We start from the raw sequence: 57,671 nt of genomic DNA, 5'->3' as shown, positions 1-57,671 counted from the left end.
GAGGTCCCGCTCGCCGAGCTCTCGGGCTACGACGCCCGACTCAAGGCGCTCACCGGCGGCGAGGGCACCTACAGCATCGAGCTGAGCCACTACGACCCCGTGCCCGGAAACATCCAGAAACAGATGATGGACGCCTATCAGCGCGCCGACGACTGACCTCGCCAAGCCAGGGAGACGCGCCACAGCGTCTCCCGCCACACCCGTCTTCTCCACGCCGGACATCCCGGCCCGCCTATCCGTTCCCCATCGTTTCCCTCGGCGCATTCGGCGCTCGGGGGTGGTCATCCGCGGATTCGTCACCATCCGATGGTACAAAGAGCTGCCAGCGACCAGCATCGAGCCTCCAGCCGATATGGTGCCGTGGCTTGCATTGTCCGAAGCCCCTCTCCGATAGCCGGGAACAGTCGCCCCCTGCCGATGCCCAAGGGCTCGAGACCAAACCGCTGGAGGCTGGAGGCTGGAGGCTGGAGGCTGGAGGCCATTACATTGCAATATTGTATTCTTAGTATTTATATAATCCGTCACTGATATATAATCGCGGCTTTGTCCGTATCGACCGCTTGGAACGCATTCCTGGAAACGCTATGACGAACAAGCCCGACATCGACCCTCAAGAGACGCAGGAATGGCTCGATTCGCTCGATGCCGTTCTGGAGAACGAAGGCATCGAGCGTGCCCATTTCCTGCTGGAGCGCCTGATCGACAAGGCGCGCCGCTCCGGGGCCTATCTCCCCTACAGCGCCAACACCGCCTACCTGAACACCATCCCGGTGCAGAGCGAGCAGCGCTTTCCCGGCGATCTGGCGATGGAGCGGCGCATCCGCTCGCTCGCGCGCTGGAACGCCATGGCCATGGTCGTCCAGGCCAACCGCCTCTCGACCGAGCTGGGGGGACACATCTCCAGCTTCGCCTCATCGGCCACGCTCCTCGACGTCGCCTACAACCATTTCCTCCATGCCCGCACCAAGGATCACGGCGGCGACCTGGTCTTCTTCCAGGGCCACTCGGCGCCCGGCATCTATGCCCGCGCCTTCCTCGAGGGACGTATCAGCGAGGAACAGCTCTACAACTTCCGCCAGGAGGTGGACGGCAACGGTCTCCCCTCCTATCCGCACCCCTGGCTGATGCCGAACTTCTGGCAGTTCCCCACGGTTTCCATGGGGCTCGGCCCCCTCATGGCCATCTACCAGGCGCGCTTCATGCACTATCTGCGCGACCGCGGACTGGCCAACACCGCCAACCGCAAGGTCTGGGCCTTCCTCGGCGACGGCGAGATGGACGAGCCCGAATCGCTCGGCGCCATCTCCCTGGCCGCCCGCGAACGCCTCGACAACCTGGTGTTCGTGGTCAACTGCAATCTGCAGCGTCTCGACGGCCCGGTGCGGGGCAACGGCAAGATCATCCAGGAGCTGGAGGCGGTCTTCCGCGGCGCCGGCTGGAACGTCGTCAAGGTGGTCTGGGGCCGCTACTGGGATCCGCTCCTCGCCCGCGACAAGCAGGGCCTGCTGCTCAAGCGCATGGAGGAATGCCTCGACGGCGACTACCAGGCCTACAAGGCCAAGGGCGGCGCCTATACCCGCGAGCACTTCTTCGGCAAGTATCCCGAGCTGAAGGAGATGGTCGCCAACATGACCGACGACGACATCTGGCGTCTCAACCGCGGCGGCCACGACCCCATCAAGGTCTTCAACGCCTATCTGGCCGCGATGCAGACCCAGGGACAGCCGACCGTCATCCTCGCCAAGACGGTCAAGGGCTACGGCATGGGCATCGCCGGCGAGGGCATGAACATCACCCATTCGCAGAAGAAGATGGGCGAGACCGCGCTCAAGGCCTTCCGCGACCGCTTCAACATCCCCATCTCGGACGACCAGATCGGCGCCGCGCCCTTCTACAAGCCGTCGGCGGACAGCGAGGAGATCAAATACCTGCACCAGAGACGCGAGCAGCTCGGCGGCCCCCTGCCCGCGCGGCGCGACGAGGCCCCGGCGCTCGAGGTCCCGGAGCTCGACGCCTTCCAGGCACTGCTCGAGGGCACGGGCGACAAGGAGATGTCGACCACCATGGCCTTCGTGCGCCTGCTGACGCTGATCGTGCGCGACAAGCGGATCGGCAAATACGTGGTTCCCATCGTCCCGGACGAGGCGCGCACCTTCGGCATGGAGGGCATGTTCCGCCAGCTCGGCATCTATGCCTCCCAGGGCCAGCTCTACGAGCCGGTCGACTCAGATCAGGTCATGTACTACCGCGAGGACAAGAAGGGTCAGATCCTCCAGGAGGGCATCAACGAGGCCGGCGCCATGTCGTCCTGGATCGCCGCGGCCACGGCCTACGCCAACCACGGCCAGAGCATGATCCCCTTCTACATCTACTACTCCATGTTCGGCTTCCAGCGCATCGGCGACCTGGCCTGGGCGGCGGGCGACATGCGCGCGCGCGGCTTCCTCATCGGCGGCACCGCCGGGCGCACCACGCTCGCCGGCGAGGGGCTGCAGCACCAGGACGGCCACAGCCCCATCATGGCCTCGACCATCCCCAACTGCGTCGCCTACGATCCGGCCTACGCCTACGAGATGGCGGTCATCGTCCAGGACGGCCTGCGCCGCATGTACCAGGAGAAGGAGAACATCTTCTACTACATCACCGCGATGAACGAGAACTACGTCCATCCGGCGATGCCCGAGGACAGCCGCGAGGGCATCCTGCGCGGCATGTACCGCCTGCGCAGCGGCGAGGACCTCGGCCACCGCGTCCAGCTCCTGGGCGCCGGCACCATCCTGCGCGAGGTCGAGGCCGCCGCGGAACTGCTGGAGAAGGACTTCGACGTCGGCGCGGACGTCTGGAGCGTCACCAGCTTCAACGAGCTGAGACGCGAGGGGATCGAATCCGAACGCTGGAACATGCTGCATCCCGACCGGGAACAGCGCACCACCTACGTCGAGTCCCAACTGGCCGGGACGCGTGGCCCCATCGTCGCCGCGACCGACTATATCCGGGCCTATGCCGATCAGATCCGTCCCTACGTCCCCCGGCGCTACCTCGTCATGGGAACGGACGGATTCGGCCGCAGCGACATGCGCAGCCAGCTCAGAAAATTCTTCGAGGTCAACCGTTACTACATCGCGGTCGCCGCACTCAAGGCACTGGCGGACGAGGGAGAGATCCCCGCGACGAGGGTCTCCGAGGCCATCGCCAAGTACCGCATCGATCCGGACAAACCGAACCCCGTCAGGGTTTGAGCGATCCGGAACAACAGGCCTAGGAGGACAACGCGTGTCAAACGTCGAAGATATTCTGCTGCCCGACATCGGGGACTTCTCCAATGTCGAGGTGATCGAGATCCTGGTCGCCCCCGGCGACCGGGTCGATGCCGAACAGTCGCTGCTCACCCTGGAGAGCGACAAGGCGACCATGGAGATCCCCGCGCCCCGGGCGGGGGTGGTCGAAAAGCTGCTGGTCGAGATCGGCGATCAGCTGAACGCGGGGGATCCGATCCTGAGCCTCGCGGCCAGCGACGACCGGGAGGCCGAGGTCGCGGAACCCGATCAGGCGACCGAGCCGGAACCGGAACCGAAACCCGAGCCGCCCAAGCGCGCCCATGGGGAGGCCGAGCCGCGCCCGGCGCCCGTGCGGCCGCGCCCCGAGGACATGGCCGCGATCGCCAGGGGCCGCAAGGCACACGCCAGCCCCGCGGTGCGCCGCTTCGCCCGCGAGCTGGGCGTGGACCTGGGGCGCGTCAAGGGCTCCGGCCCCAAGGGACGCATCACCAAGAACGACGTACAGGGCTTCGTCAAGCAGGTGCTCAGCCAGGGTCCCGAGACCGGAATGGACTCGGGATCGGCCTTCCATCTCCCGGGCGCGCCCGAGGTCGATTTCTCGCGCTTCGGCCCCGTCGAGACCGAGGAGCTGCCACGGATCAAGAAGATCAGCGGCAAGCATCTGCACCGCTGCTGGCTGACGGTGCCGCACGTCACCCAGTTCGAGGAGGCCGACATCACCGAGTTGGAGGCCTTCCGCAAGGGACGCAACGCGGATACGGCCAAGCAAGGGGTCAAACTGACCTTCATGCCCTTCCTGCTCAAAGCGGTCGCCACCGCGCTCGATCGCATGCCGATCCTCAAGGCGTCCCTGAGCGCCGACGGCGAGCAGCTGGTCATGAAGCGCTACACCCATATCGGAGTCGCCGTGGACACGCCCAAGGGTCTGCTGGTCCCCGTGGTGCGCGATGTCGACAAGAAGGGACTGACCGCCCTCGCCGCCGAACTGGGCGAACTCAGCGCCAAGGCCCGGGAAGGCAAGCTGCTGCCGGGCGACATGCAGGGCGGCTGTTTCTCCATCTCCAGTCTCGGCAGCATCGGAGGGACGGCCTTCACCCCCATCGTCAACGCGCCCGAGGTCGCCATCCTCGGCGTCTCGCGCTCCGAGATGAAGCCGGTCTGGGACGGCCAGCAGTTCGTGCCGCGGCTCGTGCTGCCCCTCTCGCTCTCCTATGACCACCGCGTGGTCGACGGCGCCGACGGGGCACGCTTCACCGCGCTGCTCCGCAATCTCCTGGGCGATATCCGGCAGCTGCTGCTCTGACCGGAGCCGAATGACGCCCAGCCCATCTCGGCCGGAATCCGCGAAGGCTCCCGATCGGAGGGAGAGGCTCGCGGATTCCGACCGACGGGCCACCCGACAAGACGAATCCCGGAAGCGATTTCACCTTAGGATGGACGATCGTTTAGGATTGACGCCATCGAATCGTCCTACCACCCAGGGCCCAAGACGCCCAAGAGAGAAGCATTTCCCATGAGCAACAGCATCGAGGTCAAGGTCCCGGACATTGGCGATTTCAAGGACGTGGAAGTCATCGAGGTATTGGTTTCGCCCGGCGACCAGGTGACCAGGGAGGCGTCGCTGATCACGCTCGAAAGCGACAAGGCGACCATGGAGATCCCGGCCCCGCATGCCGGCACCATCGGGACGATCGGCGTCAAGGTCGGCGAGCGCGTCTCTCAGGGCGATCCCATCCTGACGTTGGAGGTCGACCCCGAGGCCCTGGCCGCCGAGGCATCGAGCGAATCCGCCCCAGCCGCCTCCGAATCGGTCGACATGGTCACCGAGGTCGTGGTCCTGGGCGCCGGCCCGGGCGGCTACACGGCCGCCTTCCGCGCCGCCGATCTCGGCAAGAAGGTCGTCCTGATCGAGCGCTACGACACCCTCGGCGGCGTCTGTCTCAACGTCGGCTGCATCCCCTCCAAGGCACTGCTGCACACGGCCCAGATCATGGAGGAGGTCAAGACGCTCGGCAGCATGGGCGTGACCTACGGCGAGCCCGAGGTGGATCTCGACAAGATGCGCGCCGGCAAGGACAAGGTGGTCGCCAAGCTGACCGGCGGTCTCACCGCCCTGGCCAAGCAGCGCAAGGTGCAGGTGGTTCAGGGGACCGGCCGCTTCGAGTCGCCCAACCGCATCGGGGTCGAGACCAAGGAGGGCCGCGTCGGCATCCGCTTCGATCACTGCATCATCGCCTGCGGATCCTCGCCGCTGAAGATCCCGGGCTTCCCGCATGACGACCCGCGCGTCATGGACTCGACCGACGCGCTGGCGCTGGCCGATGTCCCGGCCCGCATGCTGATCGTCGGGGGCGGCATCATCGGACTGGAGATGGCGACCGTCTACAGCACCCTGGGCTCCCGAATCGACGTGGTCGAGCTCAAGAACCAGCTGATGCCGGGCGCCGACATGGATCTGGTCCGCGCCGTCGAGAAGATCATCAAGAAGCGCTACGACAAGATCAAGCTCGAGACCAAGGTCGCCAGCATGAGCGCGACGCCCGAGGGCATCAAGGTCGTCTTCGAGGGCAAACATCCGGGCGAGGAGACCTACGACAAGGTCCTGGTCGCGGTCGGCCGCCTGCCCAACGGCAAGCTGATCGACGCGGAGGCGGCCGGGGTCCAGGTCGACCAGCACGGCTTCATCAAGGTCGACGGCCATCAGCGCACCAACGTGCCCAACATCTACGCCATCGGCGACGTGGTCGGCGGCCCCATGCTGGCCCACAAGGCGACCCACGAGGCCAAGGTGGCCGCCGAGGTCATCGCCGGACTGCCCGCGCTCTTCGACCCCATGACCATCCCCTCGGTCGCCTACACCGACCCCGAGGTCGCCTGGATGGGGCTCACCGAGACCAAGGCCAAGGAGCAGGGCATCCCCTACGAGAAGGGCGTCTTCCCCTGGGCCGCCAGCGGACGCGCACTCGGCATCCATCGCGACGAGGGTCTGACCAAGCTGCTGTTCGACCCCGAGACCAAGCGCATCCTGGGCGCCGGAATCGTCGGGCCCAACGCCGGCGAGCTCATCGGCGAGGCGGTGCTGGCGCTCGAGATGGGCGCCGACATGGAGGACATCGGACTGACCATCCACCCGCACCCGACCCTGAACGAGACCATCGGACTGGCGGCCGAGATGGCGCACGGATCCATCACGGACATCATGCCGCCGAAGAAGCGCTGAACCCTTTGCGGGAATCGCTTTCAAGACGAAGGGTTTGCGGTGACATTCGGGAGGGGCAACCCTCCCCTCCTGAGGCATCCATGGCGAAACCGCCGGGATGTGCCCTCAAACAAACAGGAGGTGTCCATGACGAACACGGCGGAAAAGATCGGTATCGGCCGGGATGAGTATCTGGCCGGAGAGCTGGAATCGCCGGTCAAGCACGAATACCTGGCCGGGCAGGTGTTCGCCATGGCCGGCGCGAGCGAGGCCCATGTCACGATCTCTCTCAACCTTGCATCCCTTCTACGCCCCCATGTCAGAGGCGGTCCCTGTCGCGTCTACATGGCGGACATGAAGGTCCGCGTCGAGGCGGCCGATGCCTTCTTCTATCCCGACGTCTTCGCCACCTGCAGCGAGGCGGACGCGGCCCTGACCTATTTCAAGGAATCGCCGACGCTCATCGTCGAGGTCCTGTCCAGCTCGACCGCCGCCTTCGACCGCGGCAAGAAGTTCGCCCACTACCGCCGGCTCGACTCCCTGCGCGAATACGTCGTCATCGATCCGGACCTGATGTCGGTCGACGTCTTCCGCCGCAACGAGGCCGATCAATGGGTTCTGATCCCATTCGCCGAAGGGGACCAGGTGGAGCTGACCTCCATCGATTTCTCCACCCCCATCGAGACCATCTACGAAGACGTCGATCTCACCGAACTACCGAACAGCACCACGTGAGCCAGGCCATTCGCTGGATGGACAACCTGCGCATCCAAGGCACCCACCAAAAAAGGCATGATTTTCGCTTGAGTTACTGGGATACGGATTCGACACTCATCCCAGCGAGGTCCAGCGATGCCCGCTCCACGCCTGATCATGTACCACAAGCACCCCACCAGCGCCCGGACCCGGTTCCTGAAGCTGCCCTACGGAGGGGTCTGCGGATTCGAGGCACTGCCCGAGGGCGCGGAGCTGACATCCGGGGGCGAATCCGAGAACCTGGTCTCGCACCCCGCTCCGCTGCTGCGCGCGGCCGAGACCCAGCTCGGACTGCCCAGCGGCGCGCTCGAGGCCGAGAGCGGCTACCGCTGCAGGGTCGGCTGGAACGATGGAACGGCCGACATCTATCTGGCCCGCTTCACCAGCATCGATCCGCCCTTCGAAGAGGCCACGACGCACGGCAGCACCTTCATCGATCTGACACAGGCGCGCAATTTGCCGCCAGTCGAGCTGGCACTGCTGCGACTCGCCTACGAGCGCATCCTCGGCTGAGATACCCGGCACCGGAAGCCGGGGTCGAATGCGAGGATTGTCGGATTTATCTCCCTGAACCCGGGGACCGTCGACAACCCGACAATGAATCCACTCTTGAACGAGCGATGAGACGGGTTCGGCTTCCATGCGACGCGCATATCGTTATAGCATAGGATACACAGCGCATTCTTGGCCCAGCCCCCGAAAGCATCGGCATGACTGACTCCATCGAACAGGATCTCTCGACCAGCGGCACCCTGCGGCTCGACATGAAGGAGCACCGCTTCGTCGGGCACGGACGCATCGATCTGCTGCGCCGTATCGCCGAAACGGGCTCCATCTCGCAGGCGGCCCGGACGATGGGCATGTCCTACAAGCAGGCATGGGACTCGGTCGACGCCATGAACAACCTCTCCGCACAGGCATTGGTGCAACGGCGCACCGGCGGACGCCACGGTGGAGGAACCGAGCTGACGGACGAGGGACGTCGCCTGATCGCGGTCTACGAGGCGGCGGAACGCGAACACAGACGCTTTCTCGAGCGCCTCAACGAGAGCATCAGGGACTTCGACCGCTTCGAGTCACTATTGGGGGTCCTCAACATGAAGGTCAGCGCCAGAAACCATTTGCGCGGACTCGTCTCCGAGATCAAGACGGGCCCGGTCAACGCCGAGGTCACACTCGATATCAACGGCACCCCATTGGTCGCCATCGTCACCAACGAGAGCGTCCAGTCACTCGGACTGGCCCCCGGTGTCGAGGCATTCGCGCTCATCAAGTCCTCCTTCGTGATCCTGGCCACGGAGGACGGGGGACTCAAGACCTCGGCGCGCAACCGGCTGTGCGGCACCATCGAGCGCATCAACAGCGGTGCGGTCAACACCGAGGTGGTGGTGGCCCTGGACGGCGGCGCGCGACTGACCGCCATGATCACCAACGAGAGCGTCCAGGAGCTGGCACTGAGCGAGGGGAAGAGGGCCTGCGCTCTCATCAAGGCGCCCCACGTCATCCTGGCGGTGAGCGGCTGAGCCCCTACCCGACGGCCCGATCAAAAGACGCCGCGAGCGGGTCATCAGTGCACGCGAACGCGCTTTTTTGCACACCGTTATATCCATATAGACATTTCGCTTTTCAATCACAACCCTCGACTGGAGAATCGCCCATGAAGATCATGAACAAGACCCTGGCCGCCATCCTGCTGGCGGGCACCAGCACTCTGACCCTAGCGGACGAGGTCAAGGTCGCGGTCGCCGCCAACTTCACCGCCGCGATGAAGGAGATCGCCGCCGCGTTCGAAAAGTCGAGCGGACACACCACCCAGGTCAGCTTCGGTTCGTCCGGCAAGCTCTACACCCAGATCGTCAACGGCGCCCCCTTCGAGGTCTTTCTGTCCGCCGACCAGGCCCGTCCCCAGAAGCTGGTCGAGGAAGGCGCGGCCAGCGGCGAGTTCACCTATGCCGTGGGTAAATTGGTCCTTTGGAGCACCGATCCCGAGCTCATCGGCGATGGCCCCGAGGTGCTGAGCGGCGACAAGTTCGAGAAGCTGGCGATCGCCAACCCCAAGACGGCCCCCTATGGCGCCGCCGCGGTCGAGGTGATGAAGTCGCTCGGTCTCGCGGAGAGGCTCCAGCCCAAGCTGGTCCAGGGCGACAACATCGCCCAGACCTATCAGTTCGTCGCCACCAAGAACGCCGAGCTCGGATTCGTCGCCCTGGCCCAGACCGTGAAGGACGGCAGCGGCTCCAGCTGGACGGTGCCAGAGGATCTCTACAGCCCCATCCGTCAGGATGCCGTGCTGCTCGAGAAGGGCGAGGGCAACGCGGCCGCGGCGGCCCTGATCGAGTATCTCAAGGGGCCGGAGGCGCAGGCCGTGATCGAGAAATACGGATACGGGGTAGAATGATCTCCCGATCGCCCCTGATCGCCTGAGCTTCAGAGGGGTCCGATAGGGATCGGCCATTTCGTAACAGGCCGGTCCCGCCCCGCTCCCAAGACGACTCTCGAATCGCAGGAACTCCCATACAGTGACGCTCGACCTCGCCCCGCTGTGGCTGACCCTCAAGCTGGCCAGCCTGACCACGGCCCTGCTGCTGGTGGTCGGAACCCCGATCGCCTGGTGGCTCTCCCAGACCCGCTCGCGGATGAAGCAGGTGGTGGCGACGCTGGTCGCCCTGCCCCTGGTGCTGCCGCCGACCGTGCTCGGCTTCTATCTGCTGCTCCTGCTCGGACCGGCCGGCCCCATCGGCAAGCTCACCGACGCGCTCGGCCTGGGCACCCTGCCCTTCACCTTCGCCGGCCTGGTGGTGGGATCCGTCATCTATTCCATGCCCTTTCTGGTGCAGCCGGTCCACAACGCCTTCGAGGCGATCGGCTCGCGCCCCCTGGAGGTGGCGGCCACCCTGCGCGCCTCGCCGCTGAACCGCTTCTTCAGCGTTGCGGTGCCGCTGGCGCTGCCGGGACTCCTGTCGGGCGCCATCCTCGCCTTCGCCCATACGGTCGGCGAGTTCGGCGTCATCCTCATGATCGGCGGCAACATCCCGGGCGAGACCAAGGTGCTGTCGATCGCCATCTACGACCATGTCGAATCGCTCGAATGGACCCAGGCGCACTGGCTCGCGGGCGGCATGGTGCTCTTCTCCTTCCTGGTGGTCCTGAGCATGAATCTCCTGGGCCAGCGCATGCGACAGATCGGACAGGACCGAGTCAGCACATGATCGAATTGGACGTCGCCTTCCGGCTCGACCGGGGCAACTTCACCCTCGACGCGGCCTTCACCGCGCCCGGCATCGGCATCACCGCCCTGTTCGGACGCTCGGGCTGCGGCAAGACCAGCATCCTGCGCTGCGTCGCCGGACTGGAGCGGGCCTCCGGACACTGCCGGCTCGACGGCGAGACCTGGCAGGACGATGCCGAGGACATCTTTCTCGAGACCCATCGCCGCCCCATCGGCTACGTCTTCCAGGAGGCCAGCCTCTTCAGCCACCTGTCGGTTCGGCGCAACCTGCAATACGGCATGCGCCGCGTGCCCGCGACCGAGCGTCAGATCGACTTCGACGAGGTCGTCGACCTGCTCGGTATCCGCGCGCATCTCGACCGCAATCCGAGCGGTCTCTCCGGCGGCGAGCGCCAGCGCGTCTCCATCGCCCGGGCGCTGCTCACCAGCCCGCGACTGCTGCTGATGGACGAGCCGCTCTCGGCGCTCGACCACACCAGCAAGCAGGACATCCTGCCCTACCTGGAGCGCCTGCACGACAACCTGCGCATACCGGTACTCTACGTCAGCCACTCGCCGGACGAGGTCGCCCGGCTCGCCGACCGCATCGTCCTGATGCGCGAGGGACAGGTGCAGGCGGTGGGTCCGGCCATCGAGATTCTGTCGCGTCTCGACCTGCCCCTGGCGCAGGACACGGAGGCGAGCGCCCTCGTCGAGGGGCATGTGCGCGACCACGACGACGCCTACGAGCTGAGCCGGATCGAGATCCCCGGCGGGACGCTCACCATGGGCCGTCTCGACCGCGCCTCGGGAGACCGGGTCCGCCTGCGCATTCACGCCCGCGACGTCAGCATCGCCGTCGGCGAGCCCGAGAGGTCCAGCATCCTGAACGTGCTGCCGGCCCGCGTCCTCGAGATGCATGAGATCGACCGCTCGCATCTTCTGGTGAAGCTCTGCACCGCCGGCGAGCCCCACCCTCCCCTGCTCGCCCGTATCACCCGCTATTCGCGCGACCGCCTCAAACTGGAGCCCGGACAGGAGGTCTTCGCCCAGGTCAAGGCCGTAGCGCTGATGGACTGAGCCGCGCGCACCGAGGGGGCCGAATCAGAGGATCCGGCCGTCGAGCATCTCCACGACCCTGTCGGCGCGCGCGGCGACGCCCGGGTCGTGCGTCACGATCACCAGGGTCGTGTTCAATTGACGGCAGCGCGCGAGCAGGGCGTCCAGGATCAGCCCGGCGTTCCTCGAGTCCAGGCTGCCGGTCGGCTCGTCGGCCAGGACGATGGGGGGCTCCATCGCCAGGGCGCGGGCGACGGCGGCGCGCTGACGCTCGCCGCCCGAGACCCGGGACGGCATGGACCCGGCGCGGTGCTCCAGGCCCATCTCGGCGAGCAGTGCCATGGCGCGCTCGCGGCGCTTGCGGCGCCCGAGGGCGGTCGTCATGAGCGGGATCTCGACGTTCTCGCACAGCGTCAGGTCCGGGATCAGATGGTGGAGCTGGAACACGAACCCCAGGTAGCGCCGCCGGTAGAGACAGGCGGGACCCAGCTCGGCCAGCGGACGGCCGTCGATGCGGATCTCGCCGCGCGTCGGCGACGCCAGTGCGCCGATGAGATTCAGAAGGGTGCTCTTGCCGCATCCGGAGGGGCCGGTGATGGCACAGACCTCGCCCAGCCGCACCTCCAGGCCGACGCCGTCCAGGGCCTTGATCAGACCACCATCGAAGTGCTTGACGAGCCCATCGGCGCGAATCATTGGGGTTGGATCCATGCTATTCGTATCCGATCGCGGTCGCCGGCTGCAAACGGGTCGCGAAGACCGCCGGATAGCAGGCGCCCAGGGTGGCGAGCAGGACGGAGAGGCCCAGCGACTGGGCGAAGAGCGCCAGGTCCGGCGAGACCGGGATCCAGCCCGGCGCCATCGCCGGCAGCATCGTCAGCATCCACAGCAGCGGATAGGCGCAGAGGAAGCCCAGGAGCCCGCCGATCAGGCCGAGCAGCCCCGCCTCGGTCAGGATGAGACGCAGGATCATGAGGCGCGACCAGCCGACGGCCATGAGGATGCCGATCTCGCGGGTACGCTCGCTGATGGCCATCAGCATGGTGTTCAGGATGAGGACCCCGCTCAGGAGCAGAACGATGGCCGAGACCGCCATGACGAAGCCGTCGATCATGCTGATGGCGCGGATCTGACGGCCCAGCGAGGTGGCCGGAAAGGCGTGGAGACCGGGGAAGCGCTCGCCGATCCGCTGGACGAGCGGACCGACCATGCGCTTGTCCTCGACCTCGACCAGCAGCAGATTCACCTGGCCGGCGCGGGAAAGAAGCCGCTGGGCGTCCGCGACATCGATCATGGCGCCACCGTCCAGAACGCCCTGGCCCAGCCAGTAGATGCCGCTGACCCTATAGGAGCGCGTGCCGCCGATCTCCAGTCTGTCTCCGACATCCAGCTTCAGACGGCGCGCCGCGAGACGTCCCAGGACCAGTTCGCCCGCGCCCGGGCGATACATGTCGCCCGCGATCAGACCGCCGCCGAGCCATTCTCCTGCCGCCCGATAGGTCTCCGGGGCGGAGACCCCGAACAGCAGCAAATAGGGGAGTCCGGCGGCCTTGACCGACCCCACGACCAGGGACGAGGTCGCCGCGATCCCGGGCAGACGCCGAAGCTCGGTCTCGGCGGTCTCGGGGATGCGGGACAGCGTGGGGGTCGCGGCACCGCGCTGCTCGACCAGGATGTCGATCCGGCTCTGGACGACGCCCTGATCGAGCTGCCGCTTCAGATCGCGGCTGACCGCGGAGAGGGAGACGAAGAGCGCGACGCTACCGGCCACCCCGATCAGGGTCAGCAGGGTGCGCAGCCGGGTGCGACGCATGTGGCGCAGGGCGATGCGGATCATGGGACCCGCCCCGGAACCCGCGTCGGAAAATGGATGGCCAACATCGATCGAACCTCGACTGAGACTGCAGATCCTTATACCGGAGCGGCCCGGCGCGATCCATCGTGGATCGGGGCGCGCAGCCCCGTCCGATGTCGCCGTTCACTCGGAGGACGGGCTCAGCTCCTCCAGCCAGCAGCCCGTCGGCGGCCCCAGCACCAGATCCTCGCCCTCGAAGCGCACCAGATAGAGCTCGCGATCCGGGCTCTCTTCCAGATGCCCGATATTGACGACGACGCCACGCGTCCCCGCCTTGGCGATGAGGGCGTCCTCGGGCACGTCCGGAATGCCGCCGTCGTTGAAGATGTCGGCTGCGGCGAACACCATGTCGCCGGGGTTGATCTGGGTCATGTTCATCTTGGACTCCTTTTGTAGGTTTTATCACTCGGCGCGGTGTCGCGACTGTTTCAGAGACGACAAAGAAATCCCCGCCGATTTGAAAATTGTCAATGAATCAGTGGATTCGAGGCTTACGAAAATATGGCATAGGCTTTGCTGAATCATCGTCATCAGCATTTTGCAAGACTCAAGCCATGCGCCGCGGGCGCCAGCCAACGACTCAGGAGACAAGCCATGTGGGAGTACTCTGAAAAGGTTCAGGAACATTTCTTCAGCCCCCGCAACGCGGGGGCCGTCGCAGACGCCAACGCGACCGGAGACGTCGGCTCGCTGTCCTGCGGCGATGCCCTGAGACTGACCCTCAAGGTCGACCCCGAAACCGAGGTCATTCTAGAGGCAGGCTTCCAGACCTTCGGCTGCGGCTCCGCCATCGCCTCCAGCTCCGCGCTCACCGAGATCATCAAGGGCAAGACCCTGGACGAGGCCCTGAAGGTCACCAACCAGGATATCGCCGACTATCTCGACGGTCTGCCTCCCGAGAAGATGCACTGCTCGGTCATGGGCCGCGAGGCACTGCAGGCCGCGGTCGCCAACTATCGCGGCGAGGAATGGAAGGACGATCACGAGGAAGGCGCGCTGGTCTGCAAGTGCTTCGCCGTCGACTCGGTGCTGATCGAGGAGACGATCCGCAGCAACAAGCTCACCACGGTCGAGGAAGTGGTCAACTACACCAAGGCGGGCGGCGGCTGCTCCGCCTGTCACGAGGGGATCGAGGAGATCCTGGCCGGCGTGCTCGCCGAGTCCGGTCAGACCTTCGCCCCCTCGGCCAAGTCGGTCGCCGTCGCCATGCCGACCCCGCCGGCCAAGATGACCAACCTCCAGCGCATGCACCGCATCGAGACCGTCCTCGAATCCATCCGCCCCACCCTGCAGCGCGACCACGGCGACGTGGAGCTGGTCGACATCGACGGCAAGAACGTCTACGTCGACATGAAGGGCGCCTGCGCCGGCTGCCAGATGGCCTCCGTGACTCTGGAGGGCATCCAGGAGCGCATCATCGACGAGCTGGGCGAATTCGTGCGCGTCCTGCCGTCCCAGGCCATGCCCAGGGCCGAGCGCGCCTACGGGTGAACCCAGCTTTCAGCCTCCAGCGGCCAGCCTCCAGCGATCGCGCCAGCCTGCGCTGGCGATCCGGCCCTGACGAGCGCGCCTGAATCGATCGACGCGAAGCACTAGACCACGAACCAGCAGGGCCAGAACCATGAGCACCGATACCGGAATCCAAGGGATCTATTTCGACAACAATGCCACCACCATGGTGGACCCAGAGGTCGTCGAGGCCATGCTGCCCTTCTTCACCGAGCAGTTCGGCAATCCCTCTTCGATGCATCTGTTCGGCAACAAGGTCGGGCTCGCGATCAAGAAGGCGCGGGCGCAGGTCCAGGAACTGCTCGGCGCCGAGCACGACTCCGAGATCGTCTTCACCTCCTGCGGCACCGAATCGGACTCCACCGCCATCCTCTCCGCGCTCAAGGCCCAGCCGGACCGCAAGGAGATCATCACCACGGTGGTCGAGCATCCGGCCGTGCTGGCGCTCTGCGAGCACCTGGAGAAGGAGGGCTACAAGGTCCATTACCTGGAGGTCGACGGCAAGGGCCGGCTCGACCTGGACGTCTATCGCGGCCTGCTGACCGACCAGGTCGCCATCGTCTCGGTCATGTGGGCCAACAACGAGACCGGCACCCTGTTCCCGGTCCTGGAGATGGCCGAGATGGCCCGTGAGGCCGGCGTCCTCTTCCACACGGACGCGGTGCAGGCGGTCGGCAAGGTGCCGATCGACCTCAAGAGCTCGGCCATCGACATGCTCTCGCTCTCCGGGCACAAGCTGCATGCCCCCAAGGGCATCGGCGTGCTCTATCTGCGCCGCAACACCCGCTTCCGCCCGCTGCTGCGTGGCGGTCACCAGGAACGCGGGCGCCGCGCCGGTACCGAGAACACCGCCTCGATCGTCGCGCTCGGCAAGGCTTGCGAGCTGGCGATGGAGCACATGAGGCACGAACAGACGATCGTCCGCCAGCTGCGAGACCGGCTCGAGCAGGGCATCCTGGAGGCCGTCCCCTACTCCTTCGTCACCGGCGATCCCGACAACCGGCTGCCCAACACGGCCAACATCGCCTTCGAGTACATCGAGGGCGAGGCCATCCTGCTGCTGCTCAACAAGCTCGGCATCGCCGCCTCCAGCGGCTCGGCCTGCACCTCGGGCTCATTGGAGCCCTCGCACGTGATGCGCGCCATGGGCATTCCCTACACCGCCGCCCACGGCACCACCCGCTTCTCGCTCTCGCGCTACAACACCATGGCCGAGGTCGAGCGGGTCATCCAGGCCGTCCCGCCGATCGTCGCCCAGCTGCGCAAGCTCTCGCCCTACTGGAGCGGTCAGGGTCCGGTCGAGGAGCCGGAAAAGGCGTTCGCACCGGCCTACGCCTGATTCGATTTTCCTCGAGAACGATCACGAGGGGCGCCTGCGCCCCTCGCATTCGACCGGCCACAGACCTCGGACATCGAATGGATAGGCGGCCTCCCTGCCGCCTCCTCCACCCCCCGACCGATCGGTGAATCCTGCCGTCCGGAATTCGGCATTCCGAGACCGGTTCAGCGCGAAACCTTGCCGAAGAGATTCGTGACCCGCGCCCCTTCTTGATGGAGCCTCTCCCCGCCCGTCTCCTCGGAACGCCCATCCTCGTCGTCGACCTCGGGCGAGCGGTCGATATGGTAGAGCACGACCACCAGCGCGACGCTGGAGAGCAGCAGGGCATAGGACCCGAATAGCCAGAACACCAGCGGCACCGAGACGTAATAGGAACGCATCCCCAGGCTGTAATAGTGACCGCTGCGATTGAGCAGCCGGGCCACGTAGCTGGGACTGATGGTGGGATTGCGGTTGGGACCCGCGTTGATCAGATAGCCGACATGGTTGTACATGCGCAGGGCCTGCGAGAAGCAGAAGAAGGCCCAGAAGAAGTCGACCAGCAGCGCCAGCAGCTTGAGATGCCCGAGACGGATCTGGGCCTGGCCGTCGTGCAGCGAGCTCAGCAGACTGTCGCCGAGATCCGTCTGCTGCATGAGGTTCAGCACCCCCATGATGAGCAGGATGGCGGTGCTGGCGAGGAAGGTGGCCGCCATGGTCGAGTTGCGCAGGGTCTGAACGGCGAGCACCTCCTGTCCGGGACGGTCCATGAGACTCTGTACCCAGGAGGTCCGCGCCTGCTTGTTGATCGACTGGATAGTGTAGGCGCTGTCGTGACGCAGCCGCAGACGCAGATAGAGATGGTAGCCCAGGATGAGCGACAGGCTGATCAGCACGGCCGAGGCGTCCTCCCGGCCCATGATTCCGCCCGTCCACCGCAGGATCCCCCCGATGGAGTCCTGGTTGACCTGAGCGGCGAGCAGGTCGCTGCCGTGCGCCATGAGATGTGTCGACATGATGGATCCTTTCCGGAAGCGGGGTGTTGAAGACGAACCTGTGATGAAGGGGGATCAGCGATGGACGGCACCATCGGGTGCGCTCAGCGCGACGAGACGGAGCGGCGCGTCAACGGTCGCCGAGGCCGACTCCACCGAGGAATCGATCCGCGCCAGCGCCTGACCGGCGAGCCGGCTGCCGCCATCGGCCGCGCGCCTCAACCAGGCGACGGCCTTTCCGGGATCGCGCGGCATGTCCCAGGCACCGCTCAGGTAGCGCAATCCCAGCCGATACTGGGCGAGCTGGTCGCCCTGCTCGGCCCGCGTCCGCAATGCGTCCAGACTCTGCGGCTCGGTGCTCGTCCGCCCGAGCAGATGCGCGAGCGAGGAGACCGCCGCGAAGGTCAGCGAATGCAGACGCCCGGCCAGTACCTCCAGCACGCCTGAAGCACTGGGCTCCCGGGCCGCGATGTCTTGCTGCCGATAGAGCCGATCGAGCGCGGCGCGAGCCTCCGGCACACCCTGGGCCGACGCCTTCTCGAACCACTGCCGGGCCTCCTGCGGCCGACCGTCCTCGAGCAGCTGCCTGCCGAGCCGCAGTTGGGCGTCGGCGTTGCCCGAACGGGCGGCGATCAGCCACCAGCGTTCGGCCGAATCGGCGCTCGGAGCCATGCCGACGCCCTCGGCATAGAGCTTCCCGAGCGCGTCCGCGGCATAGGCGCTGCCGTTCTCGGCGGCACGGGTGAGCCACTTCAGGCTGGCCTCGGGATCCCGGTCGAGCCCATCGCGACCGTCGCGGTAGTCCAGGCCGAGCTGCAGTTCGGCCCCCGGGCTTCCCCGCTCGGCCATGGCGGTCAGTACCCCGGCCTCGTCGGCGGGTGGGTGTCCAGAGGTGACGATGAGCGTCATGAAGAGGATGCCGACACCGGCGATCCCGGCCAGCGCCAGACGCGCGGCAGGACCGATATTCGAATCATGGTCGGGCCGCCGTCCGTTCGGTCGGGATCCGTGCGGAACGGACCAGTCTTTGCGAAGATGAAGGGCATGCATGAAGAGTGTGCTCATCGCTGAGAAATCATTGCCCTTCGATTAATCAAATTTCATGCCACGCACACCCAAACATGACAAACACTTTGAAATCAGATCGCTGCAAGATCCACCCGAGACCGACCCCGCTCGGCCGAAGCCCCCGAATCCCTCGTGAATCGTAGCGACCCCCGCGTTTTGTCGATGCCTTTCCCGCGCACCAACCGTCTGCAGCGCAAGGTGCTGCTGATCATCGTCGCCATCGTCCTGGCACCCATGGTCGTCACCGGAGGACTGTCCGCATCCTGGATCAGCGCACGCATGGAGGCCTCCATCGAGCAATGGATCCGCGAGGCCGCGCGGCTCGACCAGACGGCCATCGAGGGTCTGCATCACAACGCCCGGCTGCTCGCGGACGTGCTCGACGAGACGGGCCGGGGACGGATCGACCTGACTCCGGGCCGCTCGCCGATCCCGAAACGCCTGGAGCCACTGGCCGAGGAACTGCGCATCAACCTCGTCCAGGTCTATGGCGAAGCCGGCGAGCTGCTCTATTCCTCGCGTCCGGCCAGGCTTGCGACCTCCTGGAAGCCGGGACAGGACAGCGCGGTCGTCAAGGTGACCCAGGGGTCGGAGAACCGTCTGGCGGCCATCACCATCGTGCGCATCCCCAAGGATGCGGAACGTCATCTCCGACTGGTCCTGGGCACCCTCTTCGACAAGGCCCTGCTGGACCGGCTCGGGGCCATGAGCGGACTCAAGACGCGTCTCTTCTATCCCCGCCAGGGCGATTTCGCCAAGGCCTTCTCTCAGGACGACCAGCGGCTGCAACTGCCCGCGGCCGGGCTGGAGCGGCTGGCGCTGAAGCAGGATTTCTACAGCCGCGAGGCCGAGGGCGGCGCCTACAGCGGACTCTATACCCCGCTGGTCGACGCGACCGGACGGGTCGAGGCCGTGCTCTTCACCGGACTGGCCCATGGCCATGGGGGCGGAGAACTGCTGACCGATCAGGGCACCCTGATCCTGGTCGTGGTGCTGGCCGGAAGCCTGCTGGCGCTGGGGACCGGGCTGCTCCTGAGCCGGCTCGTGGTCCGTCCGGTCGAGTCGCTGCACCAGGGCGTCATGCGGCTAGCGGCCCAGGATTTCCGCGCCCAGATCCCGGTGCGCTCGCATGACGAACTGGGCGAGCTGGCGCGCGCCTTCAACGCCATGGCCGTGAGCCTGCGCGAGGCGCGCGACGCCCAGCGCCGCGAGCTGCAGCGCGACAAGATCGCCGCACTGGGCGAGCTGTCCCTGGCCATGGCACACGAGATCCGCACGCCCATCGGCGTCGTCAGCACGGCCTCCCGACTGCTGGAGACCAGCCGGGATCCCGAGCGCACCAGTGAGCTCAGACGCATGATCCGCGAGGAGAGCCAGCGCATCGACCGCCTGCTGAACGACTTCCAGCAGCTGGCCCGGCACGGCCATCCCGATCCCAGGCCGCTGGATCCCACGGCGCCTCTGGAGCAAGCGGTGGCCGTCTGTCTGGCCGGCCGCGAGGATGTCCGGGTCGGCCGCGACTACCGGCACGGTGGTGCACGCATCCTGGCCGACGCCGAGCTGCTGCGTCAGGCCTGGACCAACCTGATCCGCAACGCCATCCAGGCCATGGGCGAGGACGGCGGCGAGCTGACACTCGAATCCTGGCTCGATCCCGAGGGGATCGGCGTGAGTCTGCGCGACAGCGGACCCGGCGTGCCCGTGGAGATCATGACCCGGCTCTTCGAGCCCTTCTTCACCACCAAGCCGCAGGGCAGCGGGCTCGGCCTGACGCTCGCCAACACATTGGTCGAGGCCAACGGCGCCCGGCTCGAGCTGGTGCCGGACGGCGGCCGGGGCGCCTGTTTCGCGATGCGCTTCCAGCCCGCCTCGGACCCGGAGGAGACCCGATGAGCGAGCCGCGAACACTGCTCGTCGTCGACGACGAGCGCAACATGCGCATGGTGATGCAGATGGCCCTCGAAGAGGCCGGCTACCGGGTGCTGACCGCCGAGCGCGGGGACGACGCCGTCGGCCTGCTGCGCGATCCGGATCTGGCCGTGGTGCTCTCCGACCTCAAGATGCCGGGTCTGAGCGGCGGCGAACTGATCGCCCGGATCCAGCAGGAGCGCCCCGAGGTGCCGGTGATCGTCATCACCGCCTACGGCTCCATCCGCTCCGCCGTCGAATGCATCCAGGCCGGGGCGAGCGACTATCTGACCAAGCCCTTCGAGCCCGAGGAACTCCAGTTCGCCGTGCGCAGCGCCCTGCGTCTGCACGATCTGATGCGCGAGAACCGCCAGCTCCAGGCCAGGGTCAGCGACGCCCAGCGCAGCGCGCGCCTGGTGGGTGAAGGCCCGGCCATGCAGCGGCTGCGCGAGCAGATCGGCCAGGTCGCCCCCTACAAGACCAACATCCTCGTCACCGGCGAGAGCGGCACCGGCAAGGAGGCCGTGGCCCGCGCCATCCACGAGACAGGCCCGCGTGCCGATCGGCCCTGGGTCGCCATCAACTGCTCGGCGATCCCGCGCGATCTCATGGAAAGCGAGCTCTTCGGCTACGTCAAGGGCGCCTTCACCGGCGCCGCACGCAGCCGGCTCGGCCGACTGGAGCAGGCCGACGGCGGGACGCTCTTCCTCGACGAGATCGGGGACCTGGAGCCGCCGCTCCAGGCCAAGCTGCTGCGGGTCCTCCAGGAACGCGAGTTCTCGCCCCTGGGCAGCGACGCCATCCGCCGCGTCGACGTGCGGATCATCGCCGCCACCAACCGCGACCTGGCCCAGCTGGTGGCGGAGGGCCAGTTCCGCGAGGACCTGCTCTACCGGCTCGACGTCTACAACATCCGGGTCCCGCCCCTGCGCGAGCGGCGCGAGGACATCCCGCTCCTGGCCGCGGCCTTCCTCGACGAGCTGCGCGCCGAGATGGGCAAGCCGGCGACCGGATTCACCAACGAGGCGCTGTCCGAGATGGCCCGGCACGACTGGCCGGGCAACGTGCGCGAGCTGCGCAACGCGGTCGAACGCTCGCTGCTGAGCTGCCGGGATGGGCGCATCCAACCCGAGGATCTGCCCGACCGGGTCAGACGAGGCGCCGCATCCAATGCCGCCAGCCCGGCAGAGGAGGCGCCGCTGGACGCAACCGGTCTGGACGACTGGCTCGCCGAGGCCGAGCGCCGTCGGATCGTCCAGGCGCTCGAGCAGACCGACGGGATTCAGGTCCAGGCCGCGCGCCTGCTCGGCATCAGCGAGCGCAGCCTGTGGCACCGGCTCAAGAAGCTCGACATTCGCGTCGATCGGTCGGTGCGAGGTTGAGCCTTTGCCGGACGCCCGAGTCACGCATCGCTCGGTTGCATCAGGGCTGCGAATCCTGCGTGTCAGGGTGGCTCAAGCGTCGGTGATCATGGATCGCCCGGAGCGGTCGCGTCCCCTGATCCATCGTCCGATCACGGCCTCTCCCCATGCGATTCCGCGACGCTCAACCATCCGATAGGTCAGCAGCGAAAGCGCGGTGACCGCCGAGGCGGTGATGATGAAGGATGAGCCGTAAGCCAGCGTCTTGTTCGGCAGGACCTGATAGAGCCAGTAATAGACCGGCGCCAGGGCGAAGACCATTGTCGGATGGAGCAGATAGAGCGAGTAGCTGACCTTGCCAAGACGAACCGTCTGACGATTGACCAACAGGCTCAGCGGTCTCAGCCCCAGCCCCAGAACCAGCAGGCTGTAACACACACCCTGCCAAACCAGCCCACCCCAAAGCATGCCATTCAAACGCCCCGAGAGGAGCGCCGTATAGAGAAACACGAAGGCCGCGATGAGTGCCGCGCCAACCTGTTTCTGCGTCTTCGGATCCAGCCGAACGAGATGGTCGAAGTAGACCCGATAGGCGAGGATGCCGAGCATGAAGTTCGGCAGATTGGACAACAAACCGTGGTGCTTGACCGTTGCGACCTGATCGGCCGACAGATAGCCGAGCAGCACACCGTAATGACCGATGAAGAAACCCCAGGCCTGCGCCAGCAGAACGAACACGAAAAAGAGCGTGATCCCCTGAACGAGTCCGCGAACATGGCGATGGATGAGCGGAAACACGAGGTAGAACAGCATCTCGACCCCGATCGTCCAGCTCGCCCAGACATACCCCAGCATGTGATCCGGCCAGAGATTGAAGAGCATGGACGCGTTGATCAGGATCTCGTCGGTGCCATGCACCTTGTCGTAGACGGCGATGTCGCGAAAAAAGTAGAACACCAACATCGCATAGAAGAGCGGGGCGATACGAAAGAATCGCCGCACATAGAAGTGCAGGGTCGCATTCGGCTCGCCGCGCCGAGCGTCGAGCGAGTAGGAGAGCGCGAAGGCGCTGAGAACGAAGAAGAGGGTGACGCCGGTCCCACCGTTGGCTGTGTAGAAACGCAGCCATTCGGGGATGTCGAGATTGGGCTTCGGGATGAGCGCAAGGTGATACAGGATCACATAAAAGGCCGCGAAGCCCCGCAAGGCATCGAGGAAATCGAGTCGAACGTAAGGTTCGCCATGATCCGGCTTGTCGATCGTCGATTGATCCATTCGGCACATAACTCCCTGGCCATGACGTTCCAAGGTGTAGAACACCCCGTCAGACCTATTTCATCGGTCTGCGGTAAAGACCGCCGACTTGGGTTCGAGTCGAGGAGCGCTCGGTCTCCGAGCGCGACAACAAGAGTCGGCGAGCCTCTGCGCGATGCCGACTTTGCGTAAATGTAACAGGACCAAGACGATTCGATGAAACGAACCGTCGCACCTTTGCCCGACCGGATCCGAGGAAGGAATCGACGCCGAAAGGCGCGACCTGCGTCAGAAGACGCGCGGTATCGAGATAGGTCTGATTCATGGTTTGAGCACCAGCAGACCATCGGCCGATCTGGACACCCAGGGTCGGTCGCTGCCGGTGGGCAACTCGGCCGGATCGAGTTTTACCGCCCAAGGCAGCGATGCCTCGCGGCCGAGCTGAAGACACAGCCGCACGGTCTTGACGCTCGCACAGCGCTGTAGCAGTTCACGCAGCACATCGGCGCGCAAGCTGTAGGCGCTTTCCACGAGTTCACGGGCCTCCTCTGCAACGGCTGGCGCACGCCCACGTCGCTCAGCATCTCCAGCAGTGCGCGCTCCGGCGCGGAGACCTGCGGAGCCCCATCGCGATTCTCAAAGGGACCGACGTGCAGCAAGGCATCGGGTTGCTCGTCGAACAGACGTTTTCGGTGGTAGTCGGCTGGAAAGCGATCGACGAACCATTCCGGCAGACGGCCAGTCGTCCAGCCGTAGAGCTATCGAAAACCCTTTCCTACAGCCCATCATCTCTACGCCTTTGGCGGTCCAAACCCGACCGCTCCAGGACCACCGACAACAGCAGACTCGCGAGGACGAAGGAGAGGAAAAGATAGAAGCCCATATCCAGCATGGTGCCGTTGGTGGTCAGGACCTGGGCCGCAAGCGAAGCGGACGCCGAGCCGGGCTCGGTGCCCGTCCTGGCCAGACTGCCCAACTGGCTGGCCACCAGACCATCGAAGCCGATATAGGCCATGAAGAGCGCGACGACCATGACGTCGGCCATCGACCACTTGCCGGAGCGCAGGGCGAAGAAGGCGATGACGGGGTTGGCACGCGCGCCCCTGCCCCGTCGGGAGCCGACATCGTAGTAATAGAGATAGGTCGAGATGAGCTTCAGCGTCGGGAAGACGATGCTGAAGAGCGTGATGAGCACCGCCACCAGTGCCATGTCGGGCTTGCCGGTCGCCGTCAGGATGCGCACCACCTCGAAGATGCTCTTGGTTTGGAAATAGAGCACCTGGTCGGTGAAGACCACCGGCTCGCCCCAGAATTCGAGCCGCAGCTCGGCGATGCGGGCCTCGATCTCGATCATGGGCGTCAGAATGCCGCCAGCGAGCAAGGCCAGCGTCGCCCCGGTGAGCAGCATGAGTGCAAAGGGATCCAGCCGCCCGATCGACACCCAGCTCGAACGTCTTTGCGCATCCAGCGCCATCCCTTCCGAGCGGGCCGGCCCGCCCAGCAGACATAAGGGAAAGAGCGCGAACAGCAGACCGATCAGAATCCAGAGTCTCTGGCGCAGGGGCCGTCTCGCCGAGCGGATCTCGGTCTCCAGATCGCGCGAGCAGCGCTCGACCTGATTGCACCCATAGCGCGCCAGCAGGCGCTCGAGCTGGATGCGGTCGGTCTCGGCGAAGGTTGAACTGGAGGTCTGCTGGATGAGCTCGATCAGCTGACGCCTGATTTCCTCCTTGGTCTCGGGCTTGCTCAGCTGGTCGACGACCGCCTCGGAATACTCGGGGATCTTCCGCCTCAGCTTGTCGAAGTCGACGAGCAGATCCTGCAATCCCTGCTGCAGCGCACCCTGGAGCTGATCCATCCAGCTGCCGCCGCTTCTCAGATTGCGTCGGCGCAGATAGTGCTCGATCTCGTCCAGCATGCTGTTCAGCACTTGGGCGACCGCCGCCACGACCTGCGGCCGGTTGGCCTCGGTCAGCTCGAAGGTATCGATGCGCTTGGCCACGATGGCCGAGAGACGTTCGACCCACTGGTCGGCGTCCAGCAGCCCGTAACGCACATGGTTCATCTCGGCGAGGTCCATCTCCATGGATTGGATCCGTCTTGCATCCGAGACGAGACCGGCCAGCAGCACGAGCGCCGCGACGAACGTCAGCAGCGCAAGGGTCCGTCGCAGCCAGAGGATCCAAGCCTTCTCGTCGGTCGAGTCCATCATGGATCCCCGTCAGGACACCGCCATGAGCCGGGGCATCTGCGCCTCGGCGGAGGGAGCCGGTAGCGTCGGACGTTCGTAGGACACGGTCACGTGATCCGCTCCCAGGAGTGCGCGCAACCGTCTCAGCAGGGCATCGGTCGGGCGCACCCGCCAGGCATCCGAGAACACCAGTTCGCCCGCCGCACCCGGTCGCAGATAGCGCAACCGGACCGGCAGATCGCCGTCGCGGAAGGCATCCAGCGCCTCGCGCAGTTCCTCGACCCTGGCGGCCCCCTGCGCATGGTCCGCAGGGCTCGAGAGATCCAGCGTCAGATAGAGATGATCGGCCAGGGTCTCGCGGGACTGCTCGAAGGTACGCACGCTGTCGGCACGCAGCGACCAGGCATCGCGGAATTCGTCGAAGTTGAGACTGCCGGTGACGCTCAGGATCTGGTCCGGGACCAGGAGCTGACGCACCTGCTCGTAGAGCTCGGAGAAGACGGTCGCCTCGATGCGTCCGGTGCGGTCGTCCAGGACCACCGAGCCCATGCGTCCGCGCTGGGTCTTACCGTGACGCACGCTCACCACCAGACCGATGACGGTGCGCTTCTCGCGGTCGCGGCGATCGCGCCGGCCCAGCTCGCGATCCATCTCCAGCAGCTTGGCGATGCGCGCCCCGCCGATGCCCTTGAGTTCGGTCTCGTAGCGGTCGATGGGATGGCCGGTGAGATAGAGACCCAGGGTCTCCTTCTCGCCCTGCAGCCGCTGCTCGTCCTCCCAGGCGGGACGCACGTCGCTCACCAGCTGGGGATCGGGCTGAGGCGCCGAGGTCGGCTCCAGGGCGCCGAACAGGTCCACCTGCCCCGCCGCCTGACTGGCGTTGTGCTGCTCGGCGGCCTTGAGGGCGAGCGGCAGATGGGCCATGAGGGTCGCACGGTTCGGTCCCAGCTTGTCGAGCGCACCGGCGCGGATCAGCGCCTCCAGCACCCGGCGGTTGACCTTGTGCAGATCGATCCGGCAGCAGAAGTCCCAGAGATCGCGGAATGGACCGCCGGACTCGCGCGCCTCCAGCATGGCCTCGATCGCCGACTCGCCGACCCCCTTGATGGCGCCCATGCCGTAGATGACGGTGCGCTCGTCGGCGATGGTGAATTGGTAGGAGGAGCGATTGATCTCGGGCGGCTCGACCTCGAGCTTCATCGCCCGGCATTCGTCGATCAGGGTCACCACCTTGTCGGTGTTGTCCATATCCGCCGAGAGCACCGCCGCCATGAAGGCGGCCGGGTAGTGTGCCTTCAGCCAGAGGGTCTGGTAGCTGACCAGGGCGTAGGCGGCCGAGTGAGAATTGTGGACGATGATGTCGTCGGCGACGAAGTTGTGGGTGTCCTCGACCTCCAGGTCGTAGGTCATGGCCACGCCGTCCGGCTCGATGGACACGACACGTTCCCAGTAGATCTCGGCATCCGCCGCCTGTCTCAGCCGATCGTCATCGAAGAACTCGGCCAATCTGCGTATGGTGGCCCGCCGAAAACCGCGCTTGTGCGGACCGACCTCTCCGTAGAACTCCTTGACGCAAACGCCGCTCTCCGCCTCGATTTGGTTCCAGGTCAGGCCGCTGGACTCCTTGGCTGTTCTGACATCCGCTTGAATCTCGGTGGGAAGCGTATCGATCGACTCCATGTCGGCTGGGGTCGATTCGAGATAACTTCGCAACGCATTCAAGGGCACGTCCCGGCCCACCAGGTGCGGACCCATGACCTCGACGAAGATCGAGATGCTCCGGCGTCCGACCAGATGGAGGGTGTAGCCGACGCGTCCCTCCTTGTAGGGAAATAGCTTTTCGGTCAGTCGACTGACGATGCCCAGTCGCAACAGAAGATGCTGGGTCTCTCTCGCCAATCGTTCGGACGAGGTAGCCAGATAGGGCGTCATGTTGTTGCGGTTCGTCCCCGCAACGAAGCCATCACCAGACCAGAGGCGCCCCAGAAGCAATGCGATGCAGGCATTGTCGAGCCGGAAAACGGCCGGCGGAAAATGCTTCTCCGGTGCCTTGTGGCCGATCATACCCAAGTCTTCCAGCCAGAGACGGGCTCCCGATCGCACGGCAACGCTATGGCCATGACCGCACTTGATGCGCGTGTCCCTTCCGGTTCCGACGTAGACGCACCAGGTATCGGCACGTTCGGGCCGCAGCCTGACGGTCGGCATGGTATCGGGGAACCGGCTCGCGGCCGCGATGAAGTCATCCTTGGCCAATTCATCCTTGTTGTAGAAATAGAAGCCGCTCGGGTGACAGGTGTTGCCCTCGGAAAGTACCCAACCCAGTGTGATCAGCTCATGCTCGGGCCACTGTTCCTGACCCTCTACCGTCAACCACGAGGGTGACGCGATACGATCCCCCGGTTTCAACTCCTCGAGTGGCTTCCAGCCGGTCGGCGTCAGCATAGGATGGTTGCCAGTCGCACCCAGACGTTTCCCGAGCGATGTCGTCAGACGCAGAACCGGCTTGATGCCGTTTTCCATCACCTGAGCGACCGGACTGACGCCCATCCGTCGATCCGACATGAGACTGGCGACAGAACCGATTCCGTTGCGATAGATCTCCTTGACCCGACGCAGCTCGCCCGTCGCCGGATCGGCGACCAGGGTATCGCCGATAACACATTTGTTAAATCCGTAACCAGCGAATTTATCCATTAAATCAAAGATATAGGTCGCCGTTTCCGGCTCGACCCCGCGCTTTCCCGAGCCCTCCATGAAGATGGCGCGCTGCTTGTCCATCTCGGACTGCTTCTTCTTGCCCATAGCGCGGCGCAGCAGGTCGGCGCCGCCGAGCGAGTAGCCGGCGAGGACCTGGGCGATCTGCATGACCTGTTCCTGGTAGAGGATGATGCCGTAGGTCGGTTTGAGGATGGGCTCCAGGTCGGGGTGCGGATAGGCGACGTCGGCGCGTCCGTGCTTGCGGTCGATGAAGTCGTCCACCATGCCGGACTGCAGCGGGCCGGGTCGGAAGAGGGCCACGAGCGCGGTGATGTCGCCGAAGCTGTCGGGCTGGAGCTTCTTGATCAGCTCCTTCATGCCGCGCGATTCGAGCTGGAAGACGGCGGTGGTCTCGCAGCGCTTGAGCAGGGCGAATGCCTCGGCGTCGTGCGGGTCGATCAGGTTGATGTCGAGCGGGTCCTCGCCCTTGGCCGCACGACCGGCGTTGATGGTCGCCAGCGCCCAGTCGATGATGGTGAGGGTACGCAGTCCCAGGAAGTCGAACTTGACCAGACCCACCTGCTCGACGTCGTCCTTGTCGTACTGGGTGACCAGGTTGTCGCCGCCGGGCTCGCAGTAGAGCGGCGCGAAGTCGGTGAGCAGGGTCGGGGCGATGACCACGCCGCCGGCGTGCTTGCCGGCATTGCGGGTCAGACCCTCCAGCTTGAGCGCCATGTCGATGATGGCGCGCACCTCCTCGTCCGTGTCGTAGGCGCGCCTGAGGTCGTCGCTCTCCTGGAGCGCCTTGTCCAGGGTCATGCCCAGCTCGAAGGGCACCATCTTGGCGATCTTGTCGACGAAGCCGTAGGGATGGCCCATGACGCGGCCGACGTCGCGCACCACGGCCTTGGCCGCCATGGTGCCGAAGGTGATGATCTGGGAGACCGCCTCGCGCCCGTACTTGCGCGCCACATAGTCGATGACGCGATCGCGGCCCTCCATGCAGAAGTCGACGTCGAAGTCGGGCATGGAGACGCGTTCGGGGTTGAGGAAGCGCTCGAACAGCAGATCGTGCTCGATGGGGTCCAGGTCGGTGATCTTGAGGGCGTAGGCGACCAGGGATCCGGCGCCCGATCCGCGCCCGGGCCCGACCGGGATGCCGTTGTCCTTGGCCCACTGGATGAAGTCGGCGACGATGAGGAAGTAGCCGGGGAAGCCCATCTGGAGGATGACGTCGAGCTCGATCTGGAGACGCTCGTCGTAGACCTTGCGCCGCTCGGCGAAGTCGGGCGCATTGCGGTCGAAGGTGCGGTCCAGTCGCCACTCCAGTCCCTTGCGCGACTCCTCGGCGAAGAAGCTCTCGATCGTCATGCCCTCGGGCACGGGGAAGACCGGCAGGAAATTGTCCCCGAGCTTGAGCTCGAGATTGCAGCGCTTGGCGATCTCGACCGAGTTCTCCAGCGCCTCGGGCAGATCGGCGAAGAGCTCGGCCATCTCCTCCGGGGTGCGCAGATACTGCTCCTCGCTGTATCCGCGCGGCCGGCGCGGATCGTCCAGGGTGCGGCCCTCGTAGATGCAGACGCGCGCCTCGTGGGCCTCGAAGTCGGAGCGGGCGATGAAGCGGACGTCGTTGGTGGCGACGACCGGAACGCCGTGCCGGATCGCCATGTCCACGCTCATCTCGATCAGCTCGCCCTCCTGCTCGCGGCCGGTGCGGATGAGCTCCAGGTAATAGCGGTCGCCGAAGACCCCGAGCCAGTGGTCGAGCCGGCGCTCGGCCTCCTCGTCCGCCCCCTTGAGCAGCGCCTGGGCGACGTCGCCGCGCAAGCCGCCCGAGAGCGCGATCAACCCCTCGGCCGCCTCGGGGATCCAGTCCGGGTCCAGCTGCGGCATGCCCAGATGCTGTCCCTCGACATAGCTGCGCGAGATGAGCCGGGTCAGATTCAGATAGCCCGTCGCATCCTGCACCAGCAGCACCAGACGGTGGGGCCGGTTGGGATCGGCCGGGTCGCGCACCCAGAGATCGGCACCCGCGATGGGCTTGACCCCGGCGCCGACCGCCGCCTTGTAGAAACGCACCAGCGAGAACAGATTGCCCTGATCGGTCACCGCCACCGCGGGCATGCCGGCCTTGACGACCGCCTTGGCGAGCGGCTTGATCCGGACCAGACCGTCGACCAGCGAATATTCGGAATGGAGATGCAGATGAACGAAGCTTGGATCCACGGGAGCCCTGCGTGTCTGTGAGCGAAGAGGGGGAATGCGTAACGCGAGGGGGTTAGTCTAACGATCGCGCCGGCCGCAGCCGAGTTGGAAATTCCCATCGCCGGGCGCCTCTGGATAGGTGCCCGAGCGACGGCGCCCGACGCCGGCCCGAGGTGCCGGCAATAGGCGATCAGCGAGCCTTCAAGGCCCGGATCTGGTCGAGAATCGCCGGATCGTCCCATTGCAGCTCACCGGCCGCGCTGAGCTGGATCCGGCCATTGGGACCGATGACGAAGGTGGTCGGGAGGCCCACCACGGGATAGCGCTGCGCGACTCGGGTATCCCTGTCCATCGGTAGTGGCAGGCTGATCCGAGAGAATTCGAGGAATGCGGCGATCGCGCCCGGATCCTCACCGACATTGATCGCCATCACCCCGATGCCCTCGGGCTCCAGCTGCTCGTGGGCCCGCTGGAGGGACGGCATCTCGGCACGACAGGGCGGGCACCAGGTCGCCCAGAAGTTGAGCAGCAGCGGCCTTCCGTGGTAATCCGAGAGCCGATGCACCTGGCCGTCGATATCGGCCAGCGCGAAGTCGGACGCACGCGGCCGGTCCGGGACCGGCGACAGCAGGTCCTGAGCCTGGCCGGTGAGAGGAACCAGACAGCAGATCAACATCAGTATGGCGTGGATGGATGACGGCATGGGATCGTTTTGCTCCTACTCGGACCGGATGATCGAAATCGGCGCACATCGAGCGCATACAAGCTGAGGTGAGGGCATGAAGACGGATTCGAGTCTTTCCGAACGCCTCGAGTCGGTACTCTGGAAGCAACCGCTGGACGCCCTTCCTGGCTGGAAGGTCCGGCTCGTCTGGTCGGGGCGTCTGCTCTATGCGCTGGCGCGGGACATGACCCAGAGCAATCTGTCGCTGCACGCCATGAGCCTGGTCTACACCACGCTCCTGTCGCTGGTGCCCCTGCTCGCGGTCAGCTTCTCGGTGCTCAAGGGGTTCGGCGTCCACAACCAGCTCGAACCCCTGCTGGGCAATGCGCTGGCACCGCTGGGCGAGAACGGCCGCGAGATCACCACCCGGATCATCGGCTTCGTCGACAAGATGCAGGTCGGGGTCCTGGGATCCGTGGGTCTGGCGATGCTGCTCTACACCGTCGTCAGCCTGATCCAGAAGATCGAGCAGGCCTTCAACTATGCCTGGCGCGTCACCAACGTGCGCCCACTCACTCAACGCTTCACCCAGTATCTCAGCCTGCTCACGCTCGGTCCGGTACTCTTCTTCGGCGCTGTGGGCCTGTCGGCCTCGCTCGGCAACAGCCATTTCGTCCAGTCGGTGATGCACATCGCGCCCATGGGCGCGCTCATGGAGACGCTGAGCCTGCTCGCCCCCTATGTGATGATCACGCTCACCTTCGCCTTCGTCTATCTGTTCGTGCCCAACACCCGCGTCCATCCGGCCTCGGCCATGCTCGGGGCGCTGATCGCCGGACTCTTGTGGGAAACCGCGGGATCCATCTTCGGCAATGTGATGGCCGGCTCGACCCAGTACACCGCCGTCTATTCGAGCCTGGCGATCCTCATCCTCTTCATGATCTGGGTCTATCTCGGCTGGCTGATCCTGCTCCTGGGAGCCTCGATCGCCTTCTACCACCAGCACCCGGAGCATCTGACCGCCCGCGACCGTGACGCCCGGCTGAGCAACCGGGTGCGCGAACGCATGGCGCTCTCGGTCGCCGTCTCGATCGCCGAACGCTTTCTCGAGGGCGGGCCGCCCTTGAACGAGGAGACGCTGGCGAAACGGCTGCAGATACCGCGCAACCTGGTCGGCTGCATCCTGGGAATGCTGCGCAAGACCGACATCATCCTCCCGACCCTACCGGAAGACCCGCCCTGCTACGTGCTCGCCAGAGCACCCGAATCGATCGGGGTCAAGGACCTGCTGGACGCGATCCGCGCCTTCGAGGAGACGAACGGGGGCTATCGGGCGGAGGCGAGGAACACCTCGGTTCGCGAAATCGAATCCCGGATCGACGCCGCGCTCGCCGAATCCCTGAAGGGAGTGACACTACGGGAACTGGCGACCCGGGAGATCCCGGCCCCTCCGGCATCGACTCACCCCTGAGACTGGGACTGGCTCTCCATCCCGAGCGGGGGCGGAAACCAGGTCCGGGCGATCTCGTCGTGCAGCTCGCCGATGCCGACCTGCAGATCGTCGACGAACTGCTTGAGCTGCTGCTGATTGAGCCGGCGCGGCTCGACGCCCTCGAGCGTACGCTTGAGCCGGCCCGCCACGCGCAGCGCCCCCTCGTTGCGGGGCAGCTTGGCGAGACCGGTCTGCAGCGAATCGACGCTGAAGCGCACCGAGCGCGGGAAGTCCTGGTGCTGGAACAGGAAGCGCAGCACGGGACCGCGCTGGACCCGCACCTGCTCGCTGCGCCGATAGGCCTGATAGCCGGTGAGCGACTTGAGCACGCTGACCCATTGGATGGTCTCGAAGGGACGCAGATCGGTGGTCTCCTCCGGGAGCAGATTGGCCGAGCGCACGTCGATGATGCGGGTGGTCATGTCGGCGCGTTCGAGAAAGCGCCCCAGATGCAGGAAATCGTATCCCTGATCGTGCAGCATGGTCCCCGAGAGCATGCCCGAGATGGTCTGGGTGCCCTGGATCAGGTGCTTGAGATAGGCATGCCTGCCGCTCTTGGTGGTGCCTCTGGAGAGCTCCTCGCGAGCATAGAGATAGAGCTCGTTGAGAAGCTCCCAGGCCTCGCGCGGGACGAAATCGCGGATGGTGCGGCAGTTCTCGCGCGCGGCGACCAGGGCCGAGAGGATGGAGCCGGCGTTGCGCTCGTCGCCGATCAGGAAGCGCACCACCTGGCGCTCGCCGTATTCCTTGTGGTGCTCCTCGAAGAGGGCGTTGGCGCCCGTGATGTCGATCAGCGGACGCCACCCGGGGGCGATGCCTCGGGGCAGGTCCATCAGCAGATTGGCGTTGACCGTGACGATACGGGCCGTGTTCTCGGCACGCTCGACGTAACGCGACAGCCAGTAGATGTTCTCAGCGACACGCGACAGCATTGGATGCGCTCCTCCTAGTTCCCTTCCGGCTGTTCGGGCAGGATCCAGGTGTCCTTGCTGCCGCCGCCCTGGGATGAATTGACCACCAGCGATCCCTTGCGCATGGCGACCCGCGTCAGACCGCCCATGGTGACCTGCTGACGATCGGCGGAGAGGATGAATGGGCGCAGATCGACGTGGCGCGGCTCCAGCTTGCTGCCGATGATGGTCGGCACGGTCGAGAGCTTGAGCGCCGGCTGGGAGATGTAGTTGCGCGGATCCTTCTTGACCAGCTCGGCGAAGGTCTCGCGCTCGGCCTTGGTCGAGGCCGGACCGACCAGCATACCGTAGCCGCCCGACTCGTTCGCCGGCTTGACCACCAGTTCCTCCATGTGCTCCAGGGTATAGGCCAGGGAGTCGGGGTCCATGCAGCGGTAGGTCGGCACGTTCGGGATGATGGGTTCGGCGTCCAGATAGTAGCGGATGATCTCGGGCACGAAGGCGTAGACCACCTTGTCGTCGGCGACGCCCGCCCCCGGGGCATTGGCCAGGGCGACCTTGCCCGCCTTCCAGGCCCGCATCAGCCCGGGAACGCCGAGAGCGGAATCCGGGTGGAATGCCTCGGGGTCCAGGAAAAGATCGTCGATGCGGCGATAGACGACGTCGACCCGCGAGGCGCCGTCGACGGTGCGCATGTAGACGCAATCGTCGTCGTCGACGAAGAGGTCGCGCCCCTCCACCAGCTCGCAGCCCATCTGCTGGGCCAGATAGGCGTGCTCGAAATAGGCCGAGTTGTAGATGCCCGGCGTGAGCACCACCACCTCCGGATAGTCGGCCGGCCGGGGCGAGAGCGCGGCCAATGTATCGAAGAGCTGGGATGGATAGTCGTCGACCGGCAGCGGGGCATAGTGCTCGAAGAGCTCCGGGAAGACCCGCTTGGTCACCAGCCGGTTCTCCAGCATGTAGGAGACGCCGGAGGGGACGCGCAGATTGTCCTCCAGGACGTAGATGGTCCCGTCGCCGTCGCGTACCAGGTCGGAGCCGCAGATATGGGCCCAGATCCCGAGCGGGGGCGATACCCCGACGCATTGGGGCCGGAAGTTGACCGACTTGGCCAGCACCTCGCGCGGGAAGACGCCGTCGGCAATGATCTTCTGATCGTGGTAGAGATCGTCGATGAAGAGGTTGAGCGCCTGGACCCGCTGCTTCAGCCCGGCCTCCACCTGTTCCCACTCGGATTGGGGAATGATGCGGGGGATGATGTCGAAGGGCCAGGTGCGGTCGATGGTGCCGCCCTCCTCCGAATAGACGGTGAAGGTGATGCCCATCTCCTTGATGGAGACGTTGGCCGCCTCCTGCCGGGCGACCAGCTCATCGGGCCCCAGGGCCTCGAGATCGGCCAGCAGACCTTCCACGGCCGGACGCCCGCAGCCGGGCTCGGCGACCAGTTCGTCGTAGAAATCCGCGCAGGGATATGCGTTCCAATCGATACTCATGGCATCCACTCAGTCACCGAGCCCCATCCCGATCTGGCGCGATCGAGCACCGGCGACGCGGGGCTCTTCCGAGACATTTGAAGAGGATCCGGGCAGCCCCGAGAGGCCGGCCGGAGCAGGAATGTCAGGCAACCACGGATGGCCGCGACCTGGACATCAGTATGCTGGAGAGCCGTGGGACAAGTCCATCCCGTCAGCCCCGAGAGGCGGAATCGGCGAGAACCCCCGATTCGCCGGCGTCCCGAGCGTCCTGGGATACGCCTCCGTCCGGATAACGCTCCCAGGGACGCGCCACCCGGCCGGCCAGGAAGGAACCGCCCGGATCCACCAGGGCGCGACCGGCGATCGCGGTGCGCCCGAGCAGCATGCGGAACAGCATGCTCTCGCGATTGGTCAGGGTCACCTCGATCGGCCACGACCGGCCGCCCACCCGGACATGGGTCTCGATGACGTAGCGCTCCTCGCGATGGCCGCCGGAATCGCTCACCTGGCGCCGGTCGATGACCGGAGCCTCGCAGTGCACCACGAGATCGTCGCGATGCTGCAGTGGATGCACCCCGAAGCGCACGTGCAAGAGTGCGTCACGCTCGAACGGCTCGACATAGAAGGCATGCAAGGTCGAGGTACGGGCCCCCGTATCCACCTTGGCCTTGATGCAAGCAAGCCCGAGGTCGGGCAACTCCAGCCACTCGCGCCAGCCCAGACATATGGATTCAGTCTTACTCTCAGCCATCGCCCAACCCTCTCGACCGATCAACCGCCTCTGTTCGATGTGTTCTACACCGAAATCACTGTAAAACGCATTTGATGTATCCGAGGGGTCTGGGCATAGGTTCGGTCATCGGCGCATCGGCAAGACGTCCCTGATCCGCTCCCTGTCTACCAATGCCCAAGATCCGTTCGATGCGACACAGCCGATGAGCCTTGATAGCCGAGTCCGAATATCGGATCAAATCGGCATCGACGCCGCACCCGGGCTGCCCTAGAATCCCCGCCACATCAACAACCTGCCCAGCATTCGAGCACCCCCGGAGCCATCCATGCGCAGCCTGGTCCTATCGCTGCCCGTCACCCTTTCCATCCTGTCTCAGCCCCTTGCCGCGGAGGTTGGAACGGCCAAGATCCTGGCCCCCTGGGAGGCCAATGGGCAACTCTTTCAGGTCGCGGTGGACAAGCTCCAGTTCATCGGCACCTTCGAGGGGATCATGTACATCGAACAGGGCGACGGGCTGCTCGACACCGCGCTCTTCACTTGCCCCTCGACCCAGCTCATCCATGTCATCCCCAACACCCTGGAGGGACATGGCTACTGCACGATCGAAAGCGCCATGGGCGATTATGTCTATGCCGAGTTCGACTGCAATGGGGAACCCGGATCCTGCAAGGGCACCTTCACCCTCACCGGGGGAACCGGCAAGCTCTCCGGAATCAGCGGCCAGAGCCCGATGGTGGTCCGCACGGCCCTGAGCGGAACCAGCATCGACGAGGAGAGCGGAGGCACCATCTCCGCCGCCAAGGGACTCGCCATCTGGCCGGAGATGCGTTTCGAGGTGCCCGGACTGGGCGCGACCTCGGGACTGCTGGGTTCGGGCTCGACCGAGGATAGCGGTCCCGAGGACAAGGATCGGTGAGGCCGGCGAGGAAGCCCGCGACATCGGGGACTCGGACCCCGGTCAGGGGCCTTCGGGGTCGAATTCGAGCGACACCGAGTTGATGCAATAGCGCAGCCCGGTCGGACGCGGTCCGTCCGGGAAGACGTGCCCGAGATGGGCCCCGCAGCTCGCGCACGTCACCTCGGTCCGCCGCATGCCATGGCTTCGGTCCTCCTCGGTGGCGACGGCGGCCTCATCCGCTGGCTGCCAGAAACTCGGCCAGCCGGTGCCCGAGTCGAACTTCTCCTCGGAGCGAAACAGCGGCTCCCCGCAACAGGTGCAACGATAGAGCCCCGGATCCTTGAAGGCATGATACCGCCCGGTGAAGGGCGGCTCGGTCCCCTTCTGTCGGCACACCCGGAACTGCTCCGGCGTCAGCTCGGTGCGCCACTCGGCATCGGTCTTGTCTGTCTGTCGATCCATAGCGTCCTCTCGAAGCAGGGGATTGTTGGCCGGCGGACATTGCCTTGAGCCGGCCATGGGCCGGCATCTATACTCGCCTGTCCATCGCGAAATCCGAGCGAATCCGGCGGACTCTTGTTGCCGCCAGCGACGCGTCCGGATCGCCACCACCGACAGACTCCCGGAAGGCCGCATCATGATCCGTTCCTTCAATCCGCCGGTCCGAACCCTAATGGGGCCGGGCCCCGCCGATGTCCACCCTCGCGTACTGGCCGCGCTCGCCCGCCCCACCATTGGGCACCTGGACCCGGCCTTCGTGACCATGATGGACGAACTCAAGGAACTGCTCCGTCTCGCCTTCCGCACCCGCAACGCCCTGACCATGCCGGTCTCGGCCCCGGGCTCGGCCGGCATGGAGACCTGCTTCGTCAACCTGGTCGAGCCGGGCGACGAGGTGGTGGTCTGCATCAACGGCGTCTTCGGCGGACGCATGAAGGAGAACGTCGAGCGTGCCGGCGGCATCCCCATCGTCGTCCAGGGCACCTGGGGACGCGCGGTCGATCCCGATCAGGTCGAGGAGACCCTCGAGGCCCATCCCAGCGCCCGCCTGCTCGCCTTCGTCCAGGCCGAGACCAGCACCGGCGCCTGCTCGGACGCCAAAACGCTGGCCGAGATCGCCCGCCGGCACGACTGCCTCACCATCGTCGACGCCGTCACCTCGCTCGGCGGATCGCCGCTGGAGGTGGACGCCTGGGGACTGGATGCCGTCTATTCGGGCTCGCAGAAGTGTCTCTCCTGCACCCCGGGGCTGGCGCCCGTGACCTTCGGCGAGCGCGCCCTGGAGAAGGTCCGCAACCGCAAGACCCGGGTCCAGAGCTGGTTCCTCGACCTCAATCTGGTCATGGGCTACTGGAGCGGCGAGCAGAAACGCAGCTATCACCACACAGCCCCGGTCAACGCCCTCTACGCGCTGCACGAATCTCTGGTGATGCTGGCAGAGGAAGGGATCGAGGCCACCTGGGAGCGTCACGCCCATCATCATCGCGCGCTGCGCGCGGGGCTCGAGGCGCTGGGCCTGGAGCTGATCGTCCCCGAGGAGGAGCGTCTGCCCCAACTGAACAGCGTGTCCGTCCCCGGCGGCATCGACGAGGCGCAGGTCCGCTCCCGTCTGCTCCAGCACTACGACCTGGAGCTGGGCGTCGGACTGGGCGACCTCGCCGGCAAGGTCTGGCGTATCGGGCTCATGGGCTACAGCAGCCGCCCGGCCAATATCCTGCTCTGCGTCGGTGCACTGGCCAACGAACTGGCCGCGCTGGGCCATCGCACGGACGCCGGCGCCGCGCTCGAGGCCGTCCGCGCCGAGCTCGACCGGAACGCCCCTTAGCAGGCGACCCGAATGTTCCTGCGCAACAGACACAGCCTCTGGGTCCGCCTGCTAGTGGTCCTGGGGGCCATGTCGCTCTTCGTGCTCGGCTATCAGTGGGGCAACCGGCATCAGCACCCGGATGCCGAGATCCCCGCGATCGAGGGCGTCCTGCTGCAGCCGCCGGGCGACCTGCCGGGCTTCGGCCTCAGTGACGCCTTCGGCCGCCCCTTCGACCAGACGCGCCTCGCGGACCGCTGGACGCTCATCGGCTTCGGCGACCTCTCCCATGCCTCCGGGCAGCGCGGTATCCAGCGCCTGATCGAGGTCTACAACCGGGTCGCCGACCAGCGAGAGCTGCGCGAACGGCTGCAGCTCGTCCTGGTGACGACCGCCGAACAACCCATGCTGGCGCGCCGCTTCGCCGGACTCTCTCCCGCGCTCCACATCCTCGGCGGCGACGGCGACGAGATCGCCCGTCTGCGCGGCGCCCTCGGCGCCGGCGCGGATGCGCCCCTGACGCTCTTCGTCATCGCCCCGGGCGGCTATCTTCTGGCCCTCTTTCCGGACCGGGAGGACGGCTCGGCCATGGCCGAGGATCTCAAGGCGATCGTCGCCAATGCCGAGGCACTGCTCCCACCGGAGACCCCATGACAGACTCGACCAATCCGACCCTGGCGCAACGCCTCTTCGTAGCGCTGCAGCATGCCCTGCCCCAGCGGACGCTGTCCCAGCTCATGTACCGGCTGGCCCGGGTGCGCTGGCGGCCGCTCAAATCGCTCCTGATCCACAGCTTCGCCCGGCTCTACCGGATCGACATGGGCCTGGCGCTCGAACCGAGCCTCTCGGCCTATCCGCACTTCAACGCCTTCTTCACCCGCGAACTGAGACCCGACGCCCGCCCCCTGGATCCGGATCCGAGCGCCCTGCTCTGCCCGGTGGACGGCGCCATCAGCCAGATCGGCACCATCGCCGAGGGCCGGCTGATCCAGGCCAAGGGCCGGGATTACCGGGTGCAGGACCTGCTCGGACTGGACCCCAACGAGCTGCATCCCTTCGACGGCGGCCGCTTCGCCACCATCTATCTCTCGCCGAGCGACTATCACCGCATCCACATGCCCCTGGACGGCGACCTGACCCAGATGATCCATGTCCCGGGCCAGCTCTTCAGCGTCAACGGCACCACCGCCGATCTGGTGCCAGGGCTCTTCGCCCGCAACGAGCGGATCGTCTGCCGCTTCGACACCCAGGCCGGCTCCATGGGCATGGTGCTGGTCGGAGCCATCTTCGTCGGCGGCATGGAGACCGTCTGGGCCGGCGAGATCAGCCCGCCGCACTCGGGCATCTCGCTGCAGCGCTGGGACTATCCGGACGAGAGCCACCACATCCACCTGGAGCGCGGGACCGAGATGGGCCGCTTCAACCTGGGCTCGACCGTGATCCTGCTCTTCCCGCCCAACCGGATCGAATGGGATCCCGAGCTGCGGCCCGGGGACAAGGTTCGGCTCGGTCAGCGGATCGGAGGACTGCGCTGACCGAACCCAATCGCCCCATCGCCTGCCGCCCCGGCTGTGCCGCCTGCTGCATCGCGCCGTCCATCAGCAGCCCCATCCCCGGGATGCCGGACGGCAAGCCGGCCGGGGTTCCCTGCGTGCAGCTGACGCCGAAGCTCGGCTGCCGATTGTTCGGACGCCGCGAACGACCGCGGGTCTGCGGGTCGCTGGTCCCGATGCCGGAGATGTGCGGGTCCGACCGCCACGAGGCCCTGCGGTATCTGGAAGAGCTGGAGCGGCTGACCGGGCCGAAGTGAGCGACGCATTCGAGGCGCCGAGCAAACAAGGGATGCCTGGCGCCATTCAACGACATCCCAAGGAGCCCATATGGAGGCCGCGAATTTCGACCTCGATCGTTACTGTCGGCGCATCGGCTATAGAGGCCCGCTCGCACCCGACCTGACCACCTTGTCGGCGCTGATGCGCCATCAGCTCTTCAGCGTCCCCTTCGAGAATCTCGACGTCCGGGCCGGCAAGGTCGTCTCGCTGATCCCTGAGGAGATCGTCGAGAAGATCCTCGACCATCGACGCGGCGGCTACTGCTACGAGGTCAACGGACTCTTCGCCATGGCCCTGCGGGCGCTGGGTATCCATTACCAATTCGTCGCCGCCCGCCCCATGTTCTACCCGGTTCGCCGCCCCAGAACCCACGCCGCCATCGTCGCCCGACTCGAGGGACGCGACTGGCTCTGCGATCTGGGATTCGGGAGTCACGGAATCCGCGCACCCATCGCACTGGACGACCTGGATCGGGAGATCGAGCAGGACTTCGACCGTTTTCGACTGACCAGACTCGACGAACGGGGATATCTGCTCCAGGCGCTGGTGGATCAGGAATGGCTGAACCAATATGCATTCGATCTCTGGCCGCAGGAATGGATCGACTTCACCCCAGCAAACTATCTCAACTCGACCCACCCGGACACCATCTTCGTGCAGAAACTTTTGGTCGTTCTGCATCATCCCACCGGCCGGGACACCCTCCTCGGCGATCGTCTCAAACGGGAACGGGAAGGACGGATCACGACCGAGACGATCGAACCGAACCGGCTCCAATCGGTGCTTCGGGAGCTGTTTCAACTGGAGGCGGCCGGCTGACCGAACCGCGGGCTGCCGCAAAGCGATGCGGATAGCCGGAGTGGACAGTGATCCTCAGCGTTCCGGCACCGGAGACACCGACCGGTCCGCCCCCCGATCGAGCGCCCTCAGACGCTCCAGCTTCTCGCGGATACGGATCTCCAGGCCGCGCTCGACCGGCTGGTAGTAGCGGCGCTCGCCCATCTCCTCGGGGAAATAGACCTCGCCCGCGGCATAGGCGTCCGGTTCGTCGTGGGCATAGCGATAGGCGCGGCCGTACCCCAGCTCCTTCATGAGCTTGGTTGGGGCGTTGCGCAGATGGACGGGCACGTCCAGCGAACCCGAGGCACGGGCGTCTTCGAGCGCAGCCTTCCAGGCGACATAGACGGCATTGCTCTTGGCCGCGCAGGCCAGATAGACGACGGCCTGGGCCAGCATCAGCTCGCCCTCGGGCGAGCCGAGACGCTCCTGGGCCTCCCAGGCGTCGAGCGCCAGGTGCAGGGCACGCGGATCGGCGTTGCCGATGTCCTCGCTGGCCATGCGCACCACCCGCCGGGCGATGTAGAGCGGATCGCAGCCGCCGTCGATCATGCGCGCCAGCCAGTAGAGCGCCGCGTCGGGCGAGGAGCCCCGCACCGATTTGTGCAGTGCCGAGATCTGGTCGTAGAAGATGTCGCCGCCCTTGTCGAAGCGGCGCACCGAGGCGCTGGCCACCTCGGCGACCGTCTCGGGCTCGATGCGTCCGTCGTCGGCCAGCTGGGCCGCGAGATCCAGCAGGTTGAGCGCGCGACGGGCATCGCCGTCGGCGGACTGTGCCAGCAACGCGGCACCCTCGTCCGCCAGCTCGAGCCCCTGCCCGCCCAGCCCGCGCTCCGCGTCGTTCAAGGCCCGGTCGAGCACCTGCCGGATATCCTCGGCCGTCAGGGACTTGAGCACGTAGACCCGCGCCCGCGACAGCAAGGCGTTGTTGAGCGAGAAGGAGGGATTCTCGGTGGTGGCGCCGATGAAGGTCAGGGTGCCGTTCTCGACATGGGGCAGGAAGGCGTCCTGCTGGCCCTTGTTGAAGCGGTGGACCTCGTCGATGAAGAGGACCGTGCCGCGCTGCTCCAGACGCCGTACGTTCTGGGCCTCGGCGACCGCCTCGCGGATCTCCTTGACCCCGGACAGGACCGCCGAGAGGGTGATGAAGTGCGCGCCCGAGTTGTGCGCCACCAGCCGCGCCAGGGTCGTCTTGCCGGTCCCGGGCGGGCCCCAGAAGATCATGGAGTGCAGCCGGCCCGACTCGATGGCGCGGCGCAGCGGCTTTCCGGACGCGAGCAGATGGCCCTGACCGACGAAGTCGTCGAGGACCGCCGGACGCATGCGATCCGCGAGCGGGGCGTCCTGTGAATCCGGGGTCATGGGCGGATCAGTCCACCTGGAGGAAGTCGTCGACGGCGCGCGGATCGATCTCGAACAGATCCGGTTCGAGGGCGATGTTGCGTCGAGCGCCCGAGAAGTTCAGGCGGGTCTCCTGCCCGAAGCTGTCCTCCATGATGAGGCTGTCGAGCGTCTGGCCGTCGAACCCGACCTCGATTCGGACCACGTCCGTGTCCTTCTGCTTGGGCGTCAGCTGGATCCAGTCGCGGCCATCCGTGCTGGGGATGGACTTGGCCTCGAAATAGGTCTGGATCGGCTCCTCGTTGGCCAGCAGGAGCGCCGGGGTCCCGCGCAACGCATCCTTCTGGTTCTGATGCGAGACCTGCTTGAGATCCAGATCGTGCAGATAGACCCGCTTGCCGTCGGCGATGATCACCTGCTTGTTGGGCGCATCGTATTCCCAGCGAAAGCGTCCGGGACGCTGGAGATAGAGGGTTCCATGCCCCTCCATCATCTGGGTGTGGTCGGCGTTGAAGGTGTACTGCTGGAAGCTCGCCTCGAGACTGCTGAGCTCGGCGAGATAGTCGTCGATCCGCTTGGTCGCATCGGATGCATGGACGCCGAGGCTCCATACCAGGGCCAGAATGGCGAATGGGATCAGGGACGGCGAACGGGAGATGGGGAAAGCGCGTGACATGCTTGGACACCGATGCGAGTGGATCTTGGTTGGGAAAACCGAGTTCGTAGGTTGGGCCGAGGCACGAGGCCCAACAGAAACCGCACGTTGGGCCTCCTTAGGTCGGCCCAACCTACCGCCCGTGTCATGTTTCGGGCCGGCCGGCCACCCTGTGCGTGAGTGAAATCCGAGTATCAGGGCCAGAGACAGACTTTTCACGCCGAAGTGCCCGAATCCCATGGAAACGGCCGCGCGACCAGGGTCCCGCCATCAGTCGTCGATCGGCGGCGGCGCCAGCACCTCGCGATTGCCGTTGGTCTCCGCCGGCCCGACGATACCGATCCGTTCCATCTCCTCGACCATGCGCGCGGCCCGGTTGTAGCCGATCTTGAAGCGGCGCTGGACGCCCGAGATGGATCCGCGGCGGCTCTCGACCACGAACTGGACCGCCTCGTCGAACAGCGGGTCCGTGTCCTCGGTATCGCCGCGCGGCTCGGGATCGATGCCGGGCAGCATCTCGGTCGGCTCGCGCAGCACGTCGTGGATATAGTCCGGCTCGCCGTAGTGACTCTTGAGGAAGTCGACGACCTGATGCACCTCGTGGTCGTCGACGAAGGCGCCGTGGACGCGCTGGGGGATGTTCCCCGAGGGCGGCAGGTAGAGCATGTCGCCGTTGCCCAGCAGCTGCTCGGCGCCCATCTGGTCGAGGATGGTGCGCGAGTCGATCCGCGAGGAGACCTGGAAGGCCATGCGCGTCGGAATGTTGGCCTTGATGAGACCGGTGAGCACGTCGACCGAGGGCCGCTGGGTCGCGAGCAGCAGATGGATCCCGGAGGCGCGCGCCTTCTGGGCGAGACGGGCGATTAGCTCCTCGACCTTCTTGCCCACCACCATCATCATGTCGGCCAGCTCGTCGATGATGACGACGACGTATGGCAGATGGGTCAGGGCCGGCGGCTCCATGCCCGGGGCCTCGGCCGGGTTGAAGGTCGGATCCGGGATGGGTTCGCCCGCCTGCTCGGCCTCGGCGACGCGACGATTGTAGCCGCCGATGTTGCGCACCCCAAGCTTGCTCATGAGGCGATAGCGGCGCTCCATCTCGCCGACGCACCAGCGCAGGGCGTTCGCCGCCTCCTTCATGTCGGTGACGACCGGGGTGAGCAGATGCGGAATCCCCTCGTAGACCGAGAGCTCCAGCATCTTGGGGTCGACCATGATGAGCCGGACGTCGTCCGGATCGGACTTGTAGAGCAGACTCAGGATCATGGCGTTGATGGCGACCGACTTGCCCGAGCCCGTCGTGCCCGCGATCAGGGCATGCGGCATGCGCGCCAGGTCGGCGACCACCGGCGCGCCCGAGATGTTGGTCCCCAGCCCTATGGTCAGCGGCGACCCGGCGTCCTGATAGGCCGAGGAACCGAAGACCTCGCTCAGGAAAACCGTCTCGCGCTGCTTGTTGGGGATTTCGATGCCGATCGAGGACTTGCCGGGGATGATCTCGACCACGCGCACGCTGATGGTGGTCAGCGCCCGCGCCAGATCGCGTGCCAGCCCGGTGATCTTGCTCGCCTTGACGCCGGGGGCCAGCTGCAGTTCGAAGAGGGTCACGACCGGGCCCGGGAACACGGCCACCACCTCGGCGACGACGCCGAAATCGGCCAGGGTCTTCTCGACGTGCCGGGAGAGCTCCTCGATCTGCTCGGGCGAATAGCCGCGCCCGCTCTTGCGCGGCGCGTCCAGCAGCTCGAGCGGAGGAAGGGGGCGCTCTCCGCTCGCCTTGACGGACATGACCCGGGATGGCGCCTTCTGCTTGGCGACCGGTGCCGGCTTGGCGACGTCCTCCTCCAGCTCCGGCTCCAGCTCGGGCTGCTCCGCCTGCGATTCCGGATTCTTGGGAACGCGCCGAACCGTGCGCTTGATCCTCGGGGCGGCCTCGGGAACCGGACGCTGTCCGCGCATCAGGTCGGCCAGGGTCATGCTCTCCTCGGCCTCGGGCTCCGGTTCGGCGGCGAAGGGCACGGGATCGGTCATGGCGTCCTGCAGCGCCTGAGGCAAGCGGCCGGACGGCTTGCGCGAGCGAGCCGGAGCGCGCGGTTTGACGCTTTCCGGGTCGGGAACGGCCGATGGATCGATGAGGTTCAGCGCCTCAGGCAATCCATTCGGACCCGCATCGGCATAGAGTGGCGCCTCGACGCGAGACGGGGAGAGGAATCCGTTCAGCAGCGTCCAGGCCCTGCGCCCTCCAGTCAGCACGGAGGCACCCAAGGTATCGAGAAGCTTGAGCCAGGAGATGCCGAAGAAGAGCGTGAGGCTGACCAGCAGCAATCCACCCAGAAGCAGATTGGCGCCGGTGAGGTTGAAGGCGGCCAGCATGCGCTGGCTGATCAGCAGACCGAGCCCGCCGCCGGTTCCGTTCGGAAGCACATCCCCAACCCCGGAAAGGTGCATCGAGGCGAAGGCGCAGCCAGCCGCCAGGGTGACCAGGAAACCGACCCAGCGCAGCGACAACATCCAGGTCCGCATGGCCATATCCTCGCTGCGTCCGCGAAAAATCAGCCAGGCGCTCCAGGCCACCATGAAGGGCAGCAGGTAGGCGAAATAACCGAAGAGGTAGAAGGCGACGTCGGCGAACCAAGCCCCCGTGCGCCCGCCAGCGTTGGTCACCTTGGTGGCATCCCCGACATAGGACCAGCCCGGATCGCTCGGCGAATAGCTCATCAGCGACAGCGAGAGATAGATGGCCACGCAGACCAGGGCCCACATTGCCCCCTCGCGCAGAGCGCGCTCCAAATAATCGCTGAATGTCAACTGCCCGTGACGTGTCGCCTGTGCCATGCGCCTCTCCAAATAATGCAGCGCATTATAGTCTTACGGAAGATTTTTCGTGGGGTTTCGAGAAGGTCGAGGCCCGATGGGGAAACGGGCATGCAAGTGCTGCCGCCCAGTCATCCGCCTGAGCGCAAAGCGGTATTCGAACGGCTTGCAAAAAAAGACGGCGGATGCTCAGCGATTGAGCATCCGCCCGATCAACGCCGACTGCAGCCGGCACGCGCAAATCGCGGCCAGCCGAGCGGTCGATTCAGTTCGGAGTAACGTTCTCGGCCTGAGGACCTTTGGGTCCCTGCGTCACCTCCATGGTAACCCGTTGACCTTCCTGGAGAGTTTTACGACCCGAGCCATTGATCGCGCTGTAATGAACGAAGACGTCCTTGCCGCCTTCGCGCTCGATGAAACCATAGCCCTTCTCGTCATTGAACCACTTGACCGTGCCCAGTACCAATTCGCCTGCCATATCAACCTCATCAAAAAAGACGCACCAACCTTGGTTGGTAATACTTGGAACCAGCTCCATGTTGGAACAGGTATCGCATCCACCCTCAACCGAGTGGAAATCCATTCAAGAAACCCTGCCCGACCTCACTTCTTATTCGCGTCGATATAGCCAGGCCGACGCCGGTTTCTTCAATTGTCGCAGCACATCACCAACGACCGATTCGGCTCAACGCTCATCGACCAGAATACCATTAACATCAACAGGTTATACCCTTCAAACCCTATATCCGCCTAACCGGAGCCGCAGTCTCCGCGCCGAGCTCGGTTGCAACCGACCTCTCCGAGACATATCCAAACGGATGTGTATGACGCCTGCTTTACATGGAAGACAAAAGGGCGGGGAAAACGCTATTGAGGCAAAACCAGATCTAGTGATGACAATCGTCGCAAGGACTTATACTGCAGAATACTCCAAAACAGTCTCAACGTCGGCACAACGAGGAATCGATCCGTCGTTACAAGCCGCTCTCTCGCGCACCATTGTACAGCAAAAGCAAAAGAAGACGCGAGAGGAAGAATCATTAATCACCCTCATGTCCCTGAACCACCCCGGTGGCCCCCGTATCGATACGCTGTACGCTCGGGTACACCAAATCGCGATTGGGCATACTCATGAAGTTACCCTGGATGGCATCGATTCCGGCCGCAAACAGCATGGGCATCAGGTCCGCGTCCTCCACGGCCAGGGCAATGACGCGGATCCCCTGCTTGTGCGCACATCGGACGAAAGCATTGAGCGCGCCTTGAGACGCGGTGCCCTCGACCAACCCCTGAATGGTCTCGCGCGAAAGCTTCACATGGGTGATGATGCCTGAATTGGCCTCGAGGAAGGCGCAGTCGTCGAGCTTCGGATCCTCGATGAGCAGACCATGCTGGCGCGTCTGCAGCATGTCGGCCAATCGCGCCAGCCCCTCCTGGGCCTCGATGAAGGCCGCCTTGCGAACCTCGACGACGATGGAGCCCGGAGCCATGTGGGCCGCGCTGGCGAAGGTTCCGAGAGCACGAACCGTCATCTCGGAGCGCAGCGTCTCGGTCGCGACGTTGACGAAAAGAATGGTGTCCGGTGCTCCGCCGGACTGCATCTGCTCCAGCACCGAAAAGGCTTGACGGAAGATCCAGAGATCGATCTTGTCCATCAAACCCGCTTCGGCCAAGGTCGGGAGGAAGACATCCGGCATCAGCAGCCGTTCGGATTCGTCCTTGAGACGCACCAGGGTCTCGAACATGTTGCGATGATCGAGATCCGATTTGAAGGAGACGATCGGCTGATACTCGAGCGTCAGGCCGCCGGCGTCGATCAGGGACTTGAGCCGATTCTGATCGAGGATCCTGGCACGGACATCCAGCCCGGAGTCGACCGAGTCGGCACTCTCGTCAAGCCGATCCCTGACACTGCGGCTGAGATCCTTGATGGTGGCGATCGTCACGGCACCCTTGAGCTCTGGATCGAAAACGGCACCGGAATAGCGCAATTCCCTCAGCTGTTTGCGAATGACCGAGTTCCTGATCTCGCGCTCGCAGATCATCAGGAGATGTTCAGTATCCTCACGATCCACCGCATCGACCGCCCCGCGGCGATAGGCATCGGCCGGAGAGAGGTGCACGTTGGGCGCCCTCAGCAGAACAACCGGCGCATCCAGCTTATCCCTGACCGAGTCGAGCGCCGAGGTCACCTCGGGGTAGAGATAAGCCGATGCATCGCAGAGGATCAGGTCCCACCAATGCGGCTGTTGCAGTGCGGATGAAAGCGTTTCCGACCGAGACACCTCAGTCAGATCGGCAACGATCCCCTGCCGATTCAATAAGGCGCCGATCCGCAGCTCGGCGGGTTCAGGATAGATACAGAGTATCTTCTTGACCTTGCTCATCCAGAGTCGACGACCTCGGAACGTGAACGCCATCCATTTGGTATCCGAACCTTACGTCGAGGCCCTGAAAAGCGCAAGTACCTGAAAAATACGTTCCCTAGGAAACGCCTTGAGATCCGTCAATCTCCGAGCAGAATTCTCAACATCCAGATTATCCTTTCGTGGACACGCCTGCAGGCACCTGCCGACGGCGACCAGGCTTGAGGCAATGGCGCGAAAGCGATTTTCAAGGAGTGACGGCAAACCACAGCACACCAGGCGTCAATCGAGATGGAGGCAGCTCACATATCGAGAGGCGCCGAGCCTGACCTCGGGAGGATAGCCCTCGGAACACCGGGAAGTCGCCTCGGGACAGCGCGGATGAAAATGACAGCCTCGGGGCGGATTGCTAGGGGATGGCATATCGCCTTCGAGCCGAATCACGACCCGGCGCTTCTCGGGATCGACCACCGGAACGGCCGACAGCAACGCCCGGGTGTAGGGATGTCTCGGATCGGTCAGGATCTCCTCGACCCCTCCACGCTCGACCACGCGGCCCAGATACATGACGGCCACCTCGTGTGCCAGATAGGACACGACCGAGATATTGTGGGTGATGAAGAGATAGGCAAGCCCGAGCCGGCTCTGCAGATCCTTGAGCAGATTGAGGATCTGGGCCTGGACCGAGACGTCGAGCGCGCTGGTGGGCTCGTCGCAGACGATGATCCGTGGCTCGACCGCCAAGGCTCGGGCGATACAGATCCGCTGTCGCTGACCACCGGAGAACTCGTGCGGATAGCGTCTGGCCGACTCCGGATCCATCCCGACCAGCTCGAGCAGGTCGGCCACCCTGCGTTCCCTGACGGCTCGGGTCCACTCGATCCCCAGCGCCTGGAGCCCCTCCCCGACCACATCGCCGACCAACATGCGGGGATTCATGGAGGCATAGGGATCCTGGAAGACGATCTGCAGATCCTTGCGGTAGGGCCGCATCGCACGGTGACCGAGCCCGGCCAGATTCCGCCCCAGATAGAGAACCTGCCCCGAGGTCGGCGCGATGAGCTGCAGAATCGCCTTGCCCACGGTGGTCTTGCCGCAGCCGGATTCCCCGACCAGGGCCAGGGTGCGGCCGAGACTTAGATCCAGAGACACCCCGTCGACGGCACGCACATGCCCCACGACACGCCGGAAGAGACCGCGCTGGATGGGGAAATGCACCTTGAGATCGACCGCCTTCAGCAGTGGCGATCCGATCTCGCCCACCGATCCGGACGGCCGCTCCGAAGCCCCGGATTCGGGCTCGGCCGCGTTCCGCGCCGGCCCAGGATGCGATGCCTCGCCCTCGCTCCAGAGATGGCAGCGCACGCCGCGCCCCGCACCCAAGCCGATCCATTCGGGAATGCGTTCGCGACAGAGGGGCATGACGGACGCGCAGCGGTCGGCGAAGCGACAGCCCGAGAAGACCCGGTCGAGCGGCGGGACGCGCCCCGGGATCGTGGCCAGCCGTCCCCGGCGCTTCTCGGCCGATGGCAGGCTCTCCATCAGCATGCGCCCGTAGGGATGGGCGGGACCGGCGAAGAACTCGGAGACGGTCGCCGTCTCGACGATCTGGCCCGCGTACATGACCGCGAGCCGGTCGGCGGTCTCGGCGACCACGCCGAGATCGTGGGTGATGAGCAGCACGGCCATCCCGGTCTCGCGCCGGAGATCCCCGAGCAGACTCAGGACCTGGGCCTGGATGGTGACGTCGAGGGCCGTCGTCGGCTCGTCGGCGATCAGAAGCCCGGGGTCGCCCGCCAGGGCCATGGCGATCATGACCCGCTGCTTCATGCCGCCGGAGAGCTGGTGCGGATATTCGTCGGCGCGCTGCTCGGGATCGGGAATGCCGACCGCGCGCAGCAGCTCGACGACACGCCGCCGATTTCGGCCGTCCGAGCCCTCCCCATGCACATGCAGCGCCTCGGCGATCTGGACGCCGACGCTCAGGACCGGGTTGAGCGAGGTCTGCGGCTCCTGGAAGATCATCGCCATGCGACCGCCCCGGACCGAGCGCATCTCGGCCTCGGTCAGATGCAGCAGATCCGTCCCGCCGAGCCGGACCCGGCCGGAGAGGATCCGCCCGCCCGGCGGCAGGAGGCGCATCAGCGACAGGGCCGCCATGGACTTGCCGCAACCGGACTCGCCGAGCAGGGCGAAGGTCTCGCCCGAACGAATCGTCAGATCCAGACCATCGACCACCCTCAGTGGACGCGCGGTCTCGCCGAGCTCGGTGATCAAGCCTTCGACCTGAAGGAGGGGCTCGGTCATGGTTGGACTCCAGGAAGACGGAACAAACGGCGGCCCACCCGATCAGCGTCCGGTGCGGATGCGAGGATCGAAGGCATCCCGCACCACGTCGGCGAACAGATTGGCGGCCAGCACCAGGACGAACATGAAGAGGAAGGCCGCCGCCAGCGACCACCAGACGATGGGGTCGCGCGCCAGCTCGAGACGGGCGCCGTTGATCATGTTGCCCCAGCTGTTCATGGTCGGGTCGACCCCGATGTTGACATAGGAGAGCACCGCCTCGGCCAGGACCAGCCCGCTGAAATCCAGCACCAGGGTGATGATGACGATGTGCATCAGGTTGGGCAGGATGTGGCGCACGATGAGGGTGAAATGCCCGACGCCGAGCGCCTGCGCCGCCTGCACATAGTCCGCCTCGCGCAGCTTGAGCGACTCGCCGCGCAGCAGCCGGCAGAGCCCGGTCCAGCTGGTGACGCCGAGGATCAGACAGAGGAAGAGCAGACGCAGATCGGCCCGCTCCACCAGGCTGGAGAAGGATTCGGCATGGTTGCTCATGTAGACCTGGAGCATGAGGATGGCGGCGGCGATCAGCAGCACGCCCGGGATCGAGTTGAGCGTGGTGTAGAGATACTGGATGAGATCGTCCACCCAGCCGCGGAAATAGCCGGCCGAGATCCCCAGCAGGATGGCCGCGGGCAGCATCACCAATGTGGTGAGGGTTCCGATCAGCAGGCCGGTACGCACGCTCTTGAGGGTCTGATAGAAGACGTCCTCGCCGACCTTGTCGGTGCCCAGGATATGGTATGCGGCGGCCAGTTCGGCGGCGGCGAAGCTCACCACCAGCAATCCGCCGAGCACGGACAACCCGGTGATCCAGGGGATCCCTAGGCCGGGCGCGCGCCAGCGGTTCCAGGTCTCACGCCGGGTCTCGCGCCGCGACTCGCCGCGCCGCCGGCCGCTCAGCCAGAGCGCCAGGGCCGAGACGCCGGCCCAGACCAGCAACCCCTTGATCGACCCCAGCAGCGCACGGGCGAGGATATCTCCGGCCCGGTCCGCCTCCGGGTCCGCGAGATGCGCGCCCCCATGCTGCAGCCTCGGATAGGCGCGGACCACGCCCCCATCCGGCTGCTCGATCGCCTCCTTGACATAGAGATGGGTGGCGAAGGGGGCCGAGTAGGTCACCTCCTGGCGCTCGCGCAGACCGCTCAGAGCCAGGTCGAGCAGGCTCAACACCTCCGGGCCATAGCTGGAGTCGGCGCCCGGATGCTCGACCTGGAGACGGAAATGGACCGTATCCAGCAGCCCGACCGAGGCGTAGCCAGCCAGAACCACCAGGGTCGCGACCCCGATCCGCGAACGGATGACGCGACGCCAGGGTGTCCGCAGATGCTCGTGTCGCGCCGCATGGATTCCGAAGAGGATGGCGACGACGAGCAGCAGATAGACCAGTGCGTCCGTCCAGAGCAGGACCGGCATCATGGGCGCCCCCCTCCCCGGCTCATTGCAGCCGCACCCTCGGATCGACCAGGGTGTAGGAGATGTCGGTCAGGATCAGGCCCAGGATGTAGAGCACGGCGCCCAGGAAGACCATGGAGCGCACGATGGCGAAGTCCTGGTTGCTGATGGCGTCGATGGTATAGCTCCCGAGCCCGGGGATGCCGAAGAAGGATTCGCTGATGAGGCTGCCCATGAAGAGCAGCGGCAGTACCACCACCACGCCCGTGAGGATGGGGATGAGCGCATTGCGCAGCACGTGACCGAAGAGCACCCGGCGCTCGCCGAGCCCCTTGGCCCGGGCGGTGCGCACATAGTCCTTGGCGACCTCCTCCAGGAAGAGGGTGCGATACCAGCGAGTGCCCGAGCCGATTCCCCCGACGACACCGACGATGACCGCCAGGATCAGGAACTTCCAGGCGTTCGGCCCAGTGTCGTAGCCCGAGATGGGCACCAGATGGAAGAGCTTTCCGAGGATGAACTGGCCGCCGATGATGTAGAAGAGGCTCGAGATCGAGAGCATGGCCACCAGCAGCACCACGCTGGCCAGGTCGACGTAGGTGGCACGAAAGAAGACGATGAAAAGGGCGTAGCTGACGTTGAAGGCCAGTCCGACCAGCAGGACCGGCACCGCGATGGCCAGACTCGGCCACATCCGCTGCGAGATGTCGTAGCCGATGTCGCGGCCCTCGTCCGAGGAACCGAACTGGAAGACGAAGAGCCTGGCCGATTTCTCGAAGAAGATGGTGTCGGTGACGCGGCCCAGACCATCCGCCGCGCTGTTGTAGAGCAGCGGCTTGTCGTAGCCGTGCTCCTGCTTCCAGAACTGGACCGCCTCCTCGGACACCCGTTTTTCCCCGAGCTGCATGCGTGCCATGTCGTCCGGCGAGTTCACCACGAAGAAGAGCGTGAAGGTGATGAGGTTGACCCCGATCAGAATGGGGACCGCGTACAGCAGCCGGCGCAGGATATAGGCGATCACAGCGCGGTGCTCCGCTCGCGACGCCGCACCATCCACCAGGCGGGCAGCACCAGGAGGGCCACCGTCGCCGCGAGCAGCCACAGCGGCCAGGTGACTGGGGCATTCCACGCATGCCGCATCCGCGCGCGCAGCTCCGGATCGAGACGCCGGTACTTGAGCGTGTTGTTCGCCATCTGATTCGGATGCGCGTTCATGAGCCAGCGATGGTGCAGACTGAATGCCTTGGGGAAGAAACCCCAGACCCAGGGGGCGTCGGCCCGAACGATCTCGAGCATCCGATCCAGCAGCGCCTGGCGCTCGGGACCGTCGTCCATGTACTTCATGGCGTCGAAGAGACGGTCGAACTCGGGGTTGGCATAGTTGGAGGTGTTCTCGCCCTGACTCCTGGCCTTGCCGTTGGGTCCGTAGAACAGGAAGAGGAAGTTCTCCGGATCCGGATAATCGGCGTTCCAGCCCCACATATAGACCTGCCCCGTGCCGTTGCGCATCTTCTCCCTGAAGCGGTTGTAGTCGGTCGAGCGGATCACCAGCTCGATGCCCAACTTAGCGAACTGCTTGCGCATCCAATTCATCAGAGCACGATCGTCTGGGCCGGTGGCGACCGCCTCGTAGTTGATGGCGAGCGCACGCCCGGTTTCCGGATCCACGCCAGCCGGATAACCGGCCCGCTCCATCAGCCGCACCGCCTCGTCCAGGCCGCGACGCATCGGCCGTCCCTCACCCCAGCGATAGACATAGGGATTGATCCCCGCCTCGCCCTCGCGATGTCCGAAGATCCCGGGCGGAAGCGGCCCCTGGGCCGCCAGGGCGCGGCCGTTGGCGAAGATCGAGATGAACTCCTCGAAATCGACCGCGATCGAGATCGCCCGGCGCAGCAGACGCGCGCGCTCGGAGTCGCCGCCGACGACCGGGTCGAGCATATTGAATCCCATGTAGTAGATGCTGGTCTCGACCGAGGTCAGGAGCGAGATCCCGCGTGCGCGCATCTGATCGGTCAGGATCGGCTCGCCCTGCGCGTCGACGCGCACCGCCTGATCGAAGGCGTCCGAGCTGATTCCCGAACTGTCGTAGTAGCCTTGGAGGAACTTGTTCCAGCGCGGGATGCTCTCCTTCTCCAGGCTGTAGACGGCGCGATCGATGAAGGGGATCGGCTTGCCGGCGTCGGCGAGGATGCCCGTGTCGGCATCGCCGGGCATGCCCACGCTCGGGTAGCGCTCGCCGTGGAAATTCGGGTTGCGCTCCAGCACCATGCGCAGGTTGGGATTGTTCTCGCTCAGCATGTAGGGACCGGTCCCCACCGGATACCAGTCGAGCTGGATATTGCGTTCGGACATGCCGGGCTGGGCGTAGAAGCGGTCCACCTCCCAGGGCATGGGCGAGAAGAAGGGCATCGCCAGCCAGTAGATGAACTGAGGATATTTGCCCTCCAGACTGATCCGCAGACTGTGGGCGTCGATCACCTCGACCCCCGAGAGCCGCGCCCGGCGCAGGGTCTCGACACGCCCTAGGGCACCCTGCCCTTCCGCCGCGCCCAATTCATCGGCGAGCGCCCCGAATCCCCGGATGTACTCTCCCATGAGCCCGGCGATCGGCGAATGCAGCCAGGGCGCGGCCAGCCGTTTGATCTGATAGAGAAAGTCGTCGGCCGTCAGCTCGCGCGTGCCCGTCTCGCGAAAATCCGCGAGACGGTTGATGCCATCGAGATCGTCCCGGGTCAGATCCTGATAGAGATAGCCGCCCTCGGGGCCGCGGGCGAAGGCCGGATGCGGCTGATAGCGGATTCCGGGCTTGATGCGGACGAGATAGTCGCTGCGGGCGATCTCGGCGACGGGCGCATCCTGGGGCAAGGGATTGCCCTCGGCGTCGAAATAGCTGGGCACAGGGACCTCGGCGGCCGAGAGCGGGATCAGCCGATAGGGCCTGAGCAGGAAATGGTATTGCAGTGGCGGCTCGTAGATCTGGGCCAGGAATGCGGTCTCGTCCGAGCTGTAGGAGCGCACCGGGTCCAGATGCTTGGGACGCTCGGCGAACGAGCTGTAATAGGTATTGGATTGCGCATCGGAGGATGGATAGGGATCGTTCCAGGGCGAGTCGCCGCACCCGCTCAGCGCGAACAGCGCGATCGTCAGCAATATGGTCTGGAACGAACGACTCAAAGACCCTGGCCCCTATCCACCCTTTAACCAAACAGCAAGATTGGTTACTGTAACCGCCCGACCTGGCGGGCTCATCGGGATTCTATCCCGAGGCCCGCGCCGGTCGCATCGGGGACAACCCCCGGCATCCGACATTCCGCATCCAAGTCGCGTCCGACCACCCGTCCGCGACCCTTGCATACCATGGAGCTCGAGGTTTCGATTCGCCGTTCGACACGGCGATGGCATCGAGCCCCGACATTCTGCGGCGGTTCCAGCCCAGAACACGACCGGCGCCGCGATGCGCCGACAACAGAACGGAAAGAGACGAAACACCATGGGTTTTCTAGACGGCAAAAAGATCCTCGTCACCGGCGTCGCGAGCAACCGCTCGATCGCCTGGGGCTGCGCCGAGGCCATGCACAAGCAGGGCGCCGAAATCGCCTTGACCTACCAGAACGACAAGCTCAAGTCGCGCGTCGAGGACATGGCGGCCAAGTGCGGATCCGACATCGCCCTGCCCCTTGACGTCGGCAGCGACAGCGAGATCGAGGCGCTCTTCACCGCGCTGGCCGAGCGCTGGGACGGACTCGACGCCATCGTGCACTCGATCGCCTTCGCGCCGCGCGAGCAGCTCGAGGGCGACTATGTGGACGCGGTCACCCGCGAGGGCTTCGCCACGGCCCACGAGATCAGCTCCTACAGCTTCGCGGCCCTGGCCAAGGCCGGGCGCTCCATGATGGAGGGACGCAACGGCGCGCTCCTGACCATGACCTATCTCGGCGCCGTGCGCGCCGTGCCGAACTACAACGTCATGGGTATCGCCAAGGCCAGCCTGGAGGCCAACATGCGCTATCTCGCGGCCTCGCTCGGCCCGCAGGGGACGCGCGTGAACGCCATCTCGGCCGGCCCCATCCGGACGCTCGCCGCGGCCGGCATCTCGGATTTCCGCGACATGCTGAAGAAGGTGGAGGAACGCACGCCCATGCGCCGCAACGTGACGATCGAGGAGGTCGGCAACGCCGCCGCCTTCCTCTGCTCGGACATGGCCTCCGGCATCACCGGCGACGTGGTCTACGTCGACACCGGCTACCACATCCTCGGCCTTGGCTGATCGATAGGCCAGTCAAAAGCGGTTGAACCGCAAAGGCGCCAAGGACACAAAGAGAATCTCGAGGGCTCGTGTCACGCAGAAGTCAACTGCGGGCAGTGGAGTCCATCGAGATGCTTCGCGTTCTTGGCGCCTTTGCGGCTGCGATCCCTAAAGGGGTCGCATCAAGGCGTCTCTTCGGTCGCCGATTCCTTGCGCTCGATATCGGCGCGACGCTCGATGTCGTCGATCATCGCCGAATAGAGCTGGCGTCCCAGCAGCTGTGACAGCATCGCTGCCTCGGGAGTGGACTCGCCATCCTCGGCCGGCTTCACCTCGCCGTCCCGAACCTCCGTGACACGCACGACGGCCGCATCGCCGGCATCCAGGACGGTCGTTCCGATACTGGAGGTCCCCTCGGCCGGCGCGGGCAGCGTGAATGCGGTATCGAGAAGCCCCGCTGGCATCTTGGAGTCGTTGCGATCGACGAGCACGGGCGCCTCGGCACTCTGGGCCAAGGTCTCCCAATCGCCGCCCTCGCGCAGCTTGTCGGCCAGTTCCTCGGCGGCCTTCTTCGCGGCGGCTTGGGCACCGTTCTCCTCGAGCTTGGCCAGGATCTCCTCGCGCACCTCTTCGAGCGGCTTGGTCGAGGGTTCGCGATGATCCACCACGCGCAGGACGATGGCCTGCAGCTGATCGCGGTCGGGCTCGAGCATGTCGCTGTTGATGCCGTCCTTGAGCACCTCGTCGCTGAAGGCGGCCGCGACGACCTTGGGGCTGGCGAGGATACCGCTGCCGCCATCGCGCCCGACCCAATCGCTGTGCTCGATGGTCAGCCCCAGTTCCTCGGCAGCCGGCTCCAGGCTGTCCGGCGATTCATAGACGATGTTGGCCAGACGCTCGCCCAGATCGTAGTAGAGCGAATCCGCCTTCTGCTTGGCAACGTCCGTGCGCAGGGTATCGCGCACCTCCTCGAACGGACGGGCCTTTTCGGGCTCGATGGAGGTCACCTCGATCAGGTGATAACCGAAGGCGGAGCGCACCGGATCGCTCACCTCGCCGACCGGCAGATCGAAGGCGGCACGCTCGAAGGCCGGATCCATGACCCCCTTCTCGACCATCCCCAGATCGCCGCCCTTGGCCGCACTCCCCGGATCCTTGGAATAGGTCTTGGCCAGTTCCTCGAAGGATTCGCCGGCGAGGATGCGCTCGCGGATCTTCTCGATCTCGTCCAGCGTGGACGTGGCCGCTTCCTCGTCGGCATCCTTGGGCAGGGTCAGGAGGATATGCCTCACCTGACGGCGCTCGGGCACGACGAACCGCCCCTTCTCCGACTCGTACTGCTGGCGCAGCTCTTCCTCGGTCACCGAGACCTTGGATGCGAGGGTCGACGAATCGAGCGGGATATAGTCCAGCTTGACCTGCTCGGGCGTCTGGAAATCGGAGGCATGGGCCTCGTAATAGTCCTGGATCGCGGCATCGTCGGGTTCGACGGCATCCGCATAGTCGGCCGCGGCGAAGCGGACATAGGAGATCTCGCGCTTCTGATCCGCCAGCCGCTGGTAGTCGGCCAGCTCGGACCGGCTCATGAATTCACTCGCGGCGACCGAACGCACCAGCTGCATACCCGCCAGCTGCTGACGCAGCTGATGCTCGAACATGGCCGGACTGAGACCCTGGAGCTGCAGTGCCCGCTCATAGGCTTCCTGATCGAATCGCCCATCGCGCAGGAAGGCTCGCTCGGAGAGGATCTGCATCTGAACCTCCTGGTCCGAGACCCGCAGACCCAGTCGCCGGGTGGTATCCAGCAGCAGCACCTCCCGAATCATGTCGTCCAACACCTCGGCACGCAGCGTCTTGTCGTCGAAGCCGGCCGCATCGTAGGCGGCACCGAGACGCTGGCGAAGCTCGAATCGGGTCTGCTGCACCCGCCTGTCGAGATCCCGCGCCGTGATCTCCGCCCCGTTCACCGTGGCGGCGATCGGCTCCCCCCCC

45 protein-coding genes and 2 pseudogenes (1 of these 47 running past the window's edge) are annotated in these 57,671 nt (G+C 65.5%); 22 read left to right on the top strand and 25 right to left on the bottom strand.

The window, feature by feature from the left end; all coding sequences use genetic code 11:
- The 10 genes and pseudogenes from fusA to modC form a co-directional block, all read left to right on the top strand.
- Window positions 1-156: the 3' portion of an elongation factor G gene (gene fusA / locus D779_RS03135; RefSeq protein ID WP_043749284.1), read on the top strand. The gene continues 1,890 nt to the left of window position 1, outside the view; 156 of the gene's 2,046 nt are visible here — the last part of the coding sequence; the start codon falls outside the window, past its left edge; its stop codon occupies window positions 154-156.
- Between the two features lie 428 nt (window positions 157-584).
- On the top strand, window positions 585-3,239 hold the full coding sequence (gene aceE, locus D779_RS03130; protein WP_043749281.1) for a pyruvate dehydrogenase (acetyl-transferring), homodimeric type: 2,655 nt from the start codon (window positions 585-587) through the stop codon (window positions 3,237-3,239).
- A pseudogene (gene aceF, locus D779_RS03125) lies at window positions 3,121-4,566 on the top strand (dihydrolipoyllysine-residue acetyltransferase); the annotation flags it as partial. The gene aceE and the pseudogene aceF, both read left to right, overlap by 119 nt.
- Before the next feature lie 225 nt (window positions 4,567-4,791).
- Window positions 4,792-6,498, top strand: a complete 1,707-nt coding sequence (gene lpdA / locus D779_RS03120; RefSeq protein ID WP_043749278.1) for a dihydrolipoyl dehydrogenase — start codon at window positions 4,792-4,794, stop codon at window positions 6,496-6,498.
- A gap of 126 nt (window positions 6,499-6,624) precedes the next feature.
- Entirely contained in the window at window positions 6,625-7,212 is a 588-nt protein-coding gene (locus D779_RS03115; RefSeq protein ID WP_043749478.1) for a Uma2 family endonuclease, read from the top strand.
- 117 nt (window positions 7,213-7,329) lie between these two features.
- A complete protein-coding gene (locus D779_RS03110; protein WP_043749276.1) occupies window positions 7,330-7,746 on the top strand; it encodes a hypothetical protein in 417 nt (138 codons plus the stop codon).
- 197 nt (window positions 7,747-7,943) lie between these two features.
- The gene (locus tag D779_RS03105; RefSeq protein WP_043749273.1) at window positions 7,944-8,756 is read left to right on the top strand and encodes a TOBE domain-containing protein; all 813 of its coding nucleotides are present in this window, start codon (window positions 7,944-7,946) and stop codon (window positions 8,754-8,756) included.
- 134 nt (window positions 8,757-8,890) lie between these two features.
- The gene (gene modA / locus D779_RS03100) at window positions 8,891-9,631 is read left to right on the top strand and encodes a molybdate ABC transporter substrate-binding protein (RefSeq protein ID WP_081763297.1); all 741 of its coding nucleotides are present in this window, start codon (window positions 8,891-8,893) and stop codon (window positions 9,629-9,631) included.
- Window positions 9,632-9,752: 121 nt separating this feature from the next.
- Window positions 9,753-10,442 carry a molybdate ABC transporter permease subunit gene (gene modB / locus D779_RS03095; RefSeq protein ID WP_043749271.1) on the top strand — a complete coding sequence of 230 codons (690 nt, stop codon included), beginning with the start codon at window positions 9,753-9,755 and terminating at the stop codon, window positions 10,440-10,442.
- Window positions 10,439-11,521, top strand: a complete 1,083-nt coding sequence (modC, locus tag D779_RS03090) for a molybdenum ABC transporter ATP-binding protein (RefSeq protein ID WP_043749269.1) — start codon at window positions 10,439-10,441, stop codon at window positions 11,519-11,521. Before modB ends, modC begins: the two co-directional genes overlap by 4 nt.
- 24 nt (window positions 11,522-11,545) lie before the next feature.
- Here modC and D779_RS03085 read toward each other — a convergent pair whose 3' ends face one another.
- The 3 genes from D779_RS03085 to D779_RS03075 all read right to left on the bottom strand — a co-directional run bounded on the left by D779_RS03085 (window position 11,546) and on the right by D779_RS03075 (window position 13,733).
- Window positions 11,546-12,211 (bottom strand): ABC transporter ATP-binding protein, encoded by a 666-nt coding sequence (locus D779_RS03085; protein ID WP_043749266.1) that lies wholly within the window; start codon window positions 12,209-12,211, stop codon window positions 11,546-11,548.
- Between the two features lies 1 nt (window position 12,212).
- Window positions 12,213-13,337, bottom strand: a complete 1,125-nt coding sequence (locus D779_RS03080) for an ABC transporter permease (protein WP_043749264.1) — start codon at window positions 13,335-13,337, stop codon at window positions 12,213-12,215.
- Between the two features lie 141 nt (window positions 13,338-13,478).
- Complete coding sequence (locus D779_RS03075) at window positions 13,479-13,733, bottom strand: nitrogen fixation protein NifZ (RefSeq protein WP_043749262.1); 255 nt, start codon at window positions 13,731-13,733, stop codon at window positions 13,479-13,481.
- Between the two features lie 216 nt (window positions 13,734-13,949).
- Here D779_RS03075 and nifU point away from each other — a divergent pair, with 216 nt between their 5' ends.
- Window positions 13,950-14,846 (top strand): Fe-S cluster assembly protein NifU, encoded by an 897-nt coding sequence (gene nifU / locus D779_RS03070; protein ID WP_043749259.1) that lies wholly within the window; start codon window positions 13,950-13,952, stop codon window positions 14,844-14,846.
- 130 nt (window positions 14,847-14,976) lie between these two features.
- Window positions 14,977-16,203 (top strand): cysteine desulfurase NifS, encoded by a 1,227-nt coding sequence (gene nifS / locus D779_RS03065; RefSeq protein ID WP_043749256.1) that lies wholly within the window; start codon window positions 14,977-14,979, stop codon window positions 16,201-16,203.
- A 164-nt stretch (window positions 16,204-16,367) separates the two neighbouring features.
- Here the strand turns inward: nifS and D779_RS03060 are convergent, their stop codons facing one another.
- Complete coding sequence (locus tag D779_RS03060; protein ID WP_232424056.1) at window positions 16,368-17,198, bottom strand: DUF599 domain-containing protein; 831 nt, start codon at window positions 17,196-17,198, stop codon at window positions 16,368-16,370.
- 54 nt (window positions 17,199-17,252) lie between these two features.
- Window positions 17,253-18,242, bottom strand: a complete 990-nt coding sequence (locus D779_RS03055) for a tetratricopeptide repeat protein (protein WP_043749254.1) — start codon at window positions 18,240-18,242, stop codon at window positions 17,253-17,255.
- Window positions 18,243-18,407: 165 nt separating this feature from the next.
- On the opposite strand from D779_RS03055, the gene D779_RS03050 reads away from it, so the two are divergent.
- Together D779_RS03050 and D779_RS03045 are read left to right on the top strand one after the other, a co-directional pair.
- Window positions 18,408-20,138 carry a sensor histidine kinase gene (locus tag D779_RS03050; protein WP_043749252.1) on the top strand — a complete coding sequence of 577 codons (1,731 nt, stop codon included), beginning with the start codon at window positions 18,408-18,410 and terminating at the stop codon, window positions 20,136-20,138.
- Window positions 20,135-21,535: a sigma-54-dependent transcriptional regulator gene (locus D779_RS03045; RefSeq protein ID WP_043749250.1), complete on the top strand. Its 1,401-nt coding sequence runs from the start codon at window positions 20,135-20,137 to the stop codon at window positions 21,533-21,535. Before D779_RS03050 ends, D779_RS03045 begins: the two co-directional genes overlap by 4 nt.
- Before the next feature lie 72 nt (window positions 21,536-21,607).
- On the opposite strand, the gene D779_RS03040 is transcribed toward D779_RS03045, so the two are convergent.
- The 6 genes and pseudogenes from D779_RS03040 to D779_RS03020 all read right to left on the bottom strand — a co-directional run bounded on the left by D779_RS03040 (window position 21,608) and on the right by D779_RS03020 (window position 30,567).
- Window positions 21,608-22,789 (bottom strand): acyltransferase family protein, encoded by a 1,182-nt coding sequence (locus D779_RS03040; RefSeq protein ID WP_052347763.1) that lies wholly within the window; start codon window positions 22,787-22,789, stop codon window positions 21,608-21,610.
- Window positions 22,790-23,089: 300 nt separating this feature from the next.
- The gene (locus D779_RS23080) at window positions 23,090-23,299 is read right to left on the bottom strand and encodes a type IV toxin-antitoxin system AbiEi family antitoxin domain-containing protein (RefSeq protein WP_269747363.1); all 210 of its coding nucleotides are present in this window, start codon (window positions 23,297-23,299) and stop codon (window positions 23,090-23,092) included.
- An 83-nt stretch (window positions 23,300-23,382) separates the two neighbouring features.
- A pseudogene (locus D779_RS23075) lies at window positions 23,383-23,502 on the bottom strand (hypothetical protein); the annotation flags it as partial.
- Window positions 23,503-23,543: 41 nt separating this feature from the next.
- A complete protein-coding gene (locus tag D779_RS03030) occupies window positions 23,544-24,980 on the bottom strand; it encodes a paraquat-inducible protein A (RefSeq protein ID WP_232424055.1) in 1,437 nt (478 codons plus the stop codon).
- Between the two features lie 9 nt (window positions 24,981-24,989).
- Window positions 24,990-29,885, bottom strand: a complete 4,896-nt coding sequence (gene dnaE / locus D779_RS03025) for a DNA polymerase III subunit alpha (protein ID WP_043749248.1) — start codon at window positions 29,883-29,885, stop codon at window positions 24,990-24,992.
- A 169-nt stretch (window positions 29,886-30,054) separates the two neighbouring features.
- Window positions 30,055-30,567, bottom strand: a complete 513-nt coding sequence (locus D779_RS03020; protein ID WP_043749245.1) for a TlpA family protein disulfide reductase — start codon at window positions 30,565-30,567, stop codon at window positions 30,055-30,057.
- Window positions 30,568-30,643: 76 nt separating this feature from the next.
- On the opposite strand from D779_RS03020, the gene D779_RS03015 reads away from it, so the two are divergent.
- Window positions 30,644-31,999: a YhjD/YihY/BrkB family envelope integrity protein gene (locus D779_RS03015; RefSeq protein ID WP_043749243.1), complete on the top strand. Its 1,356-nt coding sequence runs from the start codon at window positions 30,644-30,646 to the stop codon at window positions 31,997-31,999.
- Here the strand turns inward: D779_RS03015 and D779_RS03010 are convergent.
- From D779_RS03010 to D779_RS03000, 3 genes are all read right to left on the bottom strand, one after another.
- On the bottom strand, window positions 31,990-32,952 hold the full coding sequence (locus D779_RS03010; RefSeq protein WP_043749240.1) for an alpha-E domain-containing protein: 963 nt from the start codon (window positions 32,950-32,952) through the stop codon (window positions 31,990-31,992). The two genes, D779_RS03015 and D779_RS03010, sit on opposite strands and share 10 nt — an antisense overlap.
- Before the next feature lie 14 nt (window positions 32,953-32,966).
- Window positions 32,967-34,427 carry a circularly permuted type 2 ATP-grasp protein gene (locus D779_RS03005; RefSeq protein WP_043749237.1) on the bottom strand — a complete coding sequence of 487 codons (1,461 nt, stop codon included), beginning with the start codon at window positions 34,425-34,427 and terminating at the stop codon, window positions 32,967-32,969.
- A gap of 193 nt (window positions 34,428-34,620) precedes the next feature.
- Window positions 34,621-35,160, bottom strand: coding sequence for an ATP-dependent zinc protease family protein (locus D779_RS03000; protein WP_052347759.1), 540 nt, complete (start codon window positions 35,158-35,160; stop codon window positions 34,621-34,623).
- Between the two features lie 307 nt (window positions 35,161-35,467).
- Between D779_RS03000 and D779_RS02995 the strand changes: the two genes are divergently transcribed.
- Window positions 35,468-36,058 (top strand): hypothetical protein, encoded by a 591-nt coding sequence (locus D779_RS02995; protein WP_043749463.1) that lies wholly within the window; start codon window positions 35,468-35,470, stop codon window positions 36,056-36,058.
- A 42-nt stretch (window positions 36,059-36,100) separates the two neighbouring features.
- On the opposite strand, the gene msrB is transcribed toward D779_RS02995, so the two are convergent.
- Window positions 36,101-36,502 carry a peptide-methionine (R)-S-oxide reductase MsrB gene (msrB, locus tag D779_RS02990; protein WP_043749234.1) on the bottom strand — a complete coding sequence of 134 codons (402 nt, stop codon included), beginning with the start codon at window positions 36,500-36,502 and terminating at the stop codon, window positions 36,101-36,103.
- Between the two features lie 172 nt (window positions 36,503-36,674).
- Here msrB and D779_RS02985 point away from each other — a divergent pair, with 172 nt between their 5' ends.
- The 5 genes from D779_RS02985 (at window position 36,675) to D779_RS02965 (ending at window position 40,495) form a co-directional block, all read left to right on the top strand.
- Window positions 36,675-37,865 (top strand): pyridoxal-phosphate-dependent aminotransferase family protein, encoded by a 1,191-nt coding sequence (locus tag D779_RS02985; protein ID WP_043749460.1) that lies wholly within the window; start codon window positions 36,675-36,677, stop codon window positions 37,863-37,865.
- Between the two features lie 12 nt (window positions 37,866-37,877).
- On the top strand, window positions 37,878-38,498 hold the full coding sequence (locus tag D779_RS02980; RefSeq protein WP_043749231.1) for an SCO family protein: 621 nt from the start codon (window positions 37,878-37,880) through the stop codon (window positions 38,496-38,498).
- The gene (asd, locus tag D779_RS02975; protein WP_043749229.1) at window positions 38,495-39,379 is read left to right on the top strand and encodes an archaetidylserine decarboxylase; all 885 of its coding nucleotides are present in this window, start codon (window positions 38,495-38,497) and stop codon (window positions 39,377-39,379) included. Before D779_RS02980 ends, asd begins: the two co-directional genes overlap by 4 nt.
- Before the next feature lie 116 nt (window positions 39,380-39,495).
- Complete coding sequence (locus D779_RS22750; protein ID WP_232424054.1) at window positions 39,496-39,654, top strand: Fe-S-cluster oxidoreductase; 159 nt, start codon at window positions 39,496-39,498, stop codon at window positions 39,652-39,654.
- Window positions 39,655-39,724: 70 nt separating this feature from the next.
- On the top strand, window positions 39,725-40,495 hold the full coding sequence (locus D779_RS02965; RefSeq protein ID WP_043749227.1) for an arylamine N-acetyltransferase family protein: 771 nt from the start codon (window positions 39,725-39,727) through the stop codon (window positions 40,493-40,495).
- Between the two features lie 54 nt (window positions 40,496-40,549).
- Here the strand turns inward: D779_RS02965 and D779_RS02960 are convergent, their stop codons facing one another.
- The 9 genes from D779_RS02960 to D779_RS02920 form a co-directional block, all read right to left on the bottom strand.
- Window positions 40,550-41,875, bottom strand: coding sequence for a replication-associated recombination protein A (locus D779_RS02960; protein ID WP_043749224.1), 1,326 nt, complete (start codon window positions 41,873-41,875; stop codon window positions 40,550-40,552).
- 7 nt (window positions 41,876-41,882) lie between these two features.
- On the bottom strand, window positions 41,883-42,530 hold the full coding sequence (gene lolA, locus D779_RS02955; RefSeq protein ID WP_043749220.1) for an outer membrane lipoprotein chaperone LolA: 648 nt from the start codon (window positions 42,528-42,530) through the stop codon (window positions 41,883-41,885).
- A 249-nt stretch (window positions 42,531-42,779) separates the two neighbouring features.
- On the bottom strand, window positions 42,780-45,344 hold the full coding sequence (locus D779_RS02950; RefSeq protein ID WP_043749216.1) for a DNA translocase FtsK: 2,565 nt from the start codon (window positions 45,342-45,344) through the stop codon (window positions 42,780-42,782).
- A 244-nt stretch (window positions 45,345-45,588) separates the two neighbouring features.
- A complete protein-coding gene (locus D779_RS02945) occupies window positions 45,589-45,801 on the bottom strand; it encodes a cold-shock protein (protein WP_043749455.1) in 213 nt (70 codons plus the stop codon).
- A 562-nt stretch (window positions 45,802-46,363) separates the two neighbouring features.
- Entirely contained in the window at window positions 46,364-47,710 is a 1,347-nt protein-coding gene (locus D779_RS02940; RefSeq protein ID WP_043749213.1) for an EAL domain-containing protein, read from the bottom strand.
- 261 nt (window positions 47,711-47,971) lie between these two features.
- Window positions 47,972-49,996 carry an ABC transporter ATP-binding protein gene (locus tag D779_RS02935; RefSeq protein WP_043749211.1) on the bottom strand — a complete coding sequence of 675 codons (2,025 nt, stop codon included), beginning with the start codon at window positions 49,994-49,996 and terminating at the stop codon, window positions 47,972-47,974.
- 42 nt (window positions 49,997-50,038) lie between these two features.
- Window positions 50,039-51,454, bottom strand: coding sequence for an ABC transporter permease (locus tag D779_RS02930; RefSeq protein WP_043749209.1), 1,416 nt, complete (start codon window positions 51,452-51,454; stop codon window positions 50,039-50,041).
- 19 nt (window positions 51,455-51,473) lie between these two features.
- Window positions 51,474-52,451, bottom strand: a complete 978-nt coding sequence (locus D779_RS02925) for an ABC transporter permease (protein ID WP_043749207.1) — start codon at window positions 52,449-52,451, stop codon at window positions 51,474-51,476.
- A complete protein-coding gene (locus D779_RS02920; RefSeq protein ID WP_043749205.1) occupies window positions 52,448-54,607 on the bottom strand; it encodes an ABC transporter substrate-binding protein in 2,160 nt (719 codons plus the stop codon). Before D779_RS02920 ends, D779_RS02925 begins: the two co-directional genes overlap by 4 nt.
- Window positions 54,608-54,923: 316 nt before the next feature.
- Here D779_RS02920 and D779_RS02915 point away from each other — a divergent pair, with 316 nt between their 5' ends.
- On the top strand, window positions 54,924-55,700 hold the full coding sequence (locus D779_RS02915; protein WP_043749201.1) for an enoyl-ACP reductase FabI: 777 nt from the start codon (window positions 54,924-54,926) through the stop codon (window positions 55,698-55,700).
- Between the two features lie 161 nt (window positions 55,701-55,861).
- On the opposite strand, the gene D779_RS02910 is transcribed toward D779_RS02915, so the two are convergent.
- The coding region (locus tag D779_RS02910; RefSeq protein ID WP_043749197.1) for a peptidyl-prolyl cis-trans isomerase at window positions 55,862-57,671 on the bottom strand (1,810 nt) is incomplete at its 5' end.

The sequence above is a fragment of the Imhoffiella purpurea genome (assembly GCF_000585215.1).
GTDB lineage: Bacteria > Pseudomonadota > Gammaproteobacteria > Chromatiales > Chromatiaceae > Imhoffiella > Imhoffiella purpurea.
Note: the sequence above shows the minus strand (reverse complement) of the source record. Positions and strands in the feature narration are given on the sequence as shown.

What these genes read in the sequence shown, in the direction of transcription:
- D779_RS02950 (WP_043749216.1), bottom strand. Translation starts at nt 45,344, where the DNA reads ATGGCACAGGCGACACGTCACGGGCAGTTGACATTCAGCGATTATTTG.
- nifS (WP_043749256.1), top strand. Translation starts at nt 14,977, where the DNA reads ATGAGCACCGATACCGGAATCCAAGGGATCTATTTCGACAACAATGCC.
- D779_RS03075 (WP_043749262.1), bottom strand. Translation starts at nt 13,733, where the DNA reads ATGAACATGACCCAGATCAACCCCGGCGACATGGTGTTCGCCGCAGCC.
- D779_RS02940 (WP_043749213.1), bottom strand. Translation starts at nt 47,710, where the DNA reads ATGAGCAAGGTCAAGAAGATACTCTGTATCTATCCTGAACCCGCCGAG.
- lolA (WP_043749220.1), bottom strand. Translation starts at nt 42,530, where the DNA reads ATGTCACGCGCTTTCCCCATCTCCCGTTCGCCGTCCCTGATCCCATTC.
- D779_RS03085 (WP_043749266.1), bottom strand. Translation starts at nt 12,211, where the DNA reads ATGGATCCAACCCCAATGATTCGCGCCGATGGGCTCGTCAAGCACTTC.
- lpdA (WP_043749278.1), top strand. Translation starts at nt 4,792, where the DNA reads ATGAGCAACAGCATCGAGGTCAAGGTCCCGGACATTGGCGATTTCAAG.
- D779_RS03020 (WP_043749245.1), bottom strand. Translation starts at nt 30,567, where the DNA reads ATGCCGTCATCCATCCACGCCATACTGATGTTGATCTGCTGTCTGGTT.
- D779_RS03040 (WP_052347763.1), bottom strand. Translation starts at nt 22,789, where the DNA reads ATGGATCAATCGACGATCGACAAGCCGGATCATGGCGAACCTTACGTT.
- D779_RS03050 (WP_043749252.1), top strand. Translation starts at nt 18,408, where the DNA reads ATGCCTTTCCCGCGCACCAACCGTCTGCAGCGCAAGGTGCTGCTGATC.
- D779_RS03105 (WP_043749273.1), top strand. Translation starts at nt 7,944, where the DNA reads ATGACTGACTCCATCGAACAGGATCTCTCGACCAGCGGCACCCTGCGG.
- msrB (WP_043749234.1), bottom strand. Translation starts at nt 36,502, where the DNA reads ATGGATCGACAGACAGACAAGACCGATGCCGAGTGGCGCACCGAGCTG.
- D779_RS03015 (WP_043749243.1), top strand. Translation starts at nt 30,644, where the DNA reads ATGAAGACGGATTCGAGTCTTTCCGAACGCCTCGAGTCGGTACTCTGG.
- D779_RS02935 (WP_043749211.1), bottom strand. Translation starts at nt 49,996, where the DNA reads ATGACCGAGCCCCTCCTTCAGGTCGAAGGCTTGATCACCGAGCTCGGC.
- D779_RS03110 (WP_043749276.1), top strand. Translation starts at nt 7,330, where the DNA reads ATGCCCGCTCCACGCCTGATCATGTACCACAAGCACCCCACCAGCGCC.
- D779_RS02960 (WP_043749224.1), bottom strand. Translation starts at nt 41,875, where the DNA reads ATGACCCCGGATTCACAGGACGCCCCGCTCGCGGATCGCATGCGTCCG.
- D779_RS03045 (WP_043749250.1), top strand. Translation starts at nt 20,135, where the DNA reads ATGAGCGAGCCGCGAACACTGCTCGTCGTCGACGACGAGCGCAACATG.
- D779_RS03115 (WP_043749478.1), top strand. Translation starts at nt 6,625, where the DNA reads ATGACGAACACGGCGGAAAAGATCGGTATCGGCCGGGATGAGTATCTG.
- D779_RS03010 (WP_043749240.1), bottom strand. Translation starts at nt 32,952, where the DNA reads ATGCTGTCGCGTGTCGCTGAGAACATCTACTGGCTGTCGCGTTACGTC.
- asd (WP_043749229.1), top strand. Translation starts at nt 38,495, where the DNA reads ATGACAGACTCGACCAATCCGACCCTGGCGCAACGCCTCTTCGTAGCG.
- D779_RS02930 (WP_043749209.1), bottom strand. Translation starts at nt 51,454, where the DNA reads ATGATGCCGGTCCTGCTCTGGACGGACGCACTGGTCTATCTGCTGCTC.
- modA (WP_081763297.1), top strand. Translation starts at nt 8,891, where the DNA reads ATGAAGATCATGAACAAGACCCTGGCCGCCATCCTGCTGGCGGGCACC.
- D779_RS02995 (WP_043749463.1), top strand. Translation starts at nt 35,468, where the DNA reads ATGCGCAGCCTGGTCCTATCGCTGCCCGTCACCCTTTCCATCCTGTCT.
- D779_RS02980 (WP_043749231.1), top strand. Translation starts at nt 37,878, where the DNA reads ATGTTCCTGCGCAACAGACACAGCCTCTGGGTCCGCCTGCTAGTGGTC.
- D779_RS03055 (WP_043749254.1), bottom strand. Translation starts at nt 18,242, where the DNA reads ATGAGCACACTCTTCATGCATGCCCTTCATCTTCGCAAAGACTGGTCC.
- D779_RS02915 (WP_043749201.1), top strand. Translation starts at nt 54,924, where the DNA reads ATGGGTTTTCTAGACGGCAAAAAGATCCTCGTCACCGGCGTCGCGAGC.
- D779_RS03060 (WP_232424056.1), bottom strand. Translation starts at nt 17,198, where the DNA reads ATGTCGACACATCTCATGGCGCACGGCAGCGACCTGCTCGCCGCTCAG.
- nifU (WP_043749259.1), top strand. Translation starts at nt 13,950, where the DNA reads ATGTGGGAGTACTCTGAAAAGGTTCAGGAACATTTCTTCAGCCCCCGC.
- modC (WP_043749269.1), top strand. Translation starts at nt 10,439, where the DNA reads ATGATCGAATTGGACGTCGCCTTCCGGCTCGACCGGGGCAACTTCACC.
- D779_RS03030 (WP_232424055.1), bottom strand. Translation starts at nt 24,980, where the DNA reads ATGATGGACTCGACCGACGAGAAGGCTTGGATCCTCTGGCTGCGACGG.
- D779_RS02965 (WP_043749227.1), top strand. Translation starts at nt 39,725, where the DNA reads ATGGAGGCCGCGAATTTCGACCTCGATCGTTACTGTCGGCGCATCGGC.
- D779_RS03080 (WP_043749264.1), bottom strand. Translation starts at nt 13,337, where the DNA reads ATGATCCGCATCGCCCTGCGCCACATGCGTCGCACCCGGCTGCGCACC.
- aceE (WP_043749281.1), top strand. Translation starts at nt 585, where the DNA reads ATGACGAACAAGCCCGACATCGACCCTCAAGAGACGCAGGAATGGCTC.
- D779_RS02945 (WP_043749455.1), bottom strand. Translation starts at nt 45,801, where the DNA reads ATGGCAGGCGAATTGGTACTGGGCACGGTCAAGTGGTTCAATGACGAG.
- D779_RS03005 (WP_043749237.1), bottom strand. Translation starts at nt 34,427, where the DNA reads ATGAGTATCGATTGGAACGCATATCCCTGCGCGGATTTCTACGACGAA.
- D779_RS03000 (WP_052347759.1), bottom strand. Translation starts at nt 35,160, where the DNA reads ATGGCTGAGAGTAAGACTGAATCCATATGTCTGGGCTGGCGCGAGTGG.